Consider the following 46,696-nt stretch of genomic DNA (forward strand, 5'->3'; position numbering starts at 1 on the left):
GCTGTCGATGAACCGCTTTTTCCACCGTCGCTAGTCAATACGCTCCGCTGCCGAAGAATCAGCAGCCGGGGCTGTAGCAATACTGTTGTTCCGGCTTCAGCAGTTTATCAATCATTTGCTTTTGCTGGGCTAACAGGCGGCCGTTGCTGTTGTTGCGGGCCTGGCACTGCAATGTCAGTTCATAGAGTTGTTGCCACAGGGCACTGCCTTGCTGGCGGTACTGGGCAGGCAGGGCTGAAAGCAGACGTTTCATGCCGGTATCATCGGCGCTGACACCCAACGACTCGAGATATTCGCAGCGGCGCTGTGCACGCTCACCGAGTTGCTGCATCAGTTGCTGTAGCTCGGCGTTATGCGTCAGCAATGCCTGGCTGTCACGGTTGACCAGTAATGTTTCCTGTTGCTGAAGCTGTCGTTCCAGCTGTTGGTAGCTCTTTACATCCAGGGCCAGTTCGCTGAGCAGGGCCTTGATCAGTTCGGCTTGGGAGGCCATCAGTCTTGCCCCTGATAAAAGTCGACCATACTGCCGGCCAGTGAGTCCAGGTTGACCGAAACCTTGCCGGCATTCAGCATCGCTTTCATTTGCGCCACTTTGTCCATATCGACATCGCTGGTGGTCTCCATCGCCTGCTTGGCAGATTGCAGCGACTTCATCTCATGGCTGAGTTCGACTTGTGCGACAGGCGCTGTTTTTGCCCCGGCAGTTTTACTGGCAGCCTCTGTAGGTAGAACGACGGGCTGCGAGTGAGATATTTTTCCAATCATAGTCTTCACAAAAAACAGATGTGCGGTTATTGATCTAAAGCGACCACTCGGCGAAATGCTTAAATAATTTTATTTCGACTGCTAATAATACCATTAAAAGGTGGTCTGTACCCTTTGCCGCCCGATCACGGTGGCATAAATTTCTTTGCCGGATGACAGGTTCCTAACCCGGATAGACTCCCCCTCTGCGCCTGACTCCAGTGCCATGCCTTTCATTTTTGCCGTCATCCCACCCATCCGGGCTTCGATAATCACTTCCTCATTGCGCTTGACCAGCTCGGGGGCTTCGACCATTCGCGGGCTGATCACCTTGCCTGCCGCAATTTTACGTCGGCTAGTCAGTCCGGCGACGGCATCGATGTGGGTGAAATAGCCATGGCGCATGTGGGCTAAATTACTGCGTTTGAGGCTGAGATCTGCCCGGGAGATGGCTTGTCGGCGATTGAGAGGCTGTTTGGCAACCACCAGCGGAAGAAAAATAGCCACTTCGGCCCTGGCTCTGGCCTTCCAGTAGTTGGGCTGGTGGCATTCGAGAGTCACGGACAGCCGGCCGACAGGTTTCGTCGGCTCGCTCAGGGTTTGGCGTAATGGTTGGTTGCAGGGCGGCAATGTTGCAGGTGGCTGCAGGCTGATCTGGTAGTCATCGCTGCCGATGCTGGCGGCGTAGCGCCGGACTTGTTTGTCTAGATAACGGGTGATCTCCTTTTGCACCGAGGCATGCTCTGGTGAGGAGGGAGATACATTTTTTGCCAGGCTGCTAGCCGGGACGATACTGCCGAGCAGACAGGCGATTAATACCGTTTCCGCTCGGAAGCGGTACTTCCGCATTTGCTTAAGATGCACGCTGATACAACCGTAAATACCTGAATATATTGATATATAACTATTGGCATGTTTCGTGCTTGTTGCCGTTCTGGTTTGACCATCTTTCATGGTGTGCCCTAGGCACGATTGCGACAATTAATGGCGGCAGATAATGGCAATTAACTTTGAACAAGCACTGGGGGTACACCCTAATACATTGGCGTTTCGAACACAACGCGCAAAGGTATTGGCCAGTAATTTGGCCAACGTTGATACCCCGAACTACAAGGCGCGCGATATCAGTTTTGAAGATGCGATGAGCCAGGTTGCCAACGAGGCCAGGGCGAAACATCTGGCTCGCCGCCGGCCGCAAGATTATGAGTTGCTCTATCGTGCTCCGCAGCAGCCGGCACGGGATGGCAATACGGTCGAGTTGGGGGTTGAGCAGGCACAGTTTGCCGCCAACGCAATGGCTTTTCAGACCAGCACGACTTTTTTGAATATGAAACTCAGCGGCTTGAAAAAAGCCATTAACGGACAGTAACAGCTATGGCTTTTTCTACGATTTATGACATTGCCGGCTCCGCAATGACGGCACAGACAGTACGCCTGAATACGGTGGCCAGCAACCTGGCCAACGCCGATGTGGTATCGGGTTCTGAGCAGGGCGGTTACCGTGCCAAGCGGCCGGTATTCTCGACCGTAATGATTGATCTCAACAGCCCGGCGGCTGGTGCCAAGGTGAAAATTGAGGATGTCATTGACAGTGACGAACCGCTGCGTCGCCGCTATGAGCCAAATCATCCGAAGGCCAATAAAGACGGGTATGTGTTTCATTCTACCGTGAATGCCGTGGAAGAGATGGCGGACATGATGGCGGCATCCCGCAGTTTTGAAACCAGTGTGGATGTCATGAGCCGGGCTCGCAGTATGCAGCAGAGTATTTTGCGTCTCGGTAAGACAAGTTAGGAGGCTTAAGTGAGTTTGCCACAAATTACGACCACCAGTCAGTACAGCCCGAAGGCGGCCTCATCGGAGCCTCAGGTGGCCGGTAACGGAATGAACCCGTCCAGTAATGATTTCCTGACCATGATGGTTGCCCAGGTGCAGAACCAGGATCCGCTGAATCCGACCGACGGTACCGAGTACTTGACTCAGCTGGGCATGATGTCGGCGGTCGAGAGCCTGGAAGGGGTCAAGTCAGGCCTGACGAACCTCAATATCGGCATGACCAATGTGGAAATGCTGCAGGCAACCAGCCTGGTCGGCAAGAAAGTGCTGATGGAGGCCAACCAGGAAATTGATATAGCCAAAGGTCAGGTGGTTGAAGGCCGTGTGCAGTTTGATCAGCCGGTCGACAGCGCCAAGGTCATGGTCTACGACGAAGACGGCAAGGTGGTGGATGAAATCAAGCTGGGCCCGCAGGGGACGGGGATGGCGGAATTTCAGATCGATGGTGACGAGCTGGGTACCGGTTCCTATACCTTCGAGGTGCTGGCGGAAAAAGGCGACGATGCCTGGAGCCAGAAAATGATGATTGCTGCCGAGGTGGAGTCGGTCAACATCCCGTCTGACGGCGGAACGATTCTGCTGAGCCTCAAGGGGCTGGGCAAGATGTCTATGTACGATATGCGTGAAATAACGGCATAAGCCGACGAATAAGAAGCAGAGTAGGAAAGGTAATGTCAATTAATATTGGTATGAGTGGCCTGAAGTCCACCACCGAACAAATGAACACCATTAGCCAGAATATTGCCAACGTGGGCACCATTGGCTACAAGTCATCACGTACTGAGTTTCAGGACATCTACGCGCCGGAGTTTGGCGGTGGCCAGATGAACGGTGTTGAGGTGTCGACTACCCGCCAGAGCTTCATGAGCGGCTCGACCACACCAACCGGTCGCAACAGCGATTTGGCGATCAATGGTGAAGGCTTCTTCATGGTCCAGAGCAACGGCCAGCAGATGTTTACCCGAAACGGGGTCATGAATCTGGATGCCGACGGCTATCTGGTAACGGCGGATGGTTACCGTCTACAGGGGTATGATGCGACCGATACCGGCCAGATCCAGACAGGTAACATGGGTGATTTGACTGTCAGTACCGGTGATATGGCGGCGAAAACAACCTCAAGAATTAATCAGGGCCTGAACCTGGACGCCAATTCTTCCGCTATCGATCCTAAGGCGACGCCGTTTAACCGCGAGGACCCGAAAACATTTACCTCCAGTACCACCACACCAGTTTACGACTCGATTGGCGGTGAGCATGAGATGACCCAGTACTTTGTCAAAACCGGTGACAACGAGTGGCAGGTTCACTATGTACTGGATGATCAGAAGACCCCGATGCAAACCGAGACACTGCGTTTTGATGCCAATGGCAAGTTGGCTCAGCCTGTCGGTGATATCAGCCTGACTTTTACGCCTGGCAACGGTGCCAACCCGCAAACCGTGGCTTTTGATATGGCAGAAGTCAGCCAGTTCGGCAGTGACTTTTCGATTAACAAGAATGCGCAGGATGGTTATGCGCCGGGTAAGCTGGCTGGTTGGTATTTCGAAACTGACGGCACGGTATACGCACGTTATTCCAACGGCCAGACCAAGGCTCAGGGTCAGGTTGTCCTGGCGCGCTTCCCTAATCAGGAAGGTTTGCAGCAGGCTGGCGGTACCCGCTGGACCCAGAGCTTTGCCTCGGGCGCACCATTGACGGATGTTGCCGGAAGCGGCCAGATGGGTGAACTGCGTACGGGTATGTATGAAGGCTCTAACGTTGATCTGACCAATGAGATGGTTGGCCTGATGTCGGCTCAAAGCAACTACCAGGCCAACGCCAAGACAATTCAGGTTTCGCAGGAGATGACTCAAATCCTGTTCCAGAACCTGTAGTAGGAGCCGGTCATGGATAAGCTGTTATTCACTGCCATGTCAGGTGCCAGCAGGATCATGATGGCACAGCAGGTACACGCTAATAACCTGGCCAATGTGAACACGACTGGCTTTCGCGCCGATATCGAACAGGCCGAAAGTATTGCGGTAAAAGGGGAAGGCTACAAAAGCCGTACCCTGGTAGCGGCACGGGCGGGGGGAACGGACTTTTCCAGCGGTGCCTTGCAAAACACGGATAACCCGTTTGATATCGCCATTCGCGGCGAGGGCTTCTTTGCGGTCCAGGCCGGAGAGAACGATGAAGCCTATACCCGCAGCGGAAACTTTCACCTTGATGCCGACGGCGGACTGATGCTGGGCAACCGACCGGTAATGGGAGAAGGCGGCCCGCTGGTGATTCCGCAATACCAGCAACTGGATGTCGGTACCGACGGCACTATCTCGATAGTGCCACAGGGCGGCGGCCTGGTGCAGGAAGTCGGCCGGCTAAAACTGGTGAAGCCGGATCTCGATAATGTGCGTAAAGGTGAAGATGGCCTGTTCAGGGTGGCCGGGGCCGGAGCGCAGGCTGATATGGATGAGACGGTTTCGGTCGCTTCGGGTTATCTCGAGAGCAGCAACGTCAATGCTATCGACTCGCTGATTAACAACATGTCACTGTCCCGGAACTTTGAGTTCCAGGTCAAGATGATGAAAACCGCCGAAGACCTGGCTACTGCCGGCAACCGCATTATTCGCGGCAGCTAACACTGGCTTATTTGTTTGAGAGCAGCACCTGCTATGCAGGGCTGCCTGTTTTTTAGGAGCAATACAAGATGCATGCAGCACTTTGGGTCAGTAAAACCGGCCTTGCGGCACAAGATACCCAGATGCAGGTTATTTCGAATAACCTGGCCAACGTCAATACGGTCGGTTTCAAGCAGGACCGAGCGGTATTCGAAGATCTGTTTTACCAGATGAAAAAACAGCCGGGTTCAATGGCTGATCAGCAGAATGAAACCCCGGGCGGCTTGCAGCTGGGTAACGGTGTTCGCACCATCGGCACCCAGAAACTAATGAAAACCGGTGCCTACCAAAACACCGAGCAGGCCACTGATCTGGCGATCCTGGGTTCGGGCTTTTTCCAGGTCGAACTGGCGGACGGCAATACCGCGTATACCCGTAATGGTCAGTTCCATCGCAATTCGGAAGGTACGCTGGTAACCGCGTCCGGTTTGCCTTTGATCCCGAATGTCGAGATCCCGGAAAATGCGACCAGTTTTAATGTCGGCTCCGATGGTGTGGTGACAATATCGACAGCAGAGGATCCGCAGGCGCAGGAAATTGGCCAGATCACGCTGGCAAACTTTACCAACCCGGCAGGGCTGGAAGCGCTGGGCGGTAACCTGTTCAAGGAATCAGGTGCCTCGGGAGCCCCGATTGAAGGCGTGGGCGGCGAGGACGGTCTGGGCCAGATCAGCCAGTTCAGCCTTGAGGGTTCAAACGTCAACGTGGTGGAGGAAATGGTCAATATGATCACCACTCAGCGCGCCTACGAGATGAACGCCAAGGTCGTCTCCAGTGCCGATCAGATGCTGAAATTTGTCAGCCAGTCAATGTGAGTGCTCAGGCATGCTACGCATAATTTATTTGCTCGGTGCTTTGTTGCTTTCCGGTTGTGCCCCGGTCTCTTCCGTTGTCGACGTCCAGCCTAAGGAAAACGTGCCGAATATGGAGTTTCCGGAATACAAGGTTGATCCCGATGGCAGCCTGTTCAGTGCCAACTATGGTTTGGCGCTGTTTCAGGACCGCCGTGCTTTTCGCATTGGCGATATCCTGACAGTGGAACTCGACGAGCAGACCCGCTCAAGCAAGAAGGCCGGCACCAGCTTCGGCAAGGACAGCAATGTCGGTATTGGCGTTCCGCTGATTGCTGGAAAGTCACAGCCCAAAGGCCAGTTTACCCTCGAGGGCGAGCGGGATTTCAAAGGCTCGTCGTCAAGCTCGCAGCAAAACTCGCTGTCGGGCAGTATTACCGTGATGGTGGCCGACGTGCTGCCTAACGGCGTATTGCGGATCCGGGGAGAGAAGTGGCTCAAGCTTAACCAGGGGGATGAATATATCCGCCTGTCCGGCTTGGTGCGGGTCGATGATATCGACGGCTCCAACCGGGTGTCCTCGCAGCGTCTGGGTGATGCCCGGATCACTTACTCCGGCCGTGGCGCGCTGGCAGATGCCAATGAAGCCGGCTGGCTATCGCGATTCTTTAACAGTTCCTGGTTCCCGATCTGATGCTGATGAAAAAAATTATTGTGGGCCTGCTTGTGCTGGCCATGCCCTGGCTGGTGCAGGCCCGTCCGTTGTTAAGCCTGGTCGATATTCAGGGGGTGCGTGACAACCAGCTGGTCGGCTATGGCCTGGTGGTTGGTCTGAGCGGTACCGGTGATAAAAGCCAGACCAAGTTCACCTCTCAGTCGGTCAAGAACATGCTGAGCCAGTTTGGGGTGCAGTTGCCGGCCAAGGCCGATCCCAAGCTCAAGAACGTCGCAGCAGTGGCAATCCATGCCACGCTGCCGCCGCTGGCCAGCAAGGGGCAGTTGCTGGATGTGACGGTTTCCTCTATTGGTGATGCCAAAAGCCTGCGGGGCGGCACCTTGCTGCTGACACCGCTGAAAGGGCTGGACGGTCAAATCTATGCGGTGGCCCAGGGTAACCTGGTGGTCGGCGGGGTCAAGGCGGAAGGTAACAGCGGCAGCGGGATCACTATCAATATCCCGACCGCCGGGCTGATCCCCAACGGCGGGATCATCGAACGTGAAATCCCGTCCTCGTTTCTGACTGCCACCGATGTGGTACTGAACCTCAAGCAACCGGGCTTTAATACCGCCCGTAATATCGAAAAAGCCATTAACAAGGTCTTTGGGCCGGACGTTGCCGTTGCTCAGAGCCATGCCCGGATCACCGTCCGTGCCCCGCATGATCAGAGCCAGCGGGTGACGTTTCTGGCGATGCTGGAAAACCTCGATGTCGAGCCCGGTCCGCGCAAGGCCAAGGTGGTGTTCAACGCCCGTACCGGCACTATCGTGGTTGGCAAGGATGTCAGGGTACATACTGCGGCTGTCAGCCACGGTAACCTGACGGTGAGTGTGGCGGAAAGCTATAACGTCAGTCAGCCGAATGCCTTTGGCCGCGGCAATACCGCGGTGACGCCTGAATCCGATGTGTCGATTGACCAGGAGCGCGGCAAGGTCTTTATCTGGCCGGAAAGTGAAGACGGTACGTCGCTGCAAACGATTGTCGATGCGGTAAATAGTTTAGGCGCCACGCCGAACGATTTGATGGCGATCCTGATCGCCCTTGACGAGGCCGGTGCATTGGACGGCGAGCTGGTGGTGCTGTAATGAAAATTCTCGACAACGACAATAATCCGGCTATGTATAACGATCTGACCAGCCTGCAGAATATCAAGGCCAACGGTGACAAGACCGAAGCTCTCAAGCAGGCTGCCGGTCAGTTCGAGGCGGTTTTTCTCCAGAGCGTACTTAAGCATATGCGTCAGGCATCGGACGCGCTGAATGACGAGGAAGATGCCGTATTCAACAGCCGTCAGCAAAAGTTCTATCGCTCGATGCATGACAGCCAGATTGCGATGGAAATGAGTCAGCAGCAAAGTTTGGGCATTGCCGACATGCTGGTGAGGCAACTTGGCCAGCACGAAGCATTTAAGCCACAGCACCAACTGGTCGCTGTTAATCATCAGGAGCTGAAAAATGCGTCGGTGGCAGCCAGTCCGTTGCTGGGTGATGCCGAACTTTCGTACAGCAAAGTTCAACGGCCATGGTGGGGTAATTCCGCCCCCTTGTCGCAGCAACTGAATATCCATCTTGATGACGAAGACTTATGAGCATAATTAATATCGGTTTATCCGGCATGAGTGCCGCCAATGCCGGGCTGTCGGTCACAGCACACAATACCGCCAATGCTATGACGCCCGGCTACAGTCGTCAGCGTATTGGCTTTGGCGCCCAGACGAGCGGGATGGGCAGCGGTGCTGGTGTCGGTGTCAGCAGTGTTGAACGAATGGCTGACAACTACCTGAACCAGCAAATATACAAACAAAAAGGCTCCTGGGGTTTTAACGCAATAAGCTCCCAGTACATGGCGAAAACCGAAACCTTGCTCAACAACGACAGCACCAGTATCAATACCGGGCTGGATCGCTTCAATGCCGCACTGAGCGAGGCATCGACCAATCCGCAGGATATCGCCTATCGCCAGACTATCCTCAGTCAGAGCCAGTCGATGGTTCAGCGCTTCAATAACCTGAGTGCCCAGCTGGACAGCCAGGCACAGCAGGTGGGCGGGCAGTTGAATGCTGCTGTCTCTGAGGCCAATGCGCTGGTGGCCAGTATTGCCGAAATGAATGACAGCCTGCGTGACACCGGTGGTAGCGGCCAGCAGATGACCGATCTGCTTGATGCCCGTGACGAGGCCATCCGCCAGTTGTCGTCGCAGATGGATATCAATACCAACTATAACGATGACGGCACGGTCACTATTACCCTGGATCAGGGCCAGCCGCTGGTCAGTGGGTCGCAGGCCAGTACCCTGCGCCAGACGGCGGACGGCGGATTGGAGCTGCAACGTGGTCAGGGGCGTTTTGCCCTGGATGACAACATGGGCGGAACCATCGGCGGACTGCTGAATTACCGTGATGGTGAACTCAAAGAGCTGCAGAAAGAGCTCGATGTCATGGCATACAGCTTTGCGAGCCAGTTTAACGAGGCGCATAGCCAGGGCTATGACCTGAACGGTGATCAGGGCCAGGCGGTGTTTGGCGGTGTCGATCAGATTGATGGCGCGGCAAAGAACCTGACGTTGCTGATTGATGACCCCAAGCAGTTGGCGTTTGCCGCCAAGCCGGGAGAGCCGGGCAACAGCGAGAACCTGCAGCAGCTGATCGATCTGAAAAATGCCCCGGTAGCGATTGATACCAGCACGCTGGATCCCGCCGAGGCAGAGAAATATAAAAGTGCCATTGCGGTGCTTGACGGCAAAAGCATCTACAACAGTTATACCGGTATGACCGGGGACTGGGCGATCAAAACAGCCCAGCTCGAGGCGGATACCAGTGCCGCGAAGTCACTGGTCGAGCAGGCCGAAGGTGAGCGAGCCAGTGTCAGCGGGGTCAACCTTGATGAAGAAGCGGCCAATATCATGACCTATACCCAGATGTATCAGGCCAACGCTCAGGTGATTTCAACAGCGCAGCAGCTGTTTGATGTCACTTTGTCGATGTTTCGCTAACGGATCATAACGAGAGGAAAATGCCATGCGTCTAAGTACGGCCCAGCTCAACAGCGTCATGCTCACCAGCATGCAGACCTCGACCACCGGGGTTAACAAGTCGTTTATGCAGATGAGCTCCGGAGAGCGAATGCTCAAGCCGTCGGATGATCCGCTCGGCTCGGTTCAGTTGATGATGCTGGATCGCGAGCAGGCGAATATCAATCAGTTCCAGAAAAACATCTCAAACCTGGAAGCGCAGCTGGGGCAGGCAGAATCTCACCTGGATGCGTCGAACAATGCTGTTCTGCGGGCGCAGGAGCTGGTAACCAGTGTTCTCAACGGTAGTAACAGCACCACGGCTGGCCGGGAAGCGATTGCCACCGAGCTCGATGCGATTCTGGAGCAGCTGACTGATATCGCCAACAGCAAAAATCCCAATGGGGATTATATTTTTGCCGGTACGCTAACTGATACCCAGCCGGTGGCAAAAGATCCGGCGACAGGTAAGTACGCATTCATGGGCAATAATGACCAGCGCATGGTGCAGGTGGCAGAATCGATGACAATTCCTGCCAATCAGACAGCGGGCGAGATCTTTTTTGCTGGCGGAAGTGATATATTCAACACTCTCGATCAACTGGTGACCGACTTGCGTGACCCGTCTGTGGTGCAAGATGAGCTGAAAACTAGTGTAACCAGTGCCCAGTCGACGATAGACGACACCATGGGCAGTATCAACCAGGTGTGGACTGAAGTCGGCGGGCAGCGCAATGCCATGACGATGGTCGACGGTTCTCATCAGGACAACAAATTGCTGAATGACAAGTTGATCGGCGAAGTGAAGGATCTGGACTACAGTGAAGCGATTCTGGAAATGAATACCCAGATGGCGGCGCTGCAGGCAACCCAGATGACCTACAGCAAGATCCAGAACTTATCCCTGTTTAAATTGATGTAATCGGGGCAGCCCGAAGGGGCCGGTAGCAGAGTATCGGCCCTGTCAGATTGAAATACGAGGCCACATTGGTTAATCAAATTACCTCCAGCCACAATACCCTGCGTAGTAGTGACAGTACCCAGCCTGACCGTATCGCGAAACAGCAGCCTGTTGTCGCAGTGGCAAAGGTGAGTGAGAAACAACCGAAACAGCAGCAACAGTATTCGAGTTTAGGCGGCAAAAATCGCAGCCTGCTGGTGCAGACCAGCGAGGCACACCGACAAGCGGCCCAGGCACAGAGTGCCCAGAAGGCGCTGAAGGAAGCGAGTGATTTGCTGACCCAGCTGCGCCAAATGGCACGCCGATCGCTCAATGTGCAGGAAAGCAAAAAAGACCAGTTACAGCAGTCACTGCACCAGTTGAAGAACAAGCTGGTTAAGCTGACACGTGAAGCCAAGTACGAGGGCGAATCGGTGTTGCACCATGACCTGACGCCACGGCTCAGTGATCAGCCGCAGCAGGAAGGTTTTTCGATGAAAGGCCTGCGCCTGAATACCTTGCGTCAGCAAGATGAAATTTTACGCTTTCAGTTTGACTCCGGGATGCCGAACTCGGTACGGGCACGTATTGATAACGATGAGTCGACAGCTGAAATTGCCGAGAAGCTGAATCAGGCATTTGCGCCGCGCAACATTCAGGTTGATGTCGACAAGTACGGTGACTTGGCCTTCTCGGTGCCGAAAGAGCAGTGGCCGTCCATCAAGAAAGGGATCTGGATGTCGGGTGGCGGTCAGATCCTGCCTGCAGGTAATCCGGTCAAAGCCAAGCTGGAGTCGCATGACAAGCAGGCGGTGGAACCGCAGGAGCTGGAGTTCGGCAAGCCCCAGTCGACCCGCAAGGCACTGGCTGATATCGAGCGGATGATGCAGAAGATCCAGCAGGCACTGAGCCAGATGAATAAGGTTCAGCGTCAGGTCAGTATGGATCTCGAGCAGCTGATCACAACTAATATGATGAAGTCCGGTGTGATCAATGCCGACGGTGTGATAGAGGCAAGCTGGCTGGAAGCGCCCGACAATGTGTCGCTGCAACTGATAGATAACGCGGTACCGACATTATTGGCGCAGGCCAATGCCTCGCGACATAACGTCGTGGCGCTACTCGAGCCGTAAGCGACTTGCTACATTTTGAAAGTTATACATAAGCAAGATAAAAGCGAGCACCTGCTCGCTTTTTTATTGCGTGTTGTTTAATGGCCTCTTGTACAGGCATTGGGAGCGGTATCACGTCGCTCGTTTTTTTTAAAAAAATACCCAAAAAGGATTTAAGCATTTCACAGGGCAGGTCGCATTAAAAAAGTAACACGACAAGAAGCACTGTCATTCGAGCCTCGACCCAAGCATTTCAACGCTGGTTTTGACATCCGTTTTGACATAGCTCGTTTAATACTGAACTGAGGAATATTCCCATGGCAATGAGCCTTAACACCAACTTCGCATCAATGAATGCACAGCGCAACATGATGGGCACCCAGAACTCTCTGAACACATCATTGAACCGCCTGTCTACCGGTCTTCGTATCAACAGCGCAAAAGATGATGCTGCTGGCCTGCAGATCGCTAACCGCATGGACTCTCAGATCAACGGTCTGGGTGTGGCTCAACGCAATGCCAACGACGGTATTTCTATGTCTCAGACGGCTGAAGGTTCTCTGCAAGAGTTCACTAACATCCTGCAGCGTCAGCGTGACCTGGCGGTTCAGTCTAAAAACGGCACCAACTCTGACTCTGACCGTAAAGCACTGGATAAAGAGTTCCAGGCACTGAGCAAAGAGCTAGAGCGTATTGTTGATACTACTACGTTCGGTAAGGGCGAGAAGTTGTTTGATAAGCTGGGTACAGGTGTTGAGTTTCAGGTAGGTGCAGATGCTAGCTCGGCAGGCGTTATGAATGCTGCGACAAAAGATGGCGCTGAGAGTATGGTGAATGCCGCTCTGAAATCTGTAGGTTTAGATTTAGACATTAATAATGCAGCTGACAAAACAGAATTAGGGAAAATTAAAGCTGATCTAGATTTACTAACAACAGCGGCTAAAGCAGGCTTTGGTGGTGCAGCAACAGCTGCAACAGGTGCATTAACATCTAATCTATTTAACTCTGCAGCAACTACAGGTGATGTCGATAGTGCTTTGGCACAATTAGGCATTACTGGAATCGATGTTGATAGTGTAGCGGCCGGTGTACCGACAATCGGCACAAGTACTACATCTGGTGGTCTTTCAGCATTAGATCAGGTTTCTGAAGTTATTGATGCTGTAGACAGTGTTGTTAATACAACCGGTATTACAGCTTCTAATGATTTGACTTCTTTAGATACAGCAATGACAGCAATGGGTAACAAGTACAACCTTGAAGATCCAAACGTTATTACCGTTAAGGTAGACAGCGCATCTCTAAGTACTTCAACGCTGGGTGATATCACTGATGCTACTAACTCAGGCAAAGCGATGGACGCTATCGATGCAATGATCGACAACGTCGGTTCTATCCGTGCTGACCTGGGTGCGACGCAGAACCGCTTCCAGTCAACTATCAACAACCTGGGCAACATCAAAGAGAACATGTCTGTGGCGAAAGGCCGCATCATGGATGCCGATATCGCGGCAGAATCTGCCAACATGACCAAGCAGAACACTATGATGCAGGCGGGTATCACTGTGCTTTCTCAAGCAAATCAGATGCCAAGCATGGTTTCTCAGCTACTACGCTAATCGTTGTAGTTATCCCTATTGCAGGCGGCTATTTTATGTCGCTTTATTATTCAGAGCGGAAGTTTTACTTCCGCTTTCTTTTTATCTGGCCCTTTAAAATCACCATTTTAAAGATGGTATGGATTTTGCTAATAGTGCTGCTTCGGGGCGCTGGAGATGACAACAGGTCATTTCGGTTGACCGGCTCGAGGTACAGGCACTCTTGGCGGAGAATAGAATATGTTAATGACAGGATTAGGTTCGGGTATCGATTATGAAAGTATGATCGGTGCTATTGTTGCTGCCGAACGTGCCCCGAAAGATAACCAGCTCAACCGCCAGGAAGGCATGAACAGTGCTGAGATGGATGCGCTGAAGGAAATTCAGAACACCATTAACAGTTTTCGCGACAAAGTCGAGGATCTGAACTCCAGCAGCGATCTCGAAAAACTCAAGTCGATTCTCAGTAATGAAGACGTGTTGTCGGCAACGGTCGACAGTAATGCGGTTGCCGGTGAATACAGTTTTGAGGTCACTCAGCTGGCCAAGGCCCAGCGTGATCAGCTGTTCAAGGTATCGGATGGTAGTACCTTTACCAAGGGCAGCATCAGTTTTGGTTCGGTCAACATTGATATCGCCACCTTGCAGACGGACTTGATCAGCAAGGAAAACGACAAGAAGCAGGCGCATCAGGATGATACCTACAAAGAGATTGCCGACAAACATGGTTTGGATGTCACGGCGGATAAGGCCAAGATCGAAGATATTCTGACTAACTCGGCTAATCCGGATTTTGATCAGAGCCGGTTAGATAGCTACAACACCCGGCAGCAGGCCTTCGATGACGAAGTAATCCGACTGACTAACGACGGGGTGACGATTGAGGAGCTGCAGTCGGCGATTAATAATCATGCAGACAACGACGGCGTAAAAGCCACCCTGGTGCGCTCCGGCGACGGGATCAGCATGGTGCTTAACGGTAAGAGTACCGGTCAGGCGAACGCCATCGGTGCCATTAACGTCACGCTTGATGCGGCCGATATCAAGGGTAATACGGTTGATATTACCCAGCCAGACAATGGCAAGAAAAACCTGCAGGCCGCCGAAGATGCCATCGTCAAGTACGGTTCGATGGAGCTGACCTCGGCAACCAACAAAATGGAAAACGTGATCGACGGTATCAGCCTGAACCTGAAAGATACCGGGTCGGTCAATGTGACGGTCGAGCGTGACGAGGCGGCGGTTAACAAGAACATCAAGGCCTTTGTTGATGCTTACAATTCGGTGATCGAGACGGTAAATACCTACACCAAATCGAGTGAGGATTCTGCCGCGGCGCTGTCAGGCGACTCGGCTACCCGTAGCATGATCAGCCGGATGCGCGGAGTGATCGGTGACGAATATACGGCATCGACCTACCAGACGCTATCGCAGCTGGGGATCACCACCACCCGCGAAGGCACGCTGGAAATCGACCAGAAGAAGCTCGACAAGGCACTGGAAGATGACTTCGAGGCGGTCTCGACCCTATTTCTGGGTGATGACATCCAAACCGGCATGATGGATGAAATGCTGGTGATCCTGGATGACTACCACAAAAACGGTGGTGTCTATGACCGTCGTATCGACCAGCTGGAATACAGCAATAAGCAGATCACCGAAGATCGCGAGAAGCTGGACGAGCGAATGGAAGCCAAGACTATCTACCTGCGTAACTACTACGCCAAGATGGATAGCCAAATTGCCCAAATGAACCAAACCCAGAGCATGCTGGTTAGCATGTTGATGTAATTTAGAGCGAAGAATGATGAATAACGAAGGTCTAGGTGCTTACCAACATTCACAGAACCATGCCCAGGCGGCGTCGGCCAGCCCGCATCGTCTGATCCAGATGCTGCTGGAAGGGTTGCTGGAAAATCTGGGCCGTGCCCGTGGTTTTATGGAGCGCGACCAGATTGCCGACAAAGGCATGATGATCTCCAAGTGTCTCGATATTTTGAACGGTCTTAGCACCGTACTGGACGAGGAAAAAGGCGGCGAGGTGACGCAGGAGCTATTTCGTCTCTACGACTACTGCGGTCGCCGTTTGTTCGAGGCCAACATCAACAATGATGTGGAAGCCATTGACGAGGTGAGCCGCTTGATTAGCGACATCCTTGAAGGCTGGGTGGTCCTCAAACCTAATCGTGTGCAGGTCGCCAGTGAAGCTTGAGTTGCAGTTGCAGAGGCTGCACGACAAGTTCGAGCAGGCGCTCGCGGCTGGGGACTGGGATGAGTTGGCCGTGCTGGACGCTAAGTTGCAACAGGCGATTCCGCGTATCAGGCAACAAGTATTGACGGTTGCCGGTAAGCAGCAACTTGAACGGTTAAATACGCTGTATAGCACCATGATCGCTCAAGGCGAGCGAGAAAAGGCACGTACCCAGCAGCAACTAAAGCAGCAGGAGAGCAACCGTGAAGGTATGCACGCCTATATGCAAAATAATCAATAAAGGGTGACATGCAAGTATCAGCCAATGTGGCCGTAAAAACGGCTTCCCAAACATCATCCACAGACTCACGAAAGGTTCAGCCAAACAGCACCGGAGACAGTGAGCCGATGAGCTTTGCTGAGTTCGAACAACGGCTGGATAAATCGGCGGGGACGAAGGATGAGAGCAAAGCCTCTGATGATTCATCTGAAGAGTCGGCACAGCCGTTATCGGCGGATGCGCAGACTCAGGGGCAGCAGGATAAACCCGCTGAAGCGACAGCCATGAATCAGGCCCAGCAGGGAGCCCAGAACGGCTCGTCTGCGGCTGTGAACAACCAGGCTGGAAGTGTAACGGGCACAGCAACGACGCCTCAGTTCCTTGCCGCTCAAAACCAGGCCCTTCAGTCTCAGATGGCACCTGCCGGTGAGATAGGATCCGGCGTGGTGTCTGGACGAGAAGCCGGGTCGCAAGCCAACCCGCTTCTGACGCAGTTGGCCGGACAGAATGCAGGGCAAAACGTTGTACAAACTGTCCAGCAAAATATGGCACAACACACTGGTCAGGCGGCGCAGCAGGCCCCTGTCAGTCCTGAGTTGCTTGAACAAATGCAGCACCTTCTTAAGCAGCAAAAGCCAAATACCGGAGATGCACTGTCGCTGGCTAAAGGAATGACGATGCCGCTTGACGGTGCCTTGAATGACAAGCTGACAGCTGGCGTGATACCGATGTCGGTGCAGAGTGCACATAGTAGCCTTGTGGCCAGCGGTAGCAATCTGAGTGCACCTGCTTCAGGTTCGCCTGCCAGTGCTGCGCAACAGCTGTATGCCGGGGTTGATGTTACCCAGCCAGAATGGGGACGCGACTTGGTTGAGCAACTGCGATCGCGTATGCAGCTGAGCAAAACGGATCAGATCCAGCATGCCCATGTCAGGCTTGATCCGCCCGAGCTTGGTCGGTTGGAAGTGAATCTCCGTCTGGATGGCGACAAAGTCTCGGTGCATTTTACCGCAGCCCATCCACAGCTTCGCGAAGCGCTGGCAGCCAATGCTGACAAGTTGCGTTTTGATTTTGACGGTAGCCAGATGCAGCTGGCGGACGTTTCCGTTTCCAGCGGTTTGTACCAGCAGTCACACCAGCACTCGGGCACGGATGATGAGCCGGGTATTATGGCTAACCAGGGCGTGATTGAGTCCGAAGAGGCATCGGCGGCGGCTCTTGGGTTGGATGGCCGCTACGAGGCTATGGTTTGACGGTGCAGTTTGACGGTGTGGTTTGAAATAAGTAAGAAATTGATATGACTGATGAAGTAAAAGAAACAAAGAGCAAGCTTCCGCTGATCATTGCCGCTGTTGTATTGGTTGTTGCCCTTGCCGGAGGTGGCGGTTGGTGGTATTTCCAGCAGCAGGCGAAACAGCAGGCTATGGCCGAAGTAGCTCAGAATGTCCCTGCGGCAGCGTTGGTGAAGAAGCCAGTGTTTCTGCCCCTGAAAAAGTTTGTAGTCAGCGTACCCGGTGACGACCGCTTGCACTATCTGATGATGGAGCTCTCACTGATGAGCTACAGCCAGGATCAGCTGGACACGGTAGGAGAATACATGCCGGTTGTTCGCAATGCGGTGATTACTCTGCTAAGCGAGCAGCACTACAACGAGCTGGCTCAGCCGGGCGTGATGAAGCCACTACAGGAGGCATTGCGTGGGTCTATTCAGACTGTCATGAATGACATGGCGAGCAGTAAGGGGATCGACCAGGTACTGATCACCAAGATGGTGATCCAGTAAGGAGTCTGATGTGCACGGTGCAGCAATGTCTTATGAATCTCAGGGGCTTCATGCCTACCAGCAGAGTCGTCAGCTGGGTCAGAAATCGCGGGAACAACGCCTGATCAAACAGTTCGCCGGCCTTGTTAAGCGTGTAGTGAGGCATCTGGCGGGGCAGGTGACGACGGTGATGTCATCGGAAGATATGGAGCAGATTGGCCTGGTGGCGCTGCTCGATGTTGTTCGCCGCTACCCGGATGAAGACGATGCCGCATTGGAGCGTCTGGCGGTGCAGCGTGTTCGCGGTGCCATTCTTGATGAGTTGCGTCGGATGGACTGGCGCTCCCGCCGCTCTCGCCAGAACGGTCATGAACTTCGGGATGTAGAACGTCAGCTCAGCCGTGAGTTGGGGCGGGTACCGACCGATCAGGAACTGGCCGTTGAAATGGGTTTGGAGCTGGCGGATATTCAACAGCGCCGGCTTGATACCCAGGCCGAAAACCTCGGCAGCCTGGAAGGGTTGCAGGAGGACGGCGAACAGTTTTTCGGCCTGAGTTTCCAGTGTCACAGTTACGAGCGAGCACGGCTCAAACAGGCCATGGCCAAAGCGCTGTCGCGGCTGCCCGAGCGGGAGCAGATCATGCTGAGTTTTTACTACGAGCATGAAATGAACCTGAAAGAAATCGCCCTGGTCTTTGAGCTGACCGAAGCACGAGTTAGCCAGATCCACAAAAAGGCGCTGAAGAGCCTGAACAGTATGTTGACTGACTGGCGTGAGTCAGTTTAACGGAGTAACAAGATGCAAATTATTATCGGTTTTGTCATTGCCTTCGGGTGTATTGTCTACGGTTACACCCATGCCTCCGGGCGTTTGCTGGCGCTATGGCAACCTGCGGAATTTATTATCATTCTAGGAGCGGGTTTGGGCGCAATGGTGATTTCCAACCCAATCTATGTCCTGAAGAATACCCTAACCCGTCTTAAGATGGCGTTCGGCAAGGGATACGGACCTGATTTCTATAAATCGACCCTGGAGCTGATGTTTGAGCTGCTGGAAACCATCCGCAAGGACGGGATCAAGAAGCTCGACGACCATATCGAGAACCCAGAGAGCAGTGCGATTTTCAACAAGTACCCGGAGGTGGCCAAGTCCAATGTCCTGGTGAGCTTTATTACTGACAATCTGCGCATGATGGCCATGGGCAAGATGAATCATCACGATTTGGAAGCGGTGCTGGAGCTTGAGCTGCACACCCTGGAAGAAGACCTGATGCGCCCCTCGAAAGCGCTGGGCAAAGTCGGTGAGGCGATGCCGGGTTTCGGTATCGTTGCTGCGGTTTTGGGAATTGTGGTCACGATGCAGAGTATTGGTGGCGATCTGGCCCTGATTGGGGTGAAAGTTGCCGCGGCGCTGGTGGGGACCTTCTTCGGTATCTTGATGTGTTATGCGGTATTTGAACCGCTGGCTGCCACGGTTGGCAACCAGGTGAAGAAAGAGATGATGGCGCTGCATATGATCTCGGCCATTCTGGTGGCTCAGGTTCAGGGTAAGCCGACGTTGCTGGCGCTGGATGCCGGACGTAAGGTGTTGCACAGCGAGTATAAGCCGACCTTTGCGGATATGGAAAACTGGATGACAGGGCAGTCGTAAACCATGAGCAAAGACCACCATATTATTGTTGTAAAGAAAAAAGCCCGCGGTCATCACGACGAGCATCATGGCGGCGCCTGGAAAGTGGCGTTTGCTGATTTTGCGGTCGCGATGATGGCTTTTTTCATGGTGCTATGGCTGATGGGGATCACCACCCAGGAAGAGCGGATAGAAATTGAAAAGCGCCTTCAGACAGCGACCGTATTCGACAATATTTTCGAGATCACCAATAGCCCTTTTCCGATTGACTTTGACGGCAACATGTCGCCATTCGAGAAGCCAATGAGTGAGGTGACGCCAGGGACGGAGCGTTTCGGTAAGTCGATGTTTGCGCCGTCATCGGACAGCGAGCAGCAAGGCGGCCGGGATCGCAAGCTGAACTCGGCACTGGCAGGCAAGAACCTGTCGATCCCTGAACTAAAGGTACTGGCAAAGGCGCTGGAGATCATTGCCGAAGAGCTGTCGGCATCGAACAATATCGTGCTGGAAATTGTGCCGCAGGGGCTGCGAATCCTGATCCAGGACGATGATGATCACTTCATGTTTGAGCGTGGCAGTATTCAGATCACGCCGTTTTTTGAAGATATGCTATTTAATATCGCGCCGGTACTGGGACAGATCCAGAACCGACTGGTGATCAGTGGTCACACTGACAGTACCCAGTTCCAGCGCAGAGATTACAGCAACTGGGACCTGTCAGGCGCGCGAGCCCTGAAGGCTCGTGAGGTGCTGGTGGATTCCGGCTTGCCTGCCGACAATGTGCTGCAGGTTGCCGCGATGGCTGAACGGATGCCGGTATACGAAAAGGATACCCGAAGCGGGAAAAACCGCCGGATTGAAATGATGGTGCTTACCCGTGAAGCCGATGAGCAGTTGGCCCTGCTGTTTGGTAAGGGGCAGCCACATGGTAATGAAGGCAAGGCTGTAAACAAGGCGCGAAACTATGCCGAGGCGAATCGCCCGGTCTCGCGTCTGGAGATGCTGACGAACTAAGTGCTTGTCAGTGTGTTATTTGATTTTGTTTTAGTTGACTGAACCTGGCTCGGTATTGACGAGGGTAGCTTTCAATACCTGGCCGGTTACTAAATATTAATAGTTATTGTGAGTGAAAGTTATGACGGTATCTGCGTTTAAAATTGCGGTTGATGATGGTTCAACAAATGTGAAGGTAAGCTGGATTGAGAACAATCAGCTAAAGACCATCGTATCACCAAACTCTTTCCGTAAAGATTGGAAGAGTGCTGCACTACGACGCGATAAGAAGGTTTATAACTACACTATCGGTACCACCAAGTACACCTACGATGCGACATCAGACAAGGCGCTGGAAACCACGCATGTTGACTATCAGTATGATGATCTGAATTTGCTGGCGGTTCACCATGCGTTGCTGCAGACCGGCCTGAAACCTTGCCCGGTTATTCTGGTGGTTACGCTGCCAATTACCGAGTTCTATAACTCTGAAGACTGCCAGCGCAACGAAGACAAAATTGCCAAGAAACGTCAGAACCTGATGCGCGAGATCAGCCTGAACAAGGGTGAGCTGTTCGAGGTGGTGGATGTTGAGGTAATGCCGGAGAGCCTGCCAGCCGTGATGTCGACGCTGATCAACTCCAACTGCAACGAGTTCACCCGTTCGCTGGTGGTTGACTGTGGTGGTACGACGCTGGATATGGGCATTGTGGTCGGTGAGTTTGATGATGTATCGGCTATCTACGGTAACAACGAAATCGGTGTGTCGATGGTAACTGACGCGGCACGCAAGGCGCTGGCTTCTGCCGACAGTGATTCAAGCTACCTGGTGGCCAACGAGCTGATCAAGCGCCGTAACGATCTGGAGTTTGTCAAAGATGTGGTGAACGATGAATCCAAGCTCGATAGCATCTTAGATAAAATCGATATCAAGATTGAAGAGCTGGGCAACGCGGTAGCTTATGAGGCGAAGAAATTTGCCAAGAACCCGAACCGCGTTTACCTGGTCGGTGGTGGCGCACCGCTGGTTTACCCGGCAATCATGTCCGCGTATGAAACGCTGGGCGATCGCGTGGTGCTGATCAAAGATGCCCAGTCTGCACTGGCACGCGAGCTGTGCCTGTACAATACCGAAGAAGAAGACATTCACATCGAACGTGAGACCCTCATCGAGGTAGAAGATGAGTAGTAAGCTAAAGCGGGTTAACTACTCGATTTATCTAAATCCGGTTAACTCCCTGTCCGACCGCTATGCGGTCGGCATTATGCAGAAGTGGGTCAACGAGCGTAAGGATATGCTCGATAATCCAGATGATGGTCTCAATCTGCATAACAGCCTGCACATGCACAAAAACATCTACCTGTCGGGGATGTTTCTGCATTTGCTGAGCCCGACACTCAGTGCCGGGCTGGCCAATTCGCTGGGCGATGACTCCATTAAAATGGCGACGCTGAAGCAGCAGTTTGACGCCTGCGGCCTGGTGATTCCGATGGCCCCGGTCCAGGAGCCGGGGATCTCGCGCGAGGATCTGGACAGCCTGAGAGCGGCTGTTGATATGACGCCGCTGCTGGGTGAAATCCAGGCCCTGCGTGGCGAGCTGCAGCAGGCGAGTGAGCATCAGCGTCAGGCCAGCGAGGCGCATCAGCATCAGTTGCTTCAGGCAGCCGAGCGTGAACAGGCCCTGTTACAGGGGCAGCAAAATACCCAACAGGAACTGGTCGAAACCCGACAGACCTTGATGAGCCTGTGCTCGGAGCTGGCCGAGTCGGTGGCGGCGAATACGGCCCCGGCTGACGAGGCTGTTGCTACTGAACCTGCCGCTCCCGAAGTTGCTGTCCCAGCAGCGGCGGACCCTGAGGTAACAACACCTGATGACGCAGTGGTTACAGCTGATTTCTCTGAATTGCAGCAGGCACTGACGGAAGAGATCCGTGCCAATAACCACAAGCGTGAGATTGCAGAGCTTAAAGCCTTGATCAAGGCGCAAAGCCAGCTGATCAAAACCCTATCTCTAACAGGAGAACCGGATCAGACGAAAGCCCAGCCGGAAGAAGAGGCCGACCTGACAACGACCATTGCCAGTATGCAGAAGGTCAAGAAAAAAGGGCTGTGGTAGCCCCTTGGTAAGCAATAGCAATATCAGCGAATCAAGACGGATAAAAAAACGGAGCATCACGCTCCGTTTTTGTTCTCTAGCCACTGACTTTTCAGGCAGTATTAGTGATCGTGTGCGGCACCGGCGCCTTTCGGATAACGGATAGACTCAACCATATCCTGTACTTCTGTCGGTACTTCGGCGGTGAATTTGTTCACAACAATCGAGACAACGAAGTTCAGACACATACCCAGTGTACCGATACCTTCCGGGCTGATACCGAAGAACCAGTTGTCAGGCGTATTTGCTGCTGGGTTGATGAACTTGAAGTAGATGATGTAAGACGCGGTAAAGGCAATACCGGCCAACATACCTGCAATCGCACCTTCCTTGTTCATCTTCTTGTAGAAGATACCCAGGATAATGGCAGGGAAGAAGGATGCAGCCGCCAGTCCGAAGGCAAAGGCTACCACCTGTGCCACAAAGCCCGGCGGGTTGATACCCAGATAACCGGCACCGACAATGGCGACGGCAGCACCCACCCGCGCGGCGAGCAGTTCCTGTTTGTCGGTCATATTCGGCTTGAAGCCTTTCTTCAGCAAGTCATGGGAAATCGAGGTCGAGATAACCAGCAGCAGGCCGGCGGCCGTCGACAGGGCGGCAGCCAGGCCACCAGCTGCCAGCAGGGCAACTACCCAGTTAGGCAGGTTAGCTAGCTCAGGACTTGCCAGTACGATGATGTCGCGGTTGATCTTCATCTCGTTGCGGTCATCGCCCGAGTAGAACATCTTGCCATCGCCGTTTTTATCTTCCCAGTTAACCAGGCCAGTTTTTTCCCAGTTCTTAACCCAGCCCGGTGCTTCTGCCGCAGCCACACCCTGCATATCCGGACCATTGATAGTTTCAATCATGTTGACGCGGGCAAATGCGGCAACAGCCGGTGCTGTGGTGTATAGCAGAGAGATGAACAGTAGCGCCCAGCCAGCTGAAATACGGGCATCCTTAACACGCGGTACGGTGAAGAAACGGATGATAACGTGTGGCAGACCAGCGGTACCGACCATTAGCGCGGCACAGATAAAGAATACGTCAACCATACTCTTCGAGCCGTCGGTGTAGGCGGTGAAGCCTAATTCCGTGGTTAACCCGTCCAGCTTATCCAGCACATAGGTTTCCGAACCTGTTAGCGTCGAACCCATACCAATTTGCGGCAGCGGGTTGCCTGTCATCATGATGGAGGTGAAGATAGCCGGTACCAGGAAGGCGAAAATCAACACGCAGAACTGAGCAACCTGGGTGTAGGTGATCCCTTTCATGCCGCCCAATACCGCGTAGAAGAATACGATACCCATACCGATGATGATACCCATGTTGATATCAACTTCCAGGAAGCGGGCAAATACCACGCCAACCCCACGCATCTGGCCTGCAACATAGGTAAAAGAAACGAAGATGGCACAAAAGACAGCTACCATACGTGCAGTTTTGGAGTAATAACGCTCACCAATGAAGTCTGGCACCGTGAACTGGCCGAACTTACGCAGGTAAGGTGCCAGACAGAGGGCAAGCAGTACATAACCACCGGTCCAACCCATCAGGTATACCCCGCCGTCATAACCGACAAAAGAGATGATACCGGCCATAGAGATGAAGGAGGCTGCCGACATCCAGTCAGCGGCGGTGGCCATACCGTTGGCGACCGGGTGAACGCCGCCGCCGGCAACGTAAAACTCACTGGTTGAGCCGGCGCGGGCCCAGATTGCGATGCCGATATACAGCGCAAAGGTGATACCTACTAAAATAAACGTCCAGGTTTGGATATCCATGCTTAAACCTCTTAGTCTTCTTGTACGTTGAACTTACGATCGAGCGCATTCATACGCACTACGTAGACAAAAATCAGGGCAACAAAGGTGTATATGGAGCCTTGCTGCGAGAACCAGAATCCGAGCTTGAAGCCGCCAAGCTGAATACTGTTGAGGGCATCGACAAACAAAATGCCTGCACCGTAAGATACGAGGAACCAGATGGCTAGGAGGGAGCCCATCGTTGCGAGGTTCTCTTTCCAGTAGGCCTGGGCCTGCTCCTTGGATTCAAACGCCATTGTCATCTCCTTTCACGTCGTCATAAATCACGTTAATAAAATGTTACGTAATGACAATAGCAACGAATAGATAAGGAAACAGTGCAACTTTAGTCGAGACAGAAACGACAAAATCGCCGAAAATGCGGCGATTTTGTGACCAGGGCAGAAAAATGCGGATGTTACGAAAATGTTGAGTTAGCCAAAGGTCTAACTGTCATATTGAAAAAAACAGACCGGATAAGACCCTACTGGGTCAGATCCATCTGTTGCAGCAGAATAACGGCCTGAGTTCGGTTTTTGACCCCGAGCTTGCGGAAGATGGCCGTCATATGGGCCTTGATGGTGGCTTCGGAGACATTGAGATCATAGGCAATCTGCTTGTTGAGCAGGCCGTCTGAGAGCATGCACAATACCTTGTATTGCTGCGGTGTCAGGGTGGCTATGCGCTCGGCCAGTTCGTTGACTTCCTCGTCCTCTTCCCCCAGTCCTTCCGGGAAGTAGGGGTCGCCTTCGAGCACTTGGTTCAGGGCTCCTATCAGGGCCCGCATGTCACTGGATTTCGGAATAAAACCAAACGCGCCGTGGCTACGGACCTGGCGGATAACATTGGTTTCCTCGCTGGCGGAGATCACCACCACGGGAAGATCCGGGTATTGGTTGCGGAGCTGGATCAGTCCCGACATGCCGTTGGCGCCGGGCATTTTCAAGTCCAGCAGCAACAGGTCTACGTCCGGCTCTTTTTCAAGTAGGGAGAGCAGGGTATCAAGGGAATCGGCTTCCAGCAGATTGGCCCCGCTTATGGCCATATGCACTGACTGAAACAGAGCATTGCGAAATAGCGGGTGGTCATCGGCAATAACAATAGTGTACTGAGCGTCCATGGCAGTCGTGTCTGATTGTTTTTAATTACGCTATCACTGCTTATAGCGTAGATCAATTTGTTAACACTCAAGATCTGAACTGGATCGGCTCTTATGCGATATGTTGAGCAATGACAGATCGCTTATTAAGGTATTGATCAAATTGGTCGCTTTATTTCAATGGGATAGCGTTAATTTGGAAATAGGGAATGATCCGACACATCGAGACATGGACGACAGGGCGAGACTACTTTGAACAGCAACAATTCAAGCGCCAGGCACAGGGCTGGAAACTGATCATTGTAACCTCCGGGCTGCTGTTGGGCCTGGTATTTATCGAGCTGTTTTGGCTAGAGCCAACGGTAACAAGTCAGGTGAAGTCGGTATTTAGCGGCGTCCTGGCCTTACTGGGAGGGGCGGCCTTTGTGTTGTGGCTGGTGGTGCAGGTGATGCCGATCAAGGTGAAATGGCAGATAGCCTCGCTGGCACTGGCCGGGTTGCTGGGAAGCTGCTGGGCGGTCTTGTTTCCGCTGCTGATCCATTACTCCCATTTCTCCACTCTCTATGTCTACAGCGATCTGTTTATCTTCCTCTCGGTGGTGGCGTTTTTTAGCTACCCGCCGGCTATGTATTTGGCCATTGGCCCTGTACTGGGCTCGTTCTTGTTCTCTGGGGTGTATTTAGAGCTCAACCACGAGGCACTTACTGTTCTGAGTGTTATCAGCCGGCTGGCGATAGTCATCGTGGTTCGCGAATGTCTCTATCACTGGTTTCATTCCTCGGTTTTTCATGAATTTGAAGAGCAGCGCCTGCGTCAGGAGCTTGCCACGGTATCACTGGTCGATCCGATCACCGGGCTGCAAAACAGCCGGCATTTTGAGTTGATGCTGGAGCGGGAGATCATGGCGTCGCGTCGTCACCACAGCGAACTGACGCTGTTGATTGTGAGTGTAGAGCCACTGCGGCTCTATACCATGACATGCGGCCATCAGGCTTATGAAGTGCTGCTAAAGCGTGTTGCCAAGGGACTGCGCCGCGGCGTATACCGGCCACGGGATTTCATTGCCCGGGTTGGCAGCGATGAGTTTGCCGTCTTGTTGCCTGATACGGATACGGAGGGATCAGAAATTGTGGCGGAGCGGATACAGAGACATATTCATCGATGTTGTGACAATCTGGTCAAAGCGGATCTTGAGCAGCCTGTCTGCGTGAAAACCTCGGTTATCGAATGGACCCCGGGCTGGAATGTCAGGCAGGTTTTCAAGCACATGCATGATGCTATCAATGTACTGCGCGACGATGACAAACCTGAGGATATGGATGATTCGGATGATGCAGAAAAGGGGCACGAACCGGTTGATATCATCGCCCGCTATGAGCCACTAAGCCGGTTAGGAAAATAAAGAAGAGCACCCTGGGGTGCTCTTTTTCGTCGTGGGTGGCACGGATCTAGTTGAGAAGTTTGTGGTTGTCCAGATGGTTGAGAAACGGTGAGGCTTCCATAAAGCCTGTCAGGCGCGCATTGCTGATGCGGTTGCCCTTGGCATCCCAGAAATCCAGTGTTGGCAGGCCGAGTACATCCATCTCTTTTAACAACTCGATATCAGCCGGTGAGCTGTTGGTGACGTCAGCTTGCAGCAGGATAAATTGCTGCAGCTTGGGCGCTACGGCCGGATCATGGAAAGTGTATTTCTCAAACTCCTTGCAGGCGACACACCAGTCGGCATAGAAATCCAGCATCACCGGTTTACCCTGGGCCTTGGCTTCGGCCAGCGCCAGATTCAGATCGTCAACGGTGCTGACACGCTCAAATTCAACGGTGACCGGCTCTTGGCTGACTGACGGTGTGTTGCCTCCGGTTAGTGACTGGTACAGCGGCTGGGCAGAGGCGAACAGGCCGACAATGGCAATCACTGCCAGGGTACTGCTGCGCCACGATACCGCCAGGGTGTTTTTGACATGATACAGCCAGCCGAATGCGGCCAGTCCCAGCAATGACCACAGGTAAGGAACCAGGTTATGCGGCAGGATCCGCTCTAGCAGGAAGACAGGGACGGCCAGCAGAACAAAGCCGAAGAAGACTTTGACATGGTTCATCCAGTTGCCGGCCTTAGGCAGTAGTTTGTTGCCGAACATCGCCGCCAGGATCAGCGGGATCCCCATGCCGATTCCCAGTGCATATAGGGCGATGGCCCCGGTTAGCAAGTCACCGCTCTGGGCGACATAAATCAGGGCGCCTGACAGCGGGGCGGTGGTGCACGGAGAGCAAACCAGGCCGGAGATAGCCCCCATCGCAAATACGCCCCCGGTATTGCCGCCGTGCTGTTTGTTGCTCTGGTTGCTGAGCCAGGTCTGGACACTGCTTGGCAGTTGCAGGGTATAGGCCCCAAACATCGACAGGGCCAGCAGCACAAACATGATACTCAGCCCGATCAGGACATAAGGGTGCTGCAGCGCGGCCTGAAATTGCATACCGGCCGAGGCGACCACCAGACCAAGCAGGGTATAGGTCAGTGCCATGCCCTGGACATAGGTAAACGACAGACGGAAGGTTCGTCCGTGGCTGAGCTGTCCGTTCCCCAGCACAATCCCGGTCAGGATCGGATACATCGGCAGTACGCACGGGGTAAAGGCCAGACCGATACCCAGAGCCAGAAACACCAGCGGCGTCCACCATTGCTCGGCCAAATCGCTGGCCAGCCTGTCCTGCTCAGAGGCCGGTACCGGGTTATTGCCAGCAATGTTAGTGCTTACTTTCGCAGTATCATCTGTCGTACTGGTGCGGTTTACTACCTTGCTGTCTGCCGCAGTGTCAGCGGGGGGGATCGGGGCGGCCCCGGCGGTTACTGCCGATAACGGAACCTGACGGATTTCCGGCGGATAGCAAAATCCGGCCTTGGCGCAGCCCTGGTAGCGAACGGTCAGTACTGAGTCATTGGAAGCTTTCAGCACCGGTACGCTGACAGTCAGCGGATCGGTATAAATAAAGACATCCCCGAAGAATTCGTCTCGGTACGGCTGACCGGCGGGAATCTCGACGGTGCCAAGCTCGGCAGTGTCGGAGGTGACCGACAGCTGATGCTGGTACAGGTAATAGCCGGGCTTCACTTGCCAGTCGAGGTATACCACCTCGCCTTGCTGGCTGAAGTTGAAAGGAAAGGCCTCGTCGACCGTCACAAACTTGTTGGTACTGCTGGCGGAAAAGCCCGGTAGGGAAAATTCGGCCCGGACGGGCAGGCTGGCGACACTGGCCAGTAGCGTTCCCGCCAGTGCGACAAGCGCAAGATAACGGGAGAATCCGCAATAGTGTTTTAGTTTCATCATTCAGATCAGACTCGTCTGCAGGGGTTTATACCCAAACTCACTGTGAATACTGCATGTTGAGGTAGTTTGGGTTTTTACTATACCCTCTCAGACCGTGTTATTCAGTGTTTGGTTTCATCTACTGCAAAAACAATGGCTTTTAAAATGATGAAAGCGAAAAGATGGTAAGCGGTTACTTACCTAAAGCGTCACGCATAAAATCGGTAAAGCTGCGTACATGCGCAGGCACATACCCCAGTCGCTGATAGAGCATATAAATCGGGCGCGGTGGCGAGTACCAGTTATCCATCATGGTTGCCAGCAAGCCCTGTTCGCAGGCATCGGCCACGACATAGTTCGGCAGACAGGCGATACCTAGCCCGTCAATGGCGGCTTGCTTGATGCTGTTGAGATCCGCGATGGCCATTCTTACCGGCGAGTTTATCCAATAAGTTTCTGTATCGGCGGCACCGTTTCTGTCGGTAAGTGCCCACTCAAATTCTGGTACGCTGGCCAGGCGGGCGTGCTGATTTAAATCCTGCGGATGCTCCGGGGTTCCCTGGCTGGTCAGGTAATGGGGGGAGGCGACCAGGATCCGCTGTGACTCGCCGATTTTGGCCGCGGCGAAACTGGAGTCCGGCTGCTGACCGACCCGAAAGACGACATCATATTGCTCCGGGCTGTAGTCGTGATGCTGGTTTGACAGGTGGTTCAGCGACAGCGTGATGTCCGGGTAGCGGGCCAGAAACTGGTTAAAGAGCGGCATCAGCCGGTAGGTGAGCAGGCCGACAGGTGCCGAGATCCTAAGTGCCCCGCGCGGATTGGCGTGGCTGCTGTCGTGCAGCTCGTTGGTAGTGGTCTCGAGCTCGTCAATCAGCGGCTGGCAGCGCTCAACGTAGCTCTGCCCCAACGGCGTCAGGGATACGTTGCGGCTGTCACGGATCACCAGCTGGCTACCCAGGGTGTCTTCCAGCCGTTGTAACCGTCTGCTAAGGGTGGCCGGGGGAATATCTAGCGCACTGGCTGCAGCTCTGAAACTTCCTTGTTGAGCAATTGCAATCAGAGTGCGCAGGTCGTCTAACTTCATTCCATTTTTGCATCGCTGCATAACGCTTTTACCTCTATCGCCTGGCTCGCTCAATCACTACTATTGTCTGGCAGGCTTTCCTGTCTTAAGCCTGATCTGTAGCAAATTGAGACATGGTTCCGGGTAGATCGTCGGGATTGACGATATAGCCGGGCTGAACCAATACGCCGGAATCCGTATTGGTTCGCTGTCTTCGCCTCGGGATGAGGCGGAGACAACAAATCCTTCATTTTATCTTTCTTATTACTCCGATAAAAAGAAAAGGCCACCCGAAGGCAGCCTTTGTCATTTATCTTCAGTCGATGCTGTTACAGGAAGATACCGCCAACAGCAAAGCCCAGCGCGACAGAGGTCGTGATTGTTACCACACCCGGAATAAAGAACGGGTGGTTGAATACCAGGTTACCGATACGGGTTGAACCTGTGTCATCCATCTCAACGGCGGCAAGCAGGGTTGGGTAAGTAGGCAGTACGAACAGCGCACTTACTGCTGCGAATGAAGCGATAGCCGTTAGCGGTGCGACACCGATAGCCAGTGCGGCAGGCATTAGCGCAGTAGTCGTTGCCCCCTGAGAGTAAAGCAGCATAGAAGCAAAGAACAGAGTTACGGCTAGCATCCAAGGGTACTGCTCCAGGATTTCACCCGCCAGTTCTTTGATTTCAGTGATATGGCCAGAAACGAACGTATCACCCAGCCATGCCACACCCAGTACGCACACACAAGCACTCATACCAGACTTGAACGTTGCTGCATTGGCAATCTTAGAGGCATCAATCTTGGTGATAGTGACGATAGCCATAGCCGCTGTCAGCATGAATACCATGATAGCGTCGTTACGGCCAAGTGCAGGATCTTCAATCAGACCAACAGCATTGGAAATCATGGTTGCGTAGGCAACAACCGCGACGATAGCGGCAATAAAGATGTAAGTTGCAGGCTTCGCTGTCGGCAGGATTTCACGCTTGGTCGCGCCCTGGATTTTGATCAGGCCCTTCGCCAGACGGTCTTTATAGATAGCATCGTCTTTCAGCTCACAGCCCAGGAAGTTAGATACAAACGCACCGGCCATACAAGCGACAAACGTAGTTGGAATACAAACGGCCAGTAGCGTCAGGTAGCCTACTCCCAGCGGTTCAAGAATGCCTGAGAAGAAAACAACCGCTGCAGAGATAGGCGATGCGGTGATTGCAATTTGTGAAGCCACAACTGCAATAGAAAGCGGGCGAGAAGGGCGGACGCCTTGCTCTTTGGCAACTTCCGCAATAACCGGCAGGGTAGAGAACGCGGTATGACCGGTACCTGCTAGCAATGTCATGAAGTAAGTGACCATCGGCGCATAGAAAGTGATGCGCTTAGGATTTTTTCGAAGAAATTTTTCAGCAAGATCAACCAGCCAGTCCATACCACCGGCAACCTGCATCGCGGCAATGGCAGTAATTACTGACATGATGATCAGGATAACGTCTACAGGAATATTACCTGCATCGACACCCAAAAGAAGAGAAAGTACCAATACGCCGGCACCGCCAGCAAAACCAATACCAATACCGCCGATACGTGCGCCTAAATAGATAAACGCAAGAACGACAAAGAGTTCTACACCAATCATGAGATTGTCCTGTCTTTAAAGTTAAAAAATATAAAAGGGGGAAATCTGTAGCAAAAAAATGGCGGACTCTCATCCTGACAATCCGCCGGGTTTTATCGCGTTTGCGCTTTATTAGTTGTAGCGCTTCGCTTTATATTCTGGGTGCATCAGGTTCTGAACTGAGAAGATGTCATCTAGCTGAGCTTCAGTCAGCAGACCACGCTCTAGGACAACATCACGGACGCTCTTGCCTGTTTCAGCACAGATCTTACCGACGATGTCACCTTCGTGGTGGCCGATGAACGGGTTCAGGTACGTTACGATACCGATAGAGTTGAACACGAAGCTTTCACATACTTCTTTGTTCACAGTGATACCGTCGATACACTTGTCGCGTAGGTTGATAGAGGCATTTTTCAGCAGGTCGATAGACTCGAACAGTGCCTGGCCGATCACTGGCTCCATTACGTTCAGCTGAAGCTGACCGGCTTCCGCTGCGAAAGTAATGGTGGTGTCGTTACCAATCACTTTGAAGCAAACCTGGTTAACTACTTCTGGGATCACCGGGTTAACTTTCGCTGGCATGATAGAAGAACCTGCCTGCATTTCAGGAAGGTTTAGCTCGTTAAGACCTGAACGAGGACCAGAAGACAGCAGACGCAGGTCGTTACAGATCTTAGATAGCTTAACGGCTGTACGCTTCAGCGCGCCGTGAACCATAACATATGCGCCACAGTCAGACGTTGCTTCAATCAGGTCTTCTGCTGGTGTGCATGGCAGACCAGTGACTTCAGCCAGACGCTGAACGGCGAGTTCCTGGTAGCCTGTTGCTGCGTTCAGACCGGTACCGATTGCCGTTGCACCCAGGTTAACTTCCAGTAGAAGCTGGGCGGTGTGGCGAAGGTTTTTAATTTCTTCTTTGATCAGTACGCCGAATGCGTGGAATTCCTGACCGACAGTCATTGGGACGGCGTCTTGCAGCTGGGTACGGCCCATTTTCAGTACGTCAGCGAATTCTTTGTCTTTCGCGTCAAACGCACCTTTCAGGTACTCCAGTGCTTCAACCATGTTCATGATGCTGTTGTATACAGCGACACGGAAGCCTGTTGGGTAGGCACAGTTAGTTGACTGGCTCTTATTGACGTGGTCGTTAGGGTTAACGATGTCATACTCACCTTTTTCTTTGCCCATTAGCTCAAGAGCAAGGTTTGCAATCACTTCGTTGGCGTTCATGTTAACTGAAGTACCGGCACCGCCCTGGTAAACGTCAGACGGGAACTGATCCATGCACTTTCCTGTTTCAAGGATCTCGTCACACGCTTTAACGATGTACTCGCCAACATCAGAAGGGATAACACCCAGCTCTTTGTTCGCCATTGCAGCGGCTTTCTTGGTGAAAACCATACCGCGAACAAACTCTGGTACGTCAGAAATAGTCGTTTTGGAAATGTTGAAGTTTTCAACAGCACGAAGAGTGTGAATACCCCAGTATGCGTCAGCTGGGACGTGGCGATCGCCAAGAAGATCTTCTTCGATGCGGGTTGCAACGTTTAGAGTTGCTTCATTTTTTTCTAGATCAATCATCTGAGACATAGTGTAGCCTTAGTGGAATCTGCTAATGAAATTCAATTATTGAGCCAATTCTGAATGATTAGAATCCGTTCCGCAGAGATTTTGGCTAGATGATCGTACCTGACACCTATTGTCTGAAGCCGATAATACTCCCCTTTAGTGGTAAAAACATAATCCAGATCACTTTTTTAATCTGGCTGAAAACATTTGCACAAAAACACGATCTACATCACATTTAGTGTTAACAGCTCGCCGGTGATTTATGTCGACTAATGAGCAAATATGACAAAATGTGAAGGTTCTGTTTTGCGTAGTCAGCGTGGGTTCAGGCAGTGACTTCTGGTACACTCTAGAGGTTGAAAAAGGGCTATTTGTTCCCGATATTATAAGATAGAACCTGGCGTGATGACTCCGGATGATTTCATCCGTGTCGCGTATACCCGTTTATCACAGACCGCAACCGCAAAGAGGTGAGTCGTGTTTCCTGTTTTACTATTTCTGTTTATTGTTGTTCCGATTATTGAGATCGCCCTGTTTGTTCAGCTAGGGGGATTTCTGGGCCTATGGCCAACGATTGCACTGGTGTTGGTAACGGCGGTTGTCGGGGCATCGCTCGTACGGAGCCAGGGGATAGCCACCCTTATGTCGGTGCAAAGCCGCCTGCAGCAAGGCGAGTTGCCGGCTCAACAAATTGTCGAAGGGGTGATGCTGGCTGTTGCCGGGGTACTGTTGCTGACACCGGGCTTTATGACTGATGCACTGGGGATGCTGGTATTGCTTCCGGCACCGCGTGCAATGCTGGCCAAGCAGCTGATGAGTCGGGTGAAGGTCCAGAACATGGGCTCGGGCTTTAGTGCCGGTTTCGGTGGCGGTCAGGGCTTCAGCGGCCAGGGGCCGTTTGACCACCGTTCGGACTCATTCAATCAGCGTCCGTCAGATGGTGATGTGTTCGATGGTGAGTATGAGCGTAAAGATGAAGACAAGGACAACAATGATCGCCGGCTGCCTTAAATAGTCGCGGCAAGCATTGTGCAACAATGTGAATGTAGAAAGGCAGCCGAATGGCTGCCTTTTTGTTAATGCTGTTCATATTTATTGTCGGCCCAAAGGTGTGATCTTTAGCTTGGATTGGCCAGACTGCTGTACATGTGCCGCCGCATTTTGACCGCGTACAGGTATGCCCCGATACCGCTCAGCAAGTTGGCGATGGCAATGCCGACAAATAACCCTTCGGTGCCGTTGATCCAACTGCCCAGCCATGCCGCCGGCAGCAAGAAGGCAAACAGCCGCAGCAGATTCCACACCAGGGCATGGACGGATTTGTGCATAGCGTTGAGAGCGCTGATGAGCAGCATGCACACGGCCTGCATGCCGTAGCTGATCGGGACCACAATCAAGTAGTGCCAGAGTTGTTCCTGAACGGCGCTGTCCTGACTGAACAATGCAGATAACGGCCAACTGAGCGGTACCATCATGATGAATATCAGCAGTTGGAACAGAATGGCAAAGCGCATCGCGGTAAACATTGCCTTGAAGGCACGTTGCGGGTTGTTGGCGCCTAGGTTCTGGGCCATGAACGGCATTAGTGCCGAGCCCAGCGCCATCATCACGAGCACCAGCAGGGATTCGATTCGCATCGCGGCGCCGTAGGCGGCCACCGAGGTGGTGCCCTGATAGGCAAGCAGCGACATTAATATGGCTCCGGACAGGGGAGTCAGGGCATTGGACAGGGCTGCCGGGGTGCCGACCTGCATGATTTGCTGCCAGTCCCTGCCGAGCAACCTCAGCTGCGGCATCGCCAGCAGTTTTTCTCTCTTGATTAAAATATAGAGGGAGCAGATCAGGGCGAAGGCCCAGCTGATCCCGCTGGCTATCGCCGCACCTCTTACGCCCAGTTCGGGAAACGGACCATAGCCAAAGATCAGTAAAGGATCGAGTACACCGTTGATCACACCGGCCAGCATCATGATCTTGGCCGGTGTCTTGGCGTCACCGGTGGCCCGGATGGCACTGTTGCCCGCCATCGGTATGACCAGCAACGGAATAGCCAGATACCAGATATCCATATATTGCTTGATGATTGGCAATAGCTCCGGTGATGCACCGATGAGCGAAAATAAGGGTTCGAGGGTCAGCAGGCCTATACTGGATGCTGTGATCATCAAAAGTACGGCCAACAACAGGCCGTGGCTGGCGAACCGGGCGGCAGTGTGATTGTCGCCGCTGCCCAGTAGGCGTCCTACCCGGGTTGAGATCCCGACACTGACGCCCATGGTGATACAGTTGAGGGCAAAGGTGACCGGAAAGGTAAAGCTGACCGCGGCCAGTGCCTCGGTGCCCAGCAGCGAGATAAAGAAGGTGTCGACCAGGTTAAACAGCAAGATCGCAACCATCCCGAATACCATCGGAACGGTTAACCGGCGCAGGACGATAGGAATGGGCGCTGATAAAAGCCCATGTTTGTCTGCTTTTCTTTCTGTTGCCATAGCTGTCTCATTATCGGGATGCCCGCCTACCCTAAAGCAAAGAGTGTGATCGGGCAAAAAGTCTGTGAGAATTTTTCTAAAAAAATAGCGTCGGGGGCTTGGGATCCAGAAAAACGTCCCAACATGTTTAGTTATCAGAAAAAGTTAGTGTGAAACCATGCTAGCTTTATTAATCGTATGGATATTACCAAAATCAGGAGAGACGACCGATGAACATTCGTCCTTTACATGACCGAGTTATCGTTGAGCGCCAAGAAGTTGAATCAAAATCTGCCGGCGGCATCGTTCTAACTGGTTCTGCAGCTGAAAAATCTACTCGCGGTACAGTACTGGCAGTAGGCAAAGGCCGCATCCTAGAAAACGGCACGGTACAGCCGCTGGACGTTAAAGTTGGTGATACTGTGATCTTTGCTGAAGGCTACGGCACGAAGTCTGAGAAGATCGACGGTAAAGAAGTCCTGATCATGTCTGAAAATGACATCATGGCAATCGTTGAATAATCCGATCACTACGAATAAAGAATTAAGAAAGGAAGAAAGACATGGCTGCTAAAGACGTTAAATTTGGTAACGATGCACGAGTTAAAATGCTGGAAGGTGTTAACGTTCTGGCTGACGCAGTAAAAGTAACACTGGGTCCTAAGGGTCGTAACGTTGTTCTGGACAAATCTTTCGGTGCACCAACTATCACTAAAGATGGTGTTTCTGTTGCGCGTGAAATCGAGCTGGAAGACAAGTTCCAGAACATGGGCGCACAGATGGTTAAAGAAGTTGCTTCTCAAGCCAACGATGCGGCGGGTGACGGTACGACAACAGCGACTGTACTTGCACAGTCTATCGTTAACGAAGGCCTTAAGGCAGTTGCTGCGGGCATGAACCCAATGGATCTTAAGCGCGGTATCGACAAAGCCGTTATTGCTGCTGTTGAAGAGCTAAAGACACTGTCTGTGCCATGTGCTGATACCAAGGCGATTGCTCAGGTAGGTACTATCTCTGCAAACTCTGACGAGACTGTCGGTAACATCATCGCAGAAGCAATGGATAAAGTAGGCCGTGATGGTGTTATCACGGTTGAAGAAGGTCAGGCTCTTCACGATGAGCTAGACGTTGTTGAAGGTATGCAGTTCGACCGCGGTTACCTGTCTCCTTACTTCATCAACAACCAGGAAGCGGGTTCAGTTGATCTGGAAAACCCATTCATCCTGCTTGTTGACAAGAAAGTCTCTAACATCCGTGAACTACTGCCGACTCTGGAAGCGGTAGCGAAAGCGTCTCGTCCACTGCTTATCATTGCAGAAGACGTAGAAGGCGAAGCTCTGGCGACGCTGGTTGTGAACAACATGCGCGGTATCGTGAAAGTAGCTGCTGTTAAGGCACCTGGTTTCGGTGACCGTCGTAAAGCAATGCTGCAAGATATTGCGGTACTGACAGCGGGTACAGTGATTTCTGAGGAAATCGGTCTGGAACTTGAGAAAGTTCAGCTTGAAGACTTGGGTCAGGCGAAGCGTGTAACAATCACTAAAGAAAACACCACTATCATCGATGGTATGGGTGAAGAAGCGATGATTGAGGGCCGTGTTGCTCAAATTCGTCAGCAGATTGAAGAAGCGACTTCAGACTACGACAAAGAAAAACTTCAGGAGCGTGTTGCTAAGCTAGCAGGCGGTGTTGCAGTAATCAAAGTAGGTGCTGCTACTGAAGTTGAAATGAAAGAGAAGAAAGACCGTGTTGAAGATGCCCTACACGCAACGCGTGCAGCGGTAGAAGAAGGCGTGGTTGCTGGTGGTGGTGTTGCCCTAATCCGTGCGGCTTCTAAAGTTGCTGGCCTTGAAGGCGCAAACGAAGAGCAGAACGTCGGTATCCGTGTTGCACTACGCGCTATGGAGTCTCCAATTCGTCAAATTACCAAGAATGCCGGTGACGAAGAGTCTGTGGTTGCTAACAACGTTCGTGCTGGCGAAGGTAACTACGGTTACAACGCGGCAACTGGCGAGTACGGCGACATGATCGAAATGGGTATCCTGGACCCAACAAAAGTAACGCGTTCTGCACTGCAGTTTGCGGCTTCTGTTGCTGGCCTGATGATCACTACCGAAGCGATGGTTACTGACTTACCACAAGATTCTGCTCCTGCAATGCCTGACATGGGCGGCATGGGTGGTATGGGTGGTATGGGCGGCATGATGTAGTCGAACTTATCACCTCTTAGCTAGTTAGCCCAATAGCGGTGTCGGAAGTGCTCATTTACTAGCGTAAACTGCGCGCTTCCTCCTTGCTCTTGAACTACCTAGCGTTGAGTTGAAAAATTCTTGAAGCTGGAGCCTTGTCTCCAGCTTTTTTGTGCCTGTCGTATATTGCACAGAAGCGGCGGGTTTCTGACAAAATGTTATCGTATCAACTATCTTCCTTGACGGTTAAGGTTGCTTTTCTTTCCTCGAACAGTTCATCCGTGAAATCCCTTAAAAAGCTGTACGCTTATTATTGTTATTTAAAACAATGGCTTACATTTACATTTGAAGTCATCAGTTCATGGTGTTACTTTCGCTCAGCTTTTTGCTGAACAAAGCTCTGTTTGCTGATCATGTTCGACATTATGAGAAGGGAAAAGCCATAAAAAGGCTGTGCAGGGTTCTCCGGAGAAAAAGCTGGAAAAGCTGTACTGTATTTTTGTTGTTTAAATTCAGTAATTTACATTTAGAGCTAGGGTTATTAGATCTAGGTGTTCTATTTGCTCACATAAAAGCTGTCTCAGAAAAGAAAAGCTGTACATACTCCAGAGTAATGTCGCATTTTAACCACGACAAGCTTTAAAGGAAAAAAGCTCGAAAAACTGAACAAGATTATCTCCTTTTAAAACAACAACTTAAATTGGTGATGCAAGTTATTGTATTAAAGTTTTGTTTTGCTCAGCTTTAAGTTGTACCTTTCGTGGAAAGGTGTACGGTTTATCCCCCGGATTGAGCCGGAGGCGGGGTACGCTTCATTAGTTTGCGCTGACGACGGTCAGACCAATGGGCGTGAACCCCCTTGCGCAGAAAGCGTAGGCTGTTTTCCAGCTTGTCGACGCCGAGCAGTACCGCAATCATGACGCCCGTCATAATCACCGCGCTCTGACCATAGCCCAGCCCGATGGTGACGCCTAGCGCGGCCAGCATCCAGACCACAGCCGCTGATGTCACGCCGTGTATTTGGCCGTCACGGTTCATCATCACACCGGCACCGAGGAAGCCGATACCGGTGATCACCTGGGCCATGACACGGGCAATGTCGGCATTGCTGTCAGACAGTGTTCGCCCGAGCGTGATAAAGCAGTAAGTGCCGACAATGATTAAGGTCGATGTACGGATCCCCACCGGTTTGCCTCGTAGCTGGCGCTCCAAACCGATCAGAGCGCCGCAGATCCCGCATTTCATTAGCGCAGGCCACGCAAAGGGGGCAATGTCAGGCCACATTGCATTTTCTCCTGGTTTATTGAAACGGTAGCCGGCGGCGCCCTTTCTTGGCGGCATGCTTTTCGATGAACTCGACAATCAGGCCGGCAATGTCCTTGCCTGTGGCACTCTCTATCCCTTCCAGCCCCGGTGAGGAGTTGACTTCCATCACCAGTGGCCCGCGTTTTGAGCGCAGCAGGTCAACACCGGCAACGCTGAGCCCCATCGCCTTGGCGGCAGCAACGGCCGTCTTGCGCTCTTCCGGGCTGATCCGGATGATAGCGGCACTGCCGCCACGGTGCAGGTTCGAACGGAACTCTCCGTCGGCAGCCTGGCGTTTCATTGCTGCTATCACCTTGTCGCCAATCACAAAGCAGCGAATATCGGCACCGCCGGCCTCCTCGATAAACTCCTGCACCATGATATTGGCTTTTAGGCCCATAAAGGCTTCAATCACGCTCTCGGCCGCTTTCTGGGTTTCTGCCAGTACGACACCGATTCCCTGGGTGCCCTCGAGCAGCTTGATCACTAGCGGTGCACCGCCGACCATCTTGATCAGATCGGGGACATCGTCGGGTTTGCTGGCAAACCCGGTAATTGGCATCCCGATGCCTTTGCGACTGAGTAGCTGCAGCGAGCGCAGTTTGTCGCGAGAACGAGAAATCGCAATGGACTGATTGACCGAAAATACATCCATCATTTCAAACTGACGCAGTACCGAGCAGCCATAGAACGTAATGTCTGAACCAATACGGGGAATGATGGCATCAAAGCCGGTTAAATCATTACCCTCGAAATGAATCGACGGCTGTACCGAGTTGATATTCATATAACAACGCAGTGCATTGATGATTACTGCCTCGTGGCCACGCTCTTCGCAGGCTAGGCGCAGGCGACGGGTGGAATACAGGTTTTCGTTCTGGGATAAAATGCCAATTTTCATTGCGTTACTCGTTATCAATAGTCAGAAAGGCTCAGCAAGGGAAGTTTGGCTGCCTTCTATCCTGCTGAATGGAGCGCGACTATGCGCCCGAAATGGCTGAAAAGCGAGCGAAATGGCGATGATATTTTTTTATCGTCTGAACAAGGGAATTTGCTTGAACCCGGTGATTTCGAAGGAAGCATTTGGCTTGCGGTAGCCTTTTAGAGGCATGTTGAGTTTGTCAGGAAAAAAGCTAGAAAAGCTGTACGTAAATAAGCCCATAAAAATCAGACGTTTAACTTAATGTTTTGCATTTGTCTTGTGGTGAGGTGAAAGGTGCATCAATTAGCTGTTTTAGACGGGCAAAGCTGTACGTGTGAAATATCGCTATCAAGAAAAGGCCAGCATGACGCTGGCCTTGAATGTCGATGAGGTCGTCCTTAGCGGTAGATACGTGGGTTGGTTGCTCCCCAAACCGTATAGTGCTCCGGTAGAATGCGACCGCTTTTCTCTTCGGTCTCTTCGCCAGTGATGTGCTCTGCGCCCTGGTGGCCAAAAATAACCACTTCGTCATTGGCCTGTACATCGATGATGTCGGTGACATCGACCATCGTGGTATTCATCGACGCCATTCCCATCACTTTCGCGCGCTGGCCGTTGATCAGTACGTCCGCCTTGTTACTTAAAGAGCGGGCAAAGCCATCAGAGTAGCCGATAGGCAGGTTAGCCAGAACAGAGTCGCGCTCTAACACTTTTGTGCTACCGTAGCCGATGGTGCTGCCTGCCGGGAAGTGGTGAAGCGATGCGACGCGAGTTTTGAAAGAGACGATACGCTGATACGGTGCCGTCGCCGGATAATCACCGTAAAGCATGCCGCCCGGGCGAACCATATCAAGATGAGCTTCAGGCAGGTTCAGGGTAATGTACGAGTTGGCAACATGAAGAGTAATGTCTTCCCGCTCAAGCCCGGCACTGTCCATCAACCACTGGGTTTCTACCTTGAAGCGATCGACCTTGCGCTTGATTTCGTCAAGGCCTTCGTTCGGGAAGTGGGTCATCATACCGACAATTTCCAGGCTCGGGTTGCCGGCGATCTCGACTCCTTCTACCTGCCCTTCATAAGTTGTCAGATCCAGGCCGTTACGGCCCATGCCTGAGGTATTCAGTGCGAGGTGAACAGGAATGGTGGTGCCGTGGGCCCGGGCAATATCGATGATTTGATCGGCTTGTGCCTTGGTGCCGATTAGCTCTTCCATCTGGTATTCCAGCCCGGCCTCGATTTCGTTCTTGCTTGCTGCACGCACGCGCATGATTTTGCCGGTATAGCCATGCTTACGTACGACGCGAGCTTCTTCGTTGCTGGTGATCCCCACGCACGGTACCTGATTGGCGATGATGCTCGGCATCAGGCCTGCAATGCCATTGCCGTACGCGTCGGCTTTCATGATGGCGCAGATCTTTGTCTCGGCGTTGAGCTGATTCTGGAGTAACTGAATGTTGCCTGAGAAAGCCTGGGTATCGATTTCTAGCCATGCATTGCTTGATTGAATGCGCTCTTCGCGTTCGCTGTTGTCAAAATCAACCAGCAGAGGGGCGGCATCAACGGCAGTGTGGCCCGTTAGGGCAAGAGCAAGGAGGCTAAGCTTCAGTTTCAAAATGTATTTCCTATTCTTTACGGTTAAAAAAGGCTGTTAATTTATAGGGTGAACAGCTGCACCACTTTGCGCAGTTCAGTCGCCCGGCGTTTGAGCTCCTCGACCCCTTGCTGGGCTTCTTGGGTCGAGAGTCGGTTCTCATCAGCGCTGCTGCTGAGTGCGGCGACATTGGATGACAGGTGCTCGGCGGCGAAAGCCTGTTCCTTGACGGATTCGGTGATTTCTTCCATTCCTTCGGTGACCGACGTAATTTCAGTGCGGAAGCCGTTGAGGGATTCATTGGCCTGATCGGCGTGCTGTACGCAGTTATCGACCTGTCCGACGGCAGATTGCATGGTGTCGGTGGCCCCGCTGGTATCACTTTGGATGGTATTGATCATGGAGCCGATCTCTACCGTAGCCTTGGCTGTGCGTTCTGACAGCTGGCGAACCTCATCGGCGACGACGGCAAACCCGCGTCCCTGCTCGCCGGCCCGGGCAGCCTCGATGGCGGCATTGAGCGCCAGCAAATTGGTCTGGTCGGCGATATCTTTGATCACCTCGACAATGGAGTTAATGTCATTGGCACGGCCATCAAGCTGGTGAAGCTTTTCGGCAACGGTATTTGTTTCGAGCTGGACGCTCTGCATGCCTGTCACGGCATGGTTGATAGCCCCGACAGTGTCCTGGGTATGTTGCTCGAAATGGGTCATCTTTTGGTTGGCGAGAGTGACCACTTCCGAGATGCTCTGAGAGCTGGTTGCCAGCTCTTCGATGGCGGTTGCACTGTTGCCGACATTCTCGGCCTGTTCGACGGAGCGTTCGGTTACGGCTTGAATCAGACTGTCGAGCTGGGTGCTAACGGCTGCTACGCTGTCTGTGGACTGGTTGATTTCCAGCAGGCGCTCACGCAAGGCGACCATGAAAGTATTGAATGACTGCGACATGGTGCCGACTTCGTCTTTGCTGGTTACCGGCACTTGCTGGGTCAGGTTCCAGTCCCCATTGGCAATGTTGAGCAGTACGGCATTGAGGGCATTAATAGGCGCGACAAGACGATTGGCAAAAAGACGGGCGACAATCAGAGCCAGTGCCATTACGATCACCGCAGTGATACAGACCAGCTTAAGTTCGCCTTCGATCATTGCATCGACTTCACTCAGGGAGACATCGACACCGATGACATAGGTGTCGCCTGCCTGTGTGCGAAACGGCACGAAAATCGAGCGGTACCGGCCGTATTCACCTTGGTATTCTTCGAATTGAACCTGTTGGGTAGCAAAGGCCTTGTGCAGCATTTTCGGCACGATCTTGTATTCTTCCAGGTACCAGTTTTGGTAGCGACCTGAGCGTGCCTCGTCATCGGTTTGGTTGATATAGGTGTAATATACTCGACCGTTTTTCATCACGGTGGAGTAGGCCCAATCCAAATCTGAAGCCTGGGTGAAGCTGGTCAGGTTGCGGGAAATGTCGTCGTAGTTGCTGCCGGCTTTGTCCAGGTGATCATGTCGCCCGTCACCGATTATTTTATTGGTGGCATGGGCTGCCGTTGTCAGCTCGGTATTCAGGCTGCTAATGGTTCTGTCTTGCAAAGCCTGGTAGGAAAAAGTGGATAGCACCAGGATGATGATGAGTGAGAGAGCTGCAAAACATGCCGATAATTTAGTTTTAAGGTTCATTTTGTTAGTTGCTTCTTATCATGTGATATTCGTTCCATAATTGTGTTGCATGGACAATATGCGACAGATCACTCAAAGCACTTAAGGGGACGAACGTCGTTCGCTGTTTTTTTCTACGTTTTGCTGAAAGAATGGGCGGAGATAAGAGGCGGAGATAAGAAGTGGATGTAGAGGTATGCTGAAAGTGGGTTTGCGTTACTTATCGCGCAAACCCATCGAGTTAGGTGGGACTAACAGGGAGATTACTCGAGGTGAAGATCAAGCGGGGTTTTGCTGTTTCTTCCCCCAATTTCTCGGGTCAGGCGGGGCACCAGATAGCCCGAGACATTTTCCAGGAGCCCGGCGATGAGCTTGCGGGCCTGTTCGTCATCGACCATGAAGTGAGCCGCGCCCTGTACCTTGTCCAGTACGTGGAGGTAGTAGGGCAGGATACCGGCATCAAACAGGGCCTCGCTCAGTTGCGAGAGGGCACCGACCGAATCATTCACCCCTCTCAGCAGAACACCTTGGTTGAGTAGCGTGACATTGGCCTGCTTGAGTTTGGTCATCGCCTGGCGAAATTCGTCATTGATTTCGTTGGCATGGTTGATGTGAGTCACCAGAACCGTCTGCAATCGGCTTTGCTTAAGCAGCATGCACAGTTGTTCGTTAATACGTGCCGGAAGTACCACGGGCAGGCGAGAGTGGATCCGAAGACGTTTGATATGCGGGATCCGGTCGATCCTTTCGATCAGCCATTGTAGCTCATGATCCTTGGCCATCAGAGGATCACCGCCGGAAAGAATGACCTCGTTGACCTCGGGCTGGGTTGCAATATAGTCGAGTGCGGTCTGCCAGTGGCGCTTGCTGCCCTTGTTGTCCCCGTAGGGGAAATGACGGCGGAAGCAGTAGCGGCAGTTGACCGCGCAGCCTCCTTTTACAATCATCAACACCCGGTTCTTGTATTTGTGCAGCAGGCCGGGAATGGCATTGTCCTGCTCTTCCAGCGGATCGAGGGAATAACCGCTATGTACCTCGAACTCTTCTTCGAGCGGGAGTACTTGTCGCAGTAACGGGTCGTAGGGGTTGCCAACTTCCATTCTTTCGACAAAGCTCATAGGAACACGGAGCGCAAATAATTTCCGGGCTGCGAGGCCAGATTCCCAGGGAGTCGGATCAATTTCCAGGGTTTTGAGCAGCAGAAAGGGATCGGATATCGCATTCGCTAGATCATTGAGCCAGTTTTGCTCAACAGTTGATGCGTTTCGGGTTATTATATGCGGCATTAAATACAACTCGAAGATGTTAAGAGGATAGAAATGGCGTCTTTCAGCACCAATGAATTCCGCGGCGGAATGAAAATTATGCTAGATAATGAACCATGTGTCATTATCGAAAACGAATTTGTTAAGCCAGGTAAAGGCCAGGCGTTCAACCGCGTTAAGATCCGTAAGCTACTTTCAGGCAAGGTGCTTGAAAAGACTTTCAAGTCTGGTGAGTCGGTTGAAGCTGCAGACGTAATCGACATCGATCTTGATTACCTGTACAACGATGGTGAATTCTACCACTTCATGAACAACGAAACATTCGAGCAGCTTGCTGCAGATGTTAAAGCTGTTGGTGATAATGCGAAGTGGCTGGTAGAGAACAATACTTGTACGCTGACGCTGTGGAACGGTAACCCAATCACAGTGACTCCACCTAACTTTGTTGAGCTGGAAGTGGTTGAAACTGATCCAGGTCTGAAAGGTGATACTCAGGGTACAGGTGGTAAGCCTGCAACACTAACTACAGGTGCTGTAGTACGTGTACCGCTATTTATTCAGATTGGTGAAGTGGTCAAAGTTGATACGCGTAGCGCTGAATACGTAGGCCGTGTGAAGTAATCACTGCCTACTGTTGAAAAAAGGTCGCCTCGGCGGCCTTTTTTGTTGCCTGTAACTTAAGCAAAATCAGTAATATTAGTTTGTTGGCATTGTCTTTATGAAGCTGGTTGTATTTGTTGTTAGAATCGTTTCTATTAATTTATTCGCAACAACAATATAGCTAGGTAAACGAAGAAATGGATTTTAAGCCGCAAGCAAGCACAACATTAAAGAAGAAAATATCATTGCCAATCGTGGGGGGAATTCTCGGCGTATCAGCACTGATTGGTCTCGTTAACAGCTCCGTTCTAATGACTGATGCCGGTTATACTTACGTGCATCAGAACAACGTGACGGGTGAGTTGGACGTGTTTAACGAGCCGGGGATTCACTTCCGGATGCCATTCTTGTCTAAGATCACTAAATATGATCAGGTGATTACCGTCTCTTATGGTAATACGACGGGTGAAGACTTCTACCAGCGCCTGCCTCCGATCCAGGTACGCTTTGCCGATACCTATATCGGCAATATTCCCGTAACTTTCCGTTTCAAGCTGTCGCTTGACCCTGAATCGGTGAAAAAAATGCACCGAGAGTTTCGTAACAACAGCAATTTGATTGATGCCTTGCTGGTTAAAAATGCCCGCAATGTTACAGTGATCACCGCAACCCAATACACCGGGGAAGAGTTTTTCCAGGGCGGACTTAATCAGTTCAAGTCCAAGCTGGGGGATCAGCTTCGTGACGGTATTTACATGACAGAGCGTCGCCAGGTCGAGGTCGAGCAGATTGACTTGGCACCGGTTGGGGTCAATCAGTCCAACTCTAATCAGCTGCAGCGTACCCAGCAGTTGGTTTGGAAGACAGTACCGGTATTGGATGCGCAGGGTAACCCCGAGCGTCAGAACAACCCGCTACAACAATACGGTATTGCCGTTACCCAAGTGACAATCGGTGATCCGAAGCCGGAAGACCAATTGAACAAGCTGCTAATGGATAAGAAGCGTCTGGTTGCCGATCGTATTCGTGCCATCCAGGAGCAGGAAACCTCAAAGGCGCAGGCCGAAACCGAACAGTTGCGCAAAGAAATCCAGCGTACCCGTGAGGTACAGGATGCCCAGCGTAACAAAGAGCTGGCGATTATTGCCCAGCAAAAAGAAGTCGAAGTTGCTCGCCAGATCGCGGAACGGGAGATTGTAGAGGTCGAGAAAAAGAAACGCCTAGCTGAGGTAGACAAAGAGAAAGAGCTGGCGATCGCTCAGGCAAACCTCGAAATCCAAAAGGCCAATGCGCTTTCTGCAGAGTATGAAGCGAAGGCGATTTTGGCCAAGGGTCGTGCGGAAGCGGAGATCCTGAAAGCGAAATATGATGCCTACGGTGCGAACCGTGATGTGTATCTGGCCGAGCTGAACCGCGATGTCTCGACGGCGCTGTACCAGAACCTGAAGAACTACCAGGTGCAGATGCCTAATAACTATTTTGGCGGCAGTGAAGGCGGAAAGCTAACCACCAACCTTGATGTGATCACAGGTTTCGGGGCGTTAGGTATTTTAGAGCAGAGCCAGAAAATGGCCGAGTCGAACCCGAAGAAATAATGCTGGCTCAAGAGCATGAATAAAAAAAGCACCGCTCGTGCGGTGCTTTTTTGTAGCGGTAATTTCTTGTCTTGAGATTAGATCATGAAGACAAAGATAACCGCCAGTGCAGATACCAGGAAGGCAGAAGCGTAACACGCTACTTTACCCGCCACGCCTGTGTGGAATTTCAGGTCGTGCATACCGTGGTGCAGACGGTGCATTGCATGCCACATTGGAAGTGCCAGTGTCGCAATCGTGAATAGT

At 52.4% G+C, this 46,696-nt stretch carries 48 protein-coding genes (1 of these 48 running past the window's edge); 31 read left to right on the forward strand and 17 right to left on the reverse strand.

Features of this window, described 5'->3' with window-relative positions; translation table 11 throughout:
- Nucleotides 1-34 carry the end of a flagellar FliJ family protein gene (locus EIZ48_RS21760; protein ID WP_160656253.1) on the forward strand. 398 nt of this gene lie to the left of the window's left edge, so the window shows 34 of its 432 coding nt (coding positions 399-432); the start codon falls outside the window, past its left edge; its stop codon occupies nucleotides 32-34.
- 24 nt (nucleotides 35-58) lie between these two features.
- Here the strand turns inward: EIZ48_RS21760 and flgN are convergent, their stop codons facing one another.
- From flgN to flgA, 3 genes are all read right to left on the reverse strand, one after another.
- Nucleotides 59-493 (reverse strand): flagellar protein FlgN, encoded by a 435-nt coding sequence (gene flgN / locus EIZ48_RS21765; protein ID WP_160656256.1) that lies wholly within the window; start codon nucleotides 491-493, stop codon nucleotides 59-61.
- Nucleotides 493-765: a flagellar biosynthesis anti-sigma factor FlgM gene (gene flgM, locus EIZ48_RS21770; protein ID WP_160656259.1), complete on the reverse strand. Its 273-nt coding sequence runs from the start codon at nucleotides 763-765 to the stop codon at nucleotides 493-495. The genes flgN and flgM overlap by 1 nt, the downstream gene beginning before the upstream one ends.
- Nucleotides 766-858: 93 nt before the next feature.
- Complete coding sequence (gene flgA, locus EIZ48_RS21775; protein ID WP_338046940.1) at nucleotides 859-1,608, reverse strand: flagellar basal body P-ring formation chaperone FlgA; 750 nt, start codon at nucleotides 1,606-1,608, stop codon at nucleotides 859-861.
- A 133-nt stretch (nucleotides 1,609-1,741) separates the two neighbouring features.
- Here flgA and flgB point away from each other — a divergent pair, with 133 nt between their 5' ends.
- From flgB to EIZ48_RS21890, 23 genes are all read left to right on the forward strand, one after another.
- Nucleotides 1,742-2,113: a flagellar basal body rod protein FlgB gene (gene flgB / locus EIZ48_RS21780; protein ID WP_160656262.1), complete on the forward strand. Its 372-nt coding sequence runs from the start codon at nucleotides 1,742-1,744 to the stop codon at nucleotides 2,111-2,113.
- Between the two features lie 5 nt (nucleotides 2,114-2,118).
- Nucleotides 2,119-2,538, forward strand: a complete 420-nt coding sequence (gene flgC / locus EIZ48_RS21785) for a flagellar basal body rod protein FlgC (RefSeq protein ID WP_160656265.1) — start codon at nucleotides 2,119-2,121, stop codon at nucleotides 2,536-2,538.
- Nucleotides 2,539-2,547: 9 nt separating this feature from the next.
- Nucleotides 2,548-3,219, forward strand: coding sequence for a flagellar hook capping FlgD N-terminal domain-containing protein (locus EIZ48_RS21790; protein ID WP_160656268.1), 672 nt, complete (start codon nucleotides 2,548-2,550; stop codon nucleotides 3,217-3,219).
- A gap of 32 nt (nucleotides 3,220-3,251) precedes the next feature.
- Nucleotides 3,252-4,457 (forward strand): flagellar hook protein FlgE, encoded by a 1,206-nt coding sequence (gene flgE, locus EIZ48_RS21795; protein ID WP_160656271.1) that lies wholly within the window; start codon nucleotides 3,252-3,254, stop codon nucleotides 4,455-4,457.
- 12 nt (nucleotides 4,458-4,469) lie between these two features.
- On the forward strand, nucleotides 4,470-5,204 hold the full coding sequence (locus tag EIZ48_RS21800; protein WP_160656274.1) for a flagellar basal body rod protein FlgF: 735 nt from the start codon (nucleotides 4,470-4,472) through the stop codon (nucleotides 5,202-5,204).
- Nucleotides 5,205-5,272: 68 nt separating this feature from the next.
- Nucleotides 5,273-6,058 carry a flagellar basal-body rod protein FlgG gene (gene flgG, locus EIZ48_RS21805; RefSeq protein WP_160656277.1) on the forward strand — a complete coding sequence of 262 codons (786 nt, stop codon included), beginning with the start codon at nucleotides 5,273-5,275 and terminating at the stop codon, nucleotides 6,056-6,058.
- A gap of 10 nt (nucleotides 6,059-6,068) precedes the next feature.
- Nucleotides 6,069-6,728 carry a flagellar basal body L-ring protein FlgH gene (gene flgH / locus EIZ48_RS21810; RefSeq protein WP_160656280.1) on the forward strand — a complete coding sequence of 220 codons (660 nt, stop codon included), beginning with the start codon at nucleotides 6,069-6,071 and terminating at the stop codon, nucleotides 6,726-6,728.
- Between the two features lie 5 nt (nucleotides 6,729-6,733).
- Nucleotides 6,734-7,837 (forward strand): flagellar basal body P-ring protein FlgI, encoded by a 1,104-nt coding sequence (locus EIZ48_RS21815; RefSeq protein WP_160656283.1) that lies wholly within the window; start codon nucleotides 6,734-6,736, stop codon nucleotides 7,835-7,837.
- A complete protein-coding gene (locus EIZ48_RS21820) occupies nucleotides 7,837-8,340 on the forward strand; it encodes a rod-binding protein (protein WP_160656286.1) in 504 nt (167 codons plus the stop codon). The genes EIZ48_RS21815 and EIZ48_RS21820 overlap by 1 nt, the downstream gene beginning before the upstream one ends.
- Complete coding sequence (gene flgK / locus EIZ48_RS21825; protein WP_160656289.1) at nucleotides 8,337-9,743, forward strand: flagellar hook-associated protein FlgK; 1,407 nt, start codon at nucleotides 8,337-8,339, stop codon at nucleotides 9,741-9,743. Before EIZ48_RS21820 ends, flgK begins: the two co-directional genes overlap by 4 nt.
- A gap of 25 nt (nucleotides 9,744-9,768) precedes the next feature.
- Nucleotides 9,769-10,683 carry a flagellar hook-associated protein FlgL gene (gene flgL / locus EIZ48_RS21830; protein WP_160656293.1) on the forward strand — a complete coding sequence of 305 codons (915 nt, stop codon included), beginning with the start codon at nucleotides 9,769-9,771 and terminating at the stop codon, nucleotides 10,681-10,683.
- Between the two features lie 65 nt (nucleotides 10,684-10,748).
- A complete protein-coding gene (locus EIZ48_RS21835) occupies nucleotides 10,749-11,834 on the forward strand; it encodes an ANTH domain-containing protein (RefSeq protein WP_160656296.1) in 1,086 nt (361 codons plus the stop codon).
- Between the two features lie 296 nt (nucleotides 11,835-12,130).
- Entirely contained in the window at nucleotides 12,131-13,432 is a 1,302-nt protein-coding gene (locus tag EIZ48_RS29790) for a flagellin N-terminal helical domain-containing protein (RefSeq protein WP_160656299.1), read from the forward strand.
- Between the two features lie 219 nt (nucleotides 13,433-13,651).
- Entirely contained in the window at nucleotides 13,652-15,202 is a 1,551-nt protein-coding gene (gene fliD / locus EIZ48_RS21845) for a flagellar filament capping protein FliD (protein WP_192928678.1), read from the forward strand.
- A 16-nt stretch (nucleotides 15,203-15,218) separates the two neighbouring features.
- Nucleotides 15,219-15,623 (forward strand): flagellar export chaperone FliS, encoded by a 405-nt coding sequence (gene fliS / locus EIZ48_RS21850; RefSeq protein ID WP_240153056.1) that lies wholly within the window; start codon nucleotides 15,219-15,221, stop codon nucleotides 15,621-15,623.
- Nucleotides 15,613-15,903, forward strand: a complete 291-nt coding sequence (locus tag EIZ48_RS21855; RefSeq protein WP_160656305.1) for a hypothetical protein — start codon at nucleotides 15,613-15,615, stop codon at nucleotides 15,901-15,903. The genes fliS and EIZ48_RS21855 overlap by 11 nt, the downstream gene beginning before the upstream one ends.
- A gap of 8 nt (nucleotides 15,904-15,911) precedes the next feature.
- On the forward strand, nucleotides 15,912-17,135 hold the full coding sequence (locus EIZ48_RS21860) for a flagellar hook-length control protein FliK (RefSeq protein ID WP_160656308.1): 1,224 nt from the start codon (nucleotides 15,912-15,914) through the stop codon (nucleotides 17,133-17,135).
- Between the two features lie 44 nt (nucleotides 17,136-17,179).
- Nucleotides 17,180-17,665 (forward strand): flagellar basal body-associated FliL family protein, encoded by a 486-nt coding sequence (locus EIZ48_RS21865; protein ID WP_160656311.1) that lies wholly within the window; start codon nucleotides 17,180-17,182, stop codon nucleotides 17,663-17,665.
- Between the two features lie 25 nt (nucleotides 17,666-17,690).
- On the forward strand, nucleotides 17,691-18,431 hold the full coding sequence (locus EIZ48_RS21870; protein WP_192928679.1) for a FliA/WhiG family RNA polymerase sigma factor: 741 nt from the start codon (nucleotides 17,691-17,693) through the stop codon (nucleotides 18,429-18,431).
- A gap of 12 nt (nucleotides 18,432-18,443) precedes the next feature.
- Entirely contained in the window at nucleotides 18,444-19,295 is an 852-nt protein-coding gene (gene motA / locus EIZ48_RS21875; RefSeq protein ID WP_160656316.1) for a flagellar motor stator protein MotA, read from the forward strand.
- A 3-nt stretch (nucleotides 19,296-19,298) separates the two neighbouring features.
- Nucleotides 19,299-20,288: a flagellar motor protein MotB gene (locus tag EIZ48_RS21880; RefSeq protein WP_160656319.1), complete on the forward strand. Its 990-nt coding sequence runs from the start codon at nucleotides 19,299-19,301 to the stop codon at nucleotides 20,286-20,288.
- Between the two features lie 121 nt (nucleotides 20,289-20,409).
- Complete coding sequence (gene parM, locus EIZ48_RS21885; RefSeq protein ID WP_160656322.1) at nucleotides 20,410-21,456, forward strand: plasmid segregation protein ParM domain-containing protein; 1,047 nt, start codon at nucleotides 20,410-20,412, stop codon at nucleotides 21,454-21,456.
- Nucleotides 21,449-22,384, forward strand: coding sequence for a hypothetical protein (locus EIZ48_RS21890; protein WP_160656324.1), 936 nt, complete (start codon nucleotides 21,449-21,451; stop codon nucleotides 22,382-22,384). The genes parM and EIZ48_RS21890 overlap by 8 nt, the downstream gene beginning before the upstream one ends.
- Nucleotides 22,385-22,485: 101 nt before the next feature.
- On the opposite strand, the gene EIZ48_RS21895 is transcribed toward EIZ48_RS21890, so the two are convergent.
- The 3 genes from EIZ48_RS21895 to EIZ48_RS21905 all read right to left on the reverse strand — a co-directional run bounded on the left by EIZ48_RS21895 (nucleotide 22,486) and on the right by EIZ48_RS21905 (nucleotide 25,330).
- Complete coding sequence (locus EIZ48_RS21895) at nucleotides 22,486-24,189, reverse strand: sodium:solute symporter family protein (protein ID WP_075768209.1); 1,704 nt, start codon at nucleotides 24,187-24,189, stop codon at nucleotides 22,486-22,488.
- A gap of 11 nt (nucleotides 24,190-24,200) precedes the next feature.
- On the reverse strand, nucleotides 24,201-24,467 hold the full coding sequence (locus tag EIZ48_RS21900; RefSeq protein WP_075768208.1) for a DUF4212 domain-containing protein: 267 nt from the start codon (nucleotides 24,465-24,467) through the stop codon (nucleotides 24,201-24,203).
- A 227-nt stretch (nucleotides 24,468-24,694) separates the two neighbouring features.
- Nucleotides 24,695-25,330 carry a response regulator transcription factor gene (locus EIZ48_RS21905; protein WP_160656327.1) on the reverse strand — a complete coding sequence of 212 codons (636 nt, stop codon included), beginning with the start codon at nucleotides 25,328-25,330 and terminating at the stop codon, nucleotides 24,695-24,697.
- Between the two features lie 188 nt (nucleotides 25,331-25,518).
- On the opposite strand from EIZ48_RS21905, the gene EIZ48_RS21910 reads away from it, so the two are divergent.
- The gene (locus EIZ48_RS21910; RefSeq protein WP_160656330.1) at nucleotides 25,519-26,712 is read left to right on the forward strand and encodes a GGDEF domain-containing protein; all 1,194 of its coding nucleotides are present in this window, start codon (nucleotides 25,519-25,521) and stop codon (nucleotides 26,710-26,712) included.
- A gap of 46 nt (nucleotides 26,713-26,758) precedes the next feature.
- Here the strand turns inward: EIZ48_RS21910 and EIZ48_RS21915 are convergent, their stop codons facing one another.
- From EIZ48_RS21915 to aspA, 4 genes are all read right to left on the reverse strand, one after another.
- Complete coding sequence (locus EIZ48_RS21915; protein ID WP_160656334.1) at nucleotides 26,759-28,633, reverse strand: protein-disulfide reductase DsbD; 1,875 nt, start codon at nucleotides 28,631-28,633, stop codon at nucleotides 26,759-26,761.
- 172 nt (nucleotides 28,634-28,805) lie between these two features.
- Nucleotides 28,806-29,720 (reverse strand): LysR family transcriptional regulator, encoded by a 915-nt coding sequence (locus EIZ48_RS21920; RefSeq protein WP_160656337.1) that lies wholly within the window; start codon nucleotides 29,718-29,720, stop codon nucleotides 28,806-28,808.
- Nucleotides 29,721-30,007: 287 nt separating this feature from the next.
- The gene (locus EIZ48_RS21925; protein WP_075768205.1) at nucleotides 30,008-31,309 is read right to left on the reverse strand and encodes an anaerobic C4-dicarboxylate transporter; all 1,302 of its coding nucleotides are present in this window, start codon (nucleotides 31,307-31,309) and stop codon (nucleotides 30,008-30,010) included.
- A 111-nt stretch (nucleotides 31,310-31,420) separates the two neighbouring features.
- Entirely contained in the window at nucleotides 31,421-32,881 is a 1,461-nt protein-coding gene (aspA, locus tag EIZ48_RS21930) for an aspartate ammonia-lyase (RefSeq protein WP_083652199.1), read from the reverse strand.
- Nucleotides 32,882-33,337: 456 nt separating this feature from the next.
- On the opposite strand from aspA, the gene EIZ48_RS21935 reads away from it, so the two are divergent.
- Entirely contained in the window at nucleotides 33,338-33,871 is a 534-nt protein-coding gene (locus tag EIZ48_RS21935; protein ID WP_075768204.1) for an FxsA family protein, read from the forward strand.
- A gap of 107 nt (nucleotides 33,872-33,978) precedes the next feature.
- Here the strand turns inward: EIZ48_RS21935 and EIZ48_RS21940 are convergent, their stop codons facing one another.
- Nucleotides 33,979-35,346 carry an MATE family efflux transporter gene (locus EIZ48_RS21940; RefSeq protein ID WP_160656339.1) on the reverse strand — a complete coding sequence of 456 codons (1,368 nt, stop codon included), beginning with the start codon at nucleotides 35,344-35,346 and terminating at the stop codon, nucleotides 33,979-33,981.
- A 209-nt stretch (nucleotides 35,347-35,555) separates the two neighbouring features.
- On the opposite strand from EIZ48_RS21940, the gene EIZ48_RS21945 reads away from it, so the two are divergent.
- Nucleotides 35,556-35,846 carry a co-chaperone GroES gene (locus EIZ48_RS21945; protein WP_075768202.1) on the forward strand — a complete coding sequence of 97 codons (291 nt, stop codon included), beginning with the start codon at nucleotides 35,556-35,558 and terminating at the stop codon, nucleotides 35,844-35,846.
- 41 nt (nucleotides 35,847-35,887) lie between these two features.
- Nucleotides 35,888-37,534, forward strand: coding sequence for a chaperonin GroEL (groL, locus tag EIZ48_RS21950; protein WP_160656341.1), 1,647 nt, complete (start codon nucleotides 35,888-35,890; stop codon nucleotides 37,532-37,534).
- 756 nt (nucleotides 37,535-38,290) lie between these two features.
- Here groL and EIZ48_RS21955 read toward each other — a convergent pair.
- Together EIZ48_RS21955 and rimK are read right to left on the reverse strand one after the other, a co-directional pair.
- Nucleotides 38,291-38,797: an MgtC/SapB family protein gene (locus EIZ48_RS21955; RefSeq protein ID WP_160656343.1), complete on the reverse strand. Its 507-nt coding sequence runs from the start codon at nucleotides 38,795-38,797 to the stop codon at nucleotides 38,291-38,293.
- Nucleotides 38,798-38,813: 16 nt separating this feature from the next.
- Nucleotides 38,814-39,719 carry a 30S ribosomal protein S6--L-glutamate ligase gene (gene rimK / locus EIZ48_RS21960; RefSeq protein ID WP_160656346.1) on the reverse strand — a complete coding sequence of 302 codons (906 nt, stop codon included), beginning with the start codon at nucleotides 39,717-39,719 and terminating at the stop codon, nucleotides 38,814-38,816.
- 81 nt (nucleotides 39,720-39,800) lie between these two features.
- On the opposite strand from rimK, the gene EIZ48_RS29795 reads away from it, so the two are divergent.
- The gene (locus EIZ48_RS29795) at nucleotides 39,801-39,923 is read left to right on the forward strand and encodes a hypothetical protein (protein WP_275690389.1); all 123 of its coding nucleotides are present in this window, start codon (nucleotides 39,801-39,803) and stop codon (nucleotides 39,921-39,923) included.
- A 215-nt stretch (nucleotides 39,924-40,138) separates the two neighbouring features.
- Here the strand turns inward: EIZ48_RS29795 and alr are convergent, their stop codons facing one another.
- The 3 genes from alr to epmB form a co-directional block, all read right to left on the reverse strand.
- Complete coding sequence (alr, locus tag EIZ48_RS21965) at nucleotides 40,139-41,353, reverse strand: alanine racemase (RefSeq protein WP_160656349.1); 1,215 nt, start codon at nucleotides 41,351-41,353, stop codon at nucleotides 40,139-40,141.
- 41 nt (nucleotides 41,354-41,394) lie between these two features.
- Complete coding sequence (locus tag EIZ48_RS21970) at nucleotides 41,395-43,011, reverse strand: methyl-accepting chemotaxis protein (RefSeq protein ID WP_160656351.1); 1,617 nt, start codon at nucleotides 43,009-43,011, stop codon at nucleotides 41,395-41,397.
- 242 nt (nucleotides 43,012-43,253) lie between these two features.
- Nucleotides 43,254-44,276: an EF-P beta-lysylation protein EpmB gene (epmB, locus tag EIZ48_RS21975; protein ID WP_160656354.1), complete on the reverse strand. Its 1,023-nt coding sequence runs from the start codon at nucleotides 44,274-44,276 to the stop codon at nucleotides 43,254-43,256.
- Between the two features lie 33 nt (nucleotides 44,277-44,309).
- Here epmB and efp point away from each other — a divergent pair, with 33 nt between their 5' ends.
- Nucleotides 44,310-44,876, forward strand: coding sequence for an elongation factor P (gene efp, locus EIZ48_RS21980; protein WP_075768197.1), 567 nt, complete (start codon nucleotides 44,310-44,312; stop codon nucleotides 44,874-44,876).
- Between the two features lie 176 nt (nucleotides 44,877-45,052).
- A complete protein-coding gene (locus EIZ48_RS21985) occupies nucleotides 45,053-46,450 on the forward strand; it encodes an SPFH domain-containing protein (RefSeq protein ID WP_160656357.1) in 1,398 nt (465 codons plus the stop codon).
- Nucleotides 46,451-46,527: 77 nt separating this feature from the next.
- On the opposite strand, the gene frdD is transcribed toward EIZ48_RS21985, so the two are convergent.
- The coding region (gene frdD / locus EIZ48_RS21990; RefSeq protein ID WP_338046941.1) for a fumarate reductase subunit FrdD at nucleotides 46,528-46,696 on the reverse strand (169 nt) is incomplete at its 5' end.

The organism is Photobacterium alginatilyticum, assembly GCF_009910675.1.
GTDB classification, from domain to species: domain Bacteria; phylum Pseudomonadota; class Gammaproteobacteria; order Enterobacterales; family Vibrionaceae; genus Photobacterium; species Photobacterium alginatilyticum.

Excerpts from the sequence above, each read along its gene's own strand:
- flgN (WP_160656256.1), bottom strand. The coding sequence starts at position 493 with ATGGCCTCCCAAGCCGAACTGATCAAGGCCCTGCTCAGCGAACTGGCC.
- flgM (WP_160656259.1), bottom strand. The coding sequence starts at position 765 with ATGATTGGAAAAATATCTCACTCGCAGCCCGTCGTTCTACCTACAGAG.
- flgB (WP_160656262.1), top strand. The coding sequence starts at position 1,742 with ATGGCAATTAACTTTGAACAAGCACTGGGGGTACACCCTAATACATTG.
- flgC (WP_160656265.1), top strand. The coding sequence starts at position 2,119 with ATGGCTTTTTCTACGATTTATGACATTGCCGGCTCCGCAATGACGGCA.
- flgE (WP_160656271.1), top strand. The coding sequence starts at position 3,252 with ATGTCAATTAATATTGGTATGAGTGGCCTGAAGTCCACCACCGAACAA.
- EIZ48_RS21800 (WP_160656274.1), top strand. The coding sequence starts at position 4,470 with ATGGATAAGCTGTTATTCACTGCCATGTCAGGTGCCAGCAGGATCATG.
- flgG (WP_160656277.1), top strand. The coding sequence starts at position 5,273 with ATGCATGCAGCACTTTGGGTCAGTAAAACCGGCCTTGCGGCACAAGAT.
- flgH (WP_160656280.1), top strand. The coding sequence starts at position 6,069 with ATGCTACGCATAATTTATTTGCTCGGTGCTTTGTTGCTTTCCGGTTGT.
- EIZ48_RS21815 (WP_160656283.1), top strand. The coding sequence starts at position 6,734 with ATGAAAAAAATTATTGTGGGCCTGCTTGTGCTGGCCATGCCCTGGCTG.
- EIZ48_RS21820 (WP_160656286.1), top strand. The coding sequence starts at position 7,837 with ATGAAAATTCTCGACAACGACAATAATCCGGCTATGTATAACGATCTG.
- flgK (WP_160656289.1), top strand. The coding sequence starts at position 8,337 with ATGAGCATAATTAATATCGGTTTATCCGGCATGAGTGCCGCCAATGCC.
- flgL (WP_160656293.1), top strand. The coding sequence starts at position 9,769 with ATGCGTCTAAGTACGGCCCAGCTCAACAGCGTCATGCTCACCAGCATG.
- EIZ48_RS29790 (WP_160656299.1), top strand. The coding sequence starts at position 12,131 with ATGGCAATGAGCCTTAACACCAACTTCGCATCAATGAATGCACAGCGC.
- fliD (WP_192928678.1), top strand. The coding sequence starts at position 13,652 with ATGTTAATGACAGGATTAGGTTCGGGTATCGATTATGAAAGTATGATC.
- fliS (WP_240153056.1), top strand. The coding sequence starts at position 15,219 with ATGAATAACGAAGGTCTAGGTGCTTACCAACATTCACAGAACCATGCC.
- EIZ48_RS21860 (WP_160656308.1), top strand. The coding sequence starts at position 15,912 with ATGCAAGTATCAGCCAATGTGGCCGTAAAAACGGCTTCCCAAACATCA.
- EIZ48_RS21865 (WP_160656311.1), top strand. The coding sequence starts at position 17,180 with ATGACTGATGAAGTAAAAGAAACAAAGAGCAAGCTTCCGCTGATCATT.
- EIZ48_RS21870 (WP_192928679.1), top strand. The coding sequence starts at position 17,691 with ATGTCTTATGAATCTCAGGGGCTTCATGCCTACCAGCAGAGTCGTCAG.
- motA (WP_160656316.1), top strand. The coding sequence starts at position 18,444 with ATGCAAATTATTATCGGTTTTGTCATTGCCTTCGGGTGTATTGTCTAC.
- EIZ48_RS21880 (WP_160656319.1), top strand. The coding sequence starts at position 19,299 with ATGAGCAAAGACCACCATATTATTGTTGTAAAGAAAAAAGCCCGCGGT.
- parM (WP_160656322.1), top strand. The coding sequence starts at position 20,410 with ATGACGGTATCTGCGTTTAAAATTGCGGTTGATGATGGTTCAACAAAT.
- EIZ48_RS21890 (WP_160656324.1), top strand. The coding sequence starts at position 21,449 with ATGAGTAGTAAGCTAAAGCGGGTTAACTACTCGATTTATCTAAATCCG.
- EIZ48_RS21895 (WP_075768209.1), bottom strand. The coding sequence starts at position 24,189 with ATGGATATCCAAACCTGGACGTTTATTTTAGTAGGTATCACCTTTGCG.
- EIZ48_RS21900 (WP_075768208.1), bottom strand. The coding sequence starts at position 24,467 with ATGGCGTTTGAATCCAAGGAGCAGGCCCAGGCCTACTGGAAAGAGAAC.
- EIZ48_RS21905 (WP_160656327.1), bottom strand. The coding sequence starts at position 25,330 with ATGGACGCTCAGTACACTATTGTTATTGCCGATGACCACCCGCTATTT.
- EIZ48_RS21910 (WP_160656330.1), top strand. The coding sequence starts at position 25,519 with ATGATCCGACACATCGAGACATGGACGACAGGGCGAGACTACTTTGAA.
- EIZ48_RS21915 (WP_160656334.1), bottom strand. The coding sequence starts at position 28,633 with ATGATGAAACTAAAACACTATTGCGGATTCTCCCGTTATCTTGCGCTT.
- EIZ48_RS21920 (WP_160656337.1), bottom strand. The coding sequence starts at position 29,720 with ATGCAGCGATGCAAAAATGGAATGAAGTTAGACGACCTGCGCACTCTG.
- EIZ48_RS21925 (WP_075768205.1), bottom strand. The coding sequence starts at position 31,309 with ATGATTGGTGTAGAACTCTTTGTCGTTCTTGCGTTTATCTATTTAGGC.
- aspA (WP_083652199.1), bottom strand. The coding sequence starts at position 32,881 with ATGTCTCAGATGATTGATCTAGAAAAAAATGAAGCAACTCTAAACGTT.
- EIZ48_RS21940 (WP_160656339.1), bottom strand. The coding sequence starts at position 35,346 with ATGGCAACAGAAAGAAAAGCAGACAAACATGGGCTTTTATCAGCGCCC.
- EIZ48_RS21945 (WP_075768202.1), top strand. The coding sequence starts at position 35,556 with ATGAACATTCGTCCTTTACATGACCGAGTTATCGTTGAGCGCCAAGAA.
- groL (WP_160656341.1), top strand. The coding sequence starts at position 35,888 with ATGGCTGCTAAAGACGTTAAATTTGGTAACGATGCACGAGTTAAAATG.
- EIZ48_RS21955 (WP_160656343.1), bottom strand. The coding sequence starts at position 38,797 with ATGTGGCCTGACATTGCCCCCTTTGCGTGGCCTGCGCTAATGAAATGC.
- rimK (WP_160656346.1), bottom strand. The coding sequence starts at position 39,719 with ATGAAAATTGGCATTTTATCCCAGAACGAAAACCTGTATTCCACCCGT.
- EIZ48_RS29795 (WP_275690389.1), top strand. The coding sequence starts at position 39,801 with ATGCGCCCGAAATGGCTGAAAAGCGAGCGAAATGGCGATGATATTTTT.
- EIZ48_RS21970 (WP_160656351.1), bottom strand. The coding sequence starts at position 43,011 with ATGAACCTTAAAACTAAATTATCGGCATGTTTTGCAGCTCTCTCACTC.
- epmB (WP_160656354.1), bottom strand. The coding sequence starts at position 44,276 with ATGCCGCATATAATAACCCGAAACGCATCAACTGTTGAGCAAAACTGG.
- efp (WP_075768197.1), top strand. The coding sequence starts at position 44,310 with ATGGCGTCTTTCAGCACCAATGAATTCCGCGGCGGAATGAAAATTATG.
- EIZ48_RS21985 (WP_160656357.1), top strand. The coding sequence starts at position 45,053 with ATGGATTTTAAGCCGCAAGCAAGCACAACATTAAAGAAGAAAATATCA.